Genomic DNA, 56,716 nt, shown 5'->3' with positions numbered 1-56,716 from the left:
TGCGATTCGTCAAGTTGCGGCGGCACTGGCCAATGCTGGCAACGTGGGTGAGGGCTATGTGAGTGGAATGTTAGCACGTGAGCAACAGACCTCCACCTATCTGGGTAACGGCATTGCCATCCCCCACGGTACCACGGATACTCGCGATTTAGTCCTCAACACGGGTGTACAGGTTTTCCAATTCCCGCAGGGTATCGAATGGGGGGCTGATCAAACGGCTTATGTCGTCATTGGTATTGCCGCCAAATCCGATGAGCACCTCGCCTTACTTCGTCAGCTAACTCACGTGTTAAGCGATGACAGCATTGCTGAGACGATTAAAACGGCTTCCGGCGACGATCTGCGTGCCATATTAATGGGTGAAAAGCAGCCAGCGGAATTTCGGTTTGACACGTCCTTAATCTCTTTGGATGTCAACACGGCGGATCTCATCACCTTGCAAGCATTGAATGCTGGGCGATTACAGTCTATCCACGCAGTTTCGCCACAATTTGTTGCCAATACCTTAGTACAGAAACCATTGCATGTAGGACAAGGCGTATGGCTACAAGATTGTGCCGAGGGGAACCTCTTCAGCGCTGTTGCGGTCAGTCGGCCTTCTGCTCCGGTAACTCTGGAGTCCGGTGAGGCTGTCTCGCTGTTAATTACCTGTTCAACGGCAGATGCGCAGCCACTTACCGTCGTTAATTACCTGACTCACTTGATCAATAATAACCAAGCTTCTGCGTTATTGAGTGCTGATGTAGCCGGTGTGCTGGCCCTGTTAACCAGCGAAGTGAGCCTGGGTGATGATACGGTCACCGAAGAGTTTGTGATTAAGAATGAACATGGCCTGCACGCGCGCCCAGGTACTGCACTGGTTACGGTAATTAAACAGTTCGACTGTGATGTCAGCGTCATCAATCTTGATGGTAGCGGCAAGCCAGCAAATGGTCGTAGTTTAATGAAAGTCGTGGCCTTAGGGGTGAAGAGAGGCCATCGCTTACGTTTTACGACCAGTGGCCCACAAGCTGCTGAAGCGATGAAAGCGATAGGCGAGGCCATCGCCAGTGGATTGGGGGAGGGTGCTGAATGAGCCGCCGTGTCGCCACCATCACCTTAAACCCTGCCTACGATCTGGTTGGCTTCACGCCAGAGATCGAGCGAGGTGAGGTCAATTTGGTTGAGACCACTGGACTGCATGCTGCAGGGAAAGGGATCAACGTTGCTAAAGTTTTAAAAAATCTCGGGGTGGATGTCACTGTTGGGGGACTGCTGGGACGTGAGAACCAAGAAGGTTTCGAGCAACTCTTTACTGAGCTGGGGTTACCTAATCGTTTTCAGGTCATTGATGGCCGAACGCGAATTAATATTAAAGTGACTGAAAAAGGTGGCTACGTCACCGATCTCAACTTTTCAGGCTTCAACGTCAGCGAAGCAAATTGGCAGCATTTTAAACAAGATTCGCTCAGTTGGCTTGGCGATTTCGATATGGTCTGTGTCAGCGGAAGCTTACCACCGGGCATCGATCTGGATGAATTCACTGATTGGATGAAAGCGCTTCGTCAGCAATGCCCGTGTGTAGTCTTCGATAGTAGTCGAGCGGCGCTTGATGCCGGGTTGCTGGCAGGCCCATGGTTGGTCAAACCCAATCGTCGGGAATTAGAAATATGGGCGGGTCGGGCACTCCCTGAACTAAGCGATATCATCGCCGCGGCACACCAACTGCGTGAGCAAGGTATTAGCCATGTGGTGATCTCCTTAGGTGCGGAAGGGGCGTTATGGGTTAACGCCTTGGGGACATGGTTGGCGAAACCGCCGGCGTGTGAAATTGTCAGTACGGTGGGGGCGGGTGACTCCATGGTAGGCGGACTGATTTACGGCTTACTCATGGGTGAAACGAGCGAACACACGTTAAGATTAGCGACAGCAGTTGCGGCACTGGCAGTCAGTCAAAGCAACGTTGGCATTACGGATCGCTCAGCCCTTGCGGCAATGATGGCTCGCGTCGAATTACACTCCGTTACCGAACAGCAGTAGAGGAAAGTAAAGATGAAAATAGCATTAATCACCGATGCATCGTTGGGCCTAGCGTCGGCACAGTTAGTTAAGCAAGCCTTTGAAAAGGCTATCAGTGAACAGTCCGACTACTCGCTGACTCCGGTAGCTGAGGCAGATACCGTTATCGTCGCAGGGGATGCTGCAGCGGTCGCTTCTCACTTAGCTGGAAAAAAGGTTGCCACAGTCGAGAGCCAAGCACTCTTAACTGACGCGAAAACCGCGATTGGCCAAGCGCTAGCCCAGGCTACCCCTTGGCAAGCGCCTGCTGTTGCGACGACCTCCTCATCAGTTTCTGCATCGACAGTGAAGAAAATTGTTGCCGTGACCGCCTGTCCAACTGGCGTGGCACATACCTTTATGGCGGCGGAAGCGATAGAAGCGGAAGCGAAAAAGCGCGGTTGGCCCGTTCGGGTAGAAACGCGTGGCTCCGTCGGTGCCGGCAATCCGATCACCCCAGAAGAAGTGGCTGATGCTGATATTGTGTTTATTGCCGCCGATATTGAAGTTGATTTGGCGAAGTTTGCCGGAAAGCCGATGTATCGGACATCAACTGGCCTTGCCCTGAAAAAAACCGCGCAAGAGTTCGATAAAGCGCTGAACGAGGCTAAGCCTTATCAATCTGCGAACAGCTCGGCGCAGGCTGCATCAGGCAATGCGGGGGATAAAAAAGAAAAATCAGGAGCCTATCGCCACCTGCTCACCGGGGTATCGTTCATGTTACCTATGGTGGTCGCTGGCGGACTCTGTATCGCACTGTCTTTCGCCTTCGGGATCAATGCCTTCAAGGAGCAGGGCACTTTAGCGGCTGCATTAATGCAAATTGGTGGGTCCACCGCGTTTGCTCTAATGGTCCCGGTGTTGGCAGGCTACATTGCCTTCTCAATCGCTGACCGCCCAGGCTTAACCCCAGGGTTAATTGGAGGCATGCTGGCGTCTACGCTAAGCGCGGGTTTCCTAGGGGGGATCATTGCTGGATTTATCGCGGGCTACACCGCGAAACTGATTAGCGGTAAGTTGAAGCTTCCGCAAAGTATGGAAGCGCTAAAACCTATCTTAATCATACCGTTGGTAGCAAGTTTAGTGACTGGCCTGTTAATGATTTATGTGGTCGGTAAGCCTGTTGCCTTTATCATGGAGTCATTAACCCATTGGTTAGGGACCATGGGGACAGCGAACGCGGTCCTATTAGGTGCGGTACTGGGGGCGATGCAATGTAGTGATATGGGCGGCCCGATAAATAAAGTGGCTTACGCGTTTGGTGTCGGCCTATTAAGTTCGTCCACTTACGGCCCAATGGCTGCCATTATGGCGGCAGGTATGGTTCCTCCTCTCGCAATGGGCTTAGCGACCCTAATCGCTCGTCGCAAGTTTGCTAAAGCGCAACAAGAAGGGGGGAAAGCTGCCTTAGTACTCGGATTATGTTACATCACAGAAGGGGCGATTCCGTTCGCCGCACGTGATCCGCTACGTGTACTACCCTGTTGTATCGTGGGGGGGGCACTGACCGGCGCTATCGCGATGGCAATCGGTTCTAAACTGATGGCACCTCATGGCGGTATTTTTGTTTTCTTAATCCCAGGTGCGATTACTCCGGTATTAGGGTACATTGGCGCAATTTTAGCCGGTGCCATCGTAGCGGGTATTGCTTACGCGATCATTAAACGTCCTGAGCCAATCACAGCATAAAGACGAAGGCGTTACGAAAAAGGCCGTTACTGATAGGTAACGGCCTTTTTTATTGAGTGAGATCCAACAGATTACTGTTGGGCTTTTAGCCAGGCGATCTCTTCTGCCCAAATATCCGGATTGATCGTTTCTAGAATAAGTGGAATATGATCAAAACGCGGATCTTGCATTAACCATTTAAAGGGAGTGTGGCCAATATTGCCTTCGCCTAGGCTATCGTGGCGGTCGACGCGGCTATTGAATTGGCTTTTAGCATCATTCAAATGCATTCCTCGCAGGTATTGAAAGCCGACGATGCGTTCGAACGCGGTAAAGGTCTGTTCGCACTGCTCGACGGTGCGCAGGTCGTAGCCTGCCGCGAAGGCATGGCAGGTATCGATACAGACACCGACCCGTGATTTATCTTCGACATGGTGAATAATCTCCGCCAGATGTTCGAACTCAAAGCCAAGATTGCTACCTTGCCCCGCGGTATTCTCGATAACCGCAGTCACCCCAGAAGTCTTATCTAACGCAATATTAATCGACTCGGCAATACGTTTAAGACAATCGCTGGTCGACATCTGCTGTAGATGGCTGCCAGGATGAAAATTGAGTAGGGCGATACCTAAAGCGGCTGCACGTTGCAACTCATCAATAAAAGCATCGCGAGATTTCTGCAACGCCTCAGCCACAGGATGGCCAAGATTAATTAAGTAACTATCGTGCGGCAAAATCTGTTGTGGCCCATAGCCATAGTCGCTGCAAGCCTGACGGAATAAGTCAATAGTCGATTGCGGCAGCGGTGGGGCCTTCCACTGACGCTGGTTCTTAGTGAACAGCGCAAAAGCGGTTGCGCCAATTTCATGTGCCCGCGTCACCGCATTGAATACACCGCCTGCAGCACTGACATGCGCTCCAATATATTTCATTGTTTGTCCCTGACCTTAAGCGTCGAGTGGTTGTTGCATAAATCATAAATTCGTTGATGATTCTATTATTAATCGGCAAAACTGGTAAACTGTTTACTTTAAATGATTCTGTAAAGGCTTATCTTAAGCGCAAAGGTCAGGGACTTACCGTATGCATATTACGCTACGACAACTTGCTGTATTCACTGAAGTTCTTAAGAGTGGTTCCACTACCCATGCTGCGCAAGTTCTTGCGCTGTCCCAATCAGCAGTAAGTGCCTCGCTGACCGATTTAGAGGGCCAACTTGGTGTGCAATTATTTGACCGCGCCGGTAAGCGTTTAATCATCAATGAACATGGCAGGCTACTCTATCCCCGGGCAATGGCATTGTTAGATCATGCTAACGATATTGAACTGTTATTTAAACAGGGGCATGGCGCACTCTCCCTGGCCGCGAGCAGCACCATCGGTAATTATCTGTTACCCGCGATTATTGCTGATTATCGTCGGGATTTACCGGATGCGCGCTTAGAGCTTACTGTGGGGAATAGCCAAGAAGTGATTGATGCCGTCTCTCACTTCAACGCCGATATCGGTTTAATTGAAGGGCCATGCCATCAGCACGATATCGTCAGCCAGCCATGGTTGCAAGACGAACTGGTCATTTTCGCCGCACCGGGTGCGGAAATCTTTAAGCAGCCAGTGACTCTTGAGACCTTAGCCAACGCACCTTGGATTTTGCGTGAGCAAGGATCGGGCACCCGTGAACTGGTCGACCACCTACTACTCAGTAAACTGAGCCATTACCATGTCACCCTGGAGTTAGGTAACTCTGAAGCGATCAAACATGCGGTACGTTACGGTATGGGGCTGAGCTGCCTCTCACGCCATGTGATCGCCGACCTGCTGGACAGTGGTTTGCTACGCGAAGTTCATGCGCCGCTTCCTACCATGACGCGCACCCTTCATTTAATCCAACATCAACAAAAGCAGCGGTCACGGGCGATAGAGCGTTTCCTAACCTATTGTCATCAAGAGGTTGAGTAGGGACGGCTAATGATCGCCGTATTATTATGAAGGTAACTTATAACAATGAAGATAGTGCAACACCGCTGCACTGCTCTTGTTACAATCGCGCACAATTTTAGCCAGGTGAGTTTTATCCTATGAATTCGAGTTCTTCTCAAACGGGCGTGTCGGGCTTAAAACGCTCGCTAAAAGCCCGTCACCTGACAATGATTGCGATTGGCGGTTCGATTGGTACCGGATTATTCGTCGCGTCAGGCGCCAGTATTTCTCAAGCCGGACCCGGTGGCGCATTATTGTCGTATGCAGTAATTGGTTTGATGGTTTACTTCTTGATGACCAGCTTAGGTGAGCTGGCAGCCTATATGCCGGTATCGGGGTCTTTCTCCACCTATGGTTCGCAATATGTCGATGAAGGCTTTGGTTTTGCCCTTGGTTGGAACTATTGGTACAACTGGGCGGTAACTATAGCTGTCGATCTGGTGGCCGCACAGCTAGTGATGGGCTATTGGTTTCCCGATGTGCCGGGGTGGATCTGGAGCGCGTCGTTCCTCGCGGTTATCTTCCTGTTGAACGTTATCTCGGTGAAAGGCTTCGGGGAAGCGGAATATTGGTTCTCACTGATCAAAGTCGTCACCGTCGTGATCTTTATCGCGGTAGGGGTGTTGATGATTATTGGGATCTTACACGGGGCTGAGCATGCCGGTATCAAAAACTGGCAGATAGGTGATGCGCCCTTTGTAGGAGGGTTCCCCGCCATGATTGGCGTTGCCATGATTGTCGGGTTCTCATTCCAGGGTACTGAGCTTATCGGTATTGCTGCTGGAGAGTCAGAAGAACCAGAAAAAAATATTCCACGGGCCGTGCGTCAAGTGTTCTGGCGTATCTTGCTATTTTATGTCTTCGCCATTCTCGTCATCAGTCTGATTTTACCTTATACCGACCCGCGTTTACTGCGTAACGATGTAGGCGATATTAGTGTCAGTCCCTTCACCTTGGTGTTCCAAAATGCGGGACTGTTATCCGCCGCGGCAGTGATGAATGCGGTGATTTTAACCGCCGTCTTATCGGCGGGTAACTCTGGTATGTATGCCTCGACACGTATGCTCTATACTTTGGCGACCGAGGGTAAAGCCCCAAGGATCTTTGCGGTATTAACCAAAAATGGCGTGCCGCGTAATGCCTTAATTGTGACGACTGTTATTGCCGGACTCTGTTTCCTCTCTTCACGGTTTGGTAACCAAACTGTTTATTTATGGTTACTGAATACCTCGGGGATGACCGGGTTTATCGCGTGGTTGGGTATTGCCATCAGCCATTATCGCTTCCGTAAGGGCTATATCGCCCAAGGCCATGATCTGAACGATTTACCCTATCGCTCTGGCTTTTTCCCGCTAGGCCCGATGTTTGCATTCGGTCTGTGTCTGATTATTACCCTTGGCCAGAACTATCAGGCCTTCCTAGCGGATAAAATTGATTGGTACGGCGTGGCAGCGACGTATATCGGTATCCCGCTGTTCTTATTGATTTGGCTGGGTTACCGCATGGTTCGTGGCGGCCATATCATTCGTTATCAAGAGATGCACTTCCCACGCTTTAAAGCAGGGAAACGCGTCGACAGCTAATGTCAGGGGCCAGGGCGCGCAATGCCCCTGGCCTTAGTCTGGATAGATTTCCGCCATCAATGTGCTTAATGCCCTCACATTGGGTGACTCCCCTTCATGACGCCAAATCAACCCTGTATGCAGGTGGCTGATATTGTCAGGTAGCTGATGAACGGCGACTCGCGCATGGTCGGTAAGTTTACTCAATAATGAGTGTGGGATCACCGCAAGACCCGCCCCTCCAGCCACGCAAGCTAACATGGCATGATAAGACTGTATTTCCATAATGGGGCCCGGTGTCACGCCCGCTTGCGCGAACCAATGTTCTAAGCGATGACGATAAGAACAGCTACTGCGAAAGGCAAAAAAAGTCTCTCCTATCACATCCTGTGCGACAGTGACCGGCGAGTGGGACGGACTCGTGATCAACACTAAGCGATCGCGATAATGATGACCACAGATCACATCGGGGCGTGGCGAAGGCTGATCGGTTAAGGCTACCGCCAATTCTCCTTTAACCACCCCATCAAGGATCTCGCCAGAAGTCCCCGTCACTAAAGAGAGTTGCACGGCGGGGTAGCGTTGATGATAAGCAGAGAGTAATGCGGGTAAGCGGGTTGCCGCAACACTCTCAAGGCTCCCGAGCGTTAAGGTGCCGCAGGGCTGAGCAGATCGGGAGAGCTGTAAAGCTTCTTCGCTCAGTTGCAGGATTTTACGTGCATAATGTAAAAAGTCATGGCCGATCGGCGATAGCCGTAACCGCTGTTTTTCACGAATGAACAGCGCGTTGCCGACTTCTTCCTCAAGCTGTTTAAGACGCGTAGTGAGGTTGGAGGGCACACGATGTAACTTTTCTGCTGCCTTCACTATCGAACCGCATTCCGCCACAGCACAAAACATCTTTAATTGTACGAGATCCATTACATCGCCTTGAGTGTCGGTCAAGAGCCTAGTGTAGAAGCAGTTGACGCAGGACTCAAGCTGTCGGTAAATGCGAACAATTGATGTAAGGGCTGGATTAACCGCGCTGACTGCTTCACAATATGACAAAAGATGACCCGTACCGATATTGACGGGTGTAACACCTGTTGGAGAATTAAGACGATGTCCGAATTAAGTCAGGAAGCGATGCTGGTCCATGATGCGTTGCTGGCTCGCGGGCTTGAAACCCCCCTCAATGCGCCGGTAAACAGCCAAGACAGCCAACAACGCAAGCAAAAAATAGCGGAACATATGCGTGAAGTGATGTTGCTGCTTAATCTTGACCTCACCGATGACAGTTTAATGGAAACCCCTAATCGCTTAGCGAAAATGTACGTCGATGAGATTTTCTCTGGCTTGGATTATGCCAACTTCCCGAAGATTACCGTTATCGAAAACAAGATGAATGTTGATGAGATGGTCACTGTGCGCGACATTACGTTGACCAGTACTTGTGAACATCACTTTGTGACTATCGATGGTAAAGCGACAGTGGCCTATATCCCGAAAGATAAAGTGATCGGTTTATCCAAAATTAACCGTATCGTCCAATTCTTTGCCGAGCGCCCGCAAGTACAAGAACGCTTAACACAACAGGTGTTAGTGGCCCTACAAACCTTACTGGGCACCAACAATGTCGCAGTCTGTATCGATGCAGTACATTACTGTGTTAAGGCGCGTGGGGTGAAAGATGCCACCAGTGCCACGACCACAACCTCGTTAGGCGGGTTATTTAAATCAAGCCAAAATACGCGTCAAGAGTTCTTGCGCACCATTCGTAATAACTAATCCCCCCGCGGCCAGGGATCTTCCTGGCCTGATTGAGACGCTCACACTTATGCCTCGTTACCCCCAACTCGATTGTCTGCGAGGTATCGCGATACTGGGTATTCTGCTACTGAATATTGTTAGTTTTGCATTACCTTCCGCAGCCTATTTAAACCCCGCCTGGCAAGGACCCCCTTCTCGTACCGATACCTTGTTGTGGGCGGTATTAGAACTTTTCGCTGAGATGAAGTTCCTGTCGTTGCTCGGCCTATTGTTCGGTGCCGGATTGATCTTTCAGCTCCCGCGTGGTTTGTCGTGGATGACTCATCGATTACTCTGGTTAGTCATGTTTGGCGTGCTACACGGTATTCTACTATGGCAGGGAGATATTCTATTATCGTGGGGGCTGGTTGGTCTTGCGGTCTATCGCATCATTGCCCATAGCGACCAGAGTGAGAACTTACTGCGCACGGGGGCAATTTTTTATCTTTTTGGCGTGGTCTTATTAGCGGGTTACGCGCTGATCTCTGGGCATAACCCTGGGAGTGATTGGCTTCCCCAGCCTGCAGACATTGCGGCGGAGCGTACGGTCGCGATTAACGGTGGCTGGTTAGCGATCCACGACCGGCTCGAACAATTTGACGGGCGTTTGCTGGCCTTGGTGACCCAATATGGCTGGGAACTGGCCGGCCTAATGCTAATGGGCGCAGCATTAACGCGTCAAGGGTGGCTGCTAGGGCAACGTCCGGTCAGTCATTATCGGCGCTGTTATCGTTATTTACTGCTTATTGGCTTTGCGATGACGGGAGCGAGTGCCTATTTACAATATGCGACAGGCTGGACGTTCCGTTGGAGCGGATTTTGGTTACAGATCCCTCTCGAGCTCGGCAGTCCCTTTCTTGCTTTAGGGTATGTTGCCCTGTTTCATGCTCACTGGCAGCGCCTCTCTGGTTGGCGACTGACGTCACTCTTTATACAGGTTGGCCGCATGGCCTTAAGTAACTACCTGCTACAGACCTTAGTCTGTACGACGCTATTTTCGGTATTGGGCTACTTTATGGCATTGACGCGTGGTCAGCTGTTGGCGGTAGTGCCTCTGGTTTGGATGCTGAATCTGGCGTTTTCTTACTATTGGCTTCGATATTTTCGTCAGGGGCCTCTTGAGTGGTGCTGGCGTCAACTGACACGCTGGACGTCGGGCGCTTAGCGAGTTGATTCTCCAGTTCGACGAGCTGCTCAGGCGTCACGGCCGGGTAGGTCGGCCCGTGTTTCGGTAGCTCCGCTCGACTCGGTATCGGGACCATCGGGCCGAGGAAATGGGGTTCTCTATTGAACAGATAGAGATCGGCCAAGGCTGCGAGGCGCGCGCCGACTTCACGAATACGAATACTCAATATATTTTTGGGGGAAGGAACGGCAAAACATTGGGCCTGAATGCCTTGTTGTAACGCGATAAACAGCGCCCGCTCACAATGAAAACGCTGGGTGATGATAATAAAATCATTGGTATCGAAGACCTTTCGCGTTCTGACGATAGAATCTAAGGTCCGAAAGCCCGCATAATCCAAAACGATATCCGTCGGCCTTACCCCATTCTTGATCAGGTCACGGCGCATGGTGCGAGGTTCGTTATAGCTTTGTAAGGCATTATCGCCACTCAGTAACAGATAGGAAACCTTGCCGCTATTGTAGGCATTGAGCGCACCTTGGATGCGGTAGAGGTAATATTGATTAGGTTCACCCCCGCGATAATATTTTGAAGTGCCTAACACGACGCCAACTTGACGTTTAGGGAGTTGTGAAACGGTATCATAGATGTAAGGTGCTGTTTTCCAGCTGATCCACTGATCAAGCCCGATTGCGGTTAAGCCAAGTAGCATTATTAGGGCAAGTAGACCGATAAGCAGTCGCTTTATCATACCGTGCAAAATCCTCTCAATATCTCTAAGAGTAGGGTACTTGAGCGGACAGGATCAGGCAAGGAGATCAAGGTAAGCCAACGTAATGACTTACCTTTAGGACGATTAAATCGACGCTCGGCGATATTGCCGATAGTGAGGCTTCCAGAAGTTGGCCTCGACGGCTTCCTTAATCTGTTCTTCGCTGCGTTGTGTTGCCACACCATCTTGCTGTGCAGCTAAAGCCACTTTCACGGCGATATGCTTAGACACCGACTGGATCTCGGTAATCGGTGGCAGGATAGGGCCTTCACCGTGTTGAGCTTTAGGTGAATAATCGGCCAGTGCTCGGCAGGCACTGAGCAGCATATTTTCCGTCACCCGCTTAGCGCCGCTGGCAATCACGCCTAAGCCAATACCGGGAAAGATATAAGCGTTATTACACTGTGCTATCGCAATCTTTTGACCTTGCCACGTCACCGTACCAAAAGGACTGCCGGTCGCGACTAAGGCTTTGCCTTCGGTCCAGGTTAAAATATCGGTAGGGGTCGCTTCTGCGCGAGAGGTTGGATTTGACAGCGGCATGACAATTGGTGTGTCACAGTGCTTGACCATTTCACGAATAATCTCTTCAGTGAATAACCCAGGCTGTCCTGACACCCCAATGAGGATCGAGGGGTGGGCATTACGTACCACATCGAGCAAGGAGTAATCGTCGTTATCACTCTGCCAATCACTGAGTGCCGAGGAAGACTGGCTTAAGCGCTGTTGAAAGTCGAGCAGGTTTGTCAGCTTGTCGGTAAGTAAGCCATAGCGATCAACCATAAAGACGCGCGCACGAGCCTCTTTTTCAGACAGCCCCTCATGTTGCATCTCCTTGACGATTTGTTCGGCAATCCCACATCCGGCGGACCCTGCGCCGAGAAATGCGACGCGTTGGTCAGAGAGCTTAGTCCCTGCGGCGCGGCTGGCGGCGACTAGAGTACCCACGGCGACGGCAGCCGTACCTTGGATATCATCATTGAAGCAGCATAGCTCATCGTGATAGCGTTCCAATAATGGCATGGCGTTCTTCTGCGCAAAGTCTTCAAATTGCAAGAGGACGTTAGGCCAGCGGCGTTTAACAGCAGAAATAAAGTCTGCAACGAAACTCTCATATTCTTCGCCGGTGATCCGCGGATGACGCCAACCCATGTATAACGGGTCGTTTAAAAGTTGCTGATTATTGGTGCCCACGTCGAGAACGATCGGCAGTGTATACGCGGGGCTGATGCCGCCACAGGCCGTATAGAGTGACAACTTACCAATCGGTATTCCCATTCCGCCGATACCTAAGTCACCCAGTCCCAAGATGCGCTCACCGTCGGTGACGACGATGACTTTAACATTCTGTTTGGTGGCGTTTTGCAACATATCTTCAATATGATCGCGTTGCGGGTAGGAGATAAAGACGCCGCGCGCGCGGCGATATATCTCGGAGAAGTGTTCACAGGCACTGCCCACGGTAGGGGTGTAGATGATGGGCATCATCTCTTCGAGATGATCATCGATTAAGCGGTAAAACAGCGTCTCATTGGTATCTTGTATGTTACGCAGGAAAACGTGCTTATCGTCGTCGTTCAGGAATGCATTGAACTGCTGCCATGCACGCTCGGCTTGTTCATCGATCGTTTCAACGGTATCGGGCAATAAACCATTAAGGTTAAAAGCGGCGCGTTCGTCTTGGCTAAAGGCACTGCCTTTATTAAGTAGCGGAAACTCTAATAAAATTGGCCCAGCGTAGGGGATATAGAGGGGACGTTCGCTTTCATACTCCAATTCCATGCTTTACTCCGTAATGGGGTCGGTGTGTGACGGGATGTCGTCTAACTATAGTCCCCACGACGGAGGTTTTCCGCGCATTGAGTCACTTTCTTACCAAATTTAACCGAACGTTATCACTTTGAAAAAACTGTCACCGTTTCTAAAGAATAGCCTCCTAATGCAGTCAAGATGGCGGCACTGGCTGACTGTTGAGAGAGTGCCGCATCGCTGACTTCAACTAATACAGCACGGGTAATCGCACTGACCGGGTAACCCTGTAATTGCAACATGATCAGCGCACTTTGTAGCGGGGGCAGGCTCGGATTGAAGGCAGCATTTTCTGCATAGCGGCCAGTGACCCAGTGTTCGCCATCTATTTGTAACGCAATACCGCTGTAGGCGCGCGTGTAGGGGGCATAGCTCTGGCTAGCGGCATCTATCGCGGCCTCTATCAACGGGTCAGACTGTGCGGCAAAGGGGTGTGCCTGCGGGTCGAACAGGGTGTCGGTAATCCCTAAGTCTTTAGGCCCGAAAGCGTTAGGGAGATAATCGTGCAAGGTTTGTGGGGCGCAGCCCGGTAGATGAATCGTGAGCTGCTGTGCGCTATTTAGCTCATTCATAAATTGGCGACAATGGCCGCAAGGGGTGTAGTTGACCGTCACGGCGGTTAACTGTGGTTCATTACACATCCACGCATGGTTGATGGCACTTTGTTCGGCATGGATGGTTTGCTGTATGGGCGCTGACGCAAACTCCATATTGGCGCCAAGATACCAGCGCCCACTGATCCCTTGAGCAATCGCCCCAACGTTGAAGTGTGAGAGCGGGGTAATGGCATAGCTTGCGGCGAGTGGCAGCAATGCTAAGGCTAATTCTGTTGCTGATAGACCGCTGGCCTGTTGCAGTGCGCTCACCTCTTCGGCACTGAAACTGGCCTTGAAGGTATCGGCCATAACATAGGGACGTAAGGCTTCGCCGAGTCGAGGTGTGCAGCGCTGGAGGGCATTAAGTAAGCTATCGTTCATGATAGTTTTCTCATTCTGTAATGGAAAAAAAAGCCGGGCATCGCCCGGCTTAAGTTCAATCAACGCTTAGCGTACTGGCATGCCAGGCGTTGCGCCACTGTCAGCCGAAAGGATAAAGAGGTCGGCTCCGCCATTCCCGGCAGACAGTACCATCCCTTCCGAGACGCCAAAACGCATCTTACGCGGCGCGAGGTTAGCGACGATGATGGTCAAGCGTCCGACTAACACTGACGGATCGGGGTAAGCGGCACGGATCCCAGAGAAAATCTGACGTTTTTCGCCGCCGACATCCAGCATCAGTCGCAGTAATTTATCGGATCCCTCTACCCGTTCGGCAACTTCGATCAGCGCAACCCGCATATCAACCTTGGCAAAATCATCAATGCTGATCGGGCCAGAGGTCGCTTCTTCGGTTACCACCGGAGCCGCGGATTTTTTCTCCGCTTTTTTAGCCGCCTGCGGTGCAGGGGCCGCCGCGTCGGCGTCTTGTTTTGAGGCATCAATCAGTGCCTCGACTTTTGCCATCTCAATACGTTGATACAGTGCTTTAAACGGCGCGACACGATGGCCAAGCAGCGGTTCTGCGATTGACTCCCAAGTTAACGTGCTTTGTAAAAATGCCTCGGCACGTTCGCTCAGCGCAGGCAGCACCGGTTTTAACCAGGTCATTAAGACCCGGAACAGGTGAATACCCATCGAGCAGATCGCCTGCAGTTTTGCATCGCTATCTTCTTGTTTCGCCACAACCCAAGGCGCTTGTTCATCAACATAGCGGTTCGCTTCATCGGCCAAGGCCATGATTTCGCGAATAGCACGGCTGAACTCGCGGCTTTCCCATGCCTCGCCAATCGAGGTTGACGCCTCAACAAAGCGTTGATACAGCGCCGGATCATCTAATTCTGCGGCTAACTGTCCATCGAAACGCTTGGTAATAAAGCCGGCATTCCGTGAAGCAAGATTCACCACTTTATTGACCACATCAGCGTTTACCCGCTGGACGTAATCTTCTAAATTCAGGTCGATATCATCGATACGAGAAGAGAGCTTGGCCGCATAGTAATAACGCAGGCTGTCCGCATCCAGATGTTCTAACCAGGTGCTCGCCTTAATAAAGGTGCCCCGAGATTTAGACATCTTCGCGCCGTTCACCGTCACGTACCCGTGAACGAACAAGTTGGTCGGTTTACGATGGTCACTGCCTTCGAGCATTGCTGGCCAGAATAAGCTGTGGAAATAGACAATATCTTTACCGATAAAATGGTACAGCTCAGTCGTCGAGTCTTTTTTCCAATACTCATCAAAATCGATATCAGAGCGTTTATTGCATAGGTTACGGAACGAGCCCATGTAGCCGATAGGGGCATCAAGCCAGACGTAGAAATATTTTCCAGGCGCATCCGGGATTTCAAAACCGAAGTAAGGGGCATCGCGGGAGATATCCCACTGCTGTAAGCCAGTTTCGAACCACTCTTGCATTTTATTGGCGACTTGTTCCTGCAGGGCACCTGAGCGGGTCCACGCTTTCAACATTTCTGAGAAAGAAGGCAGGTCGAAGAAGAAATGCTCGGAGTCGCGCATTACCGGTGTCGCGCCGGAGACCACGGATTTCGGATCGATTAGCTCGGTTGGGCTATAGGTGGCACTGCAGACCTCGCAGTTGTCACCATACTGATCGGCCGCTTTACATTTTGGACAGGTGCCTTTCACAAAGCGATCAGGCAAAAACATCCCTTTTTCGGGGTCGTAAAGCTGGGAGATGGTGCGATTTTTGATCAAACCATTGCCCTTAAGGCGACCATAGATAAGTTCAGAAAGCTGGCGATTCTCTTCGCAATGCGTCGAGTGATAGTTATCGTAGCTAATATTAAAGCCAGCAAAATCGCGCTGATGTTCGGCGCTCATTTCTGCGATCATCGCTTCAGGTGTCACGCCCAGTTGTTGGGCTTTCAACATAATAGGGGTGCCATGTGCATCATCCGCACAGATAAACCAGGCAGTGTTGCCACGCATTCGCTGATACCTTACCCATATATCCGCTTGGATATGCTCTAGCATATGCCCAAGGTGAATTGAGCCGTTGGCGTAAGGCAGGGCACAGGTGACCAGTAATTTTTTTGTGGCTTGAGTCATAATTTGCGTAGCTTTCTGTAGATGAACAAAAGGAATAATGAATGGTAACTGAAGGCCCCGACAAGGTAAACGGTTAACGTCAACTAACAGCATGGACGGCAAGAATCTGATAAGATTAGCCGATGCGTTACCATCTTATTTGCTTAACTGATGCCTTCTAGGAGCGATGCCATGTCTTTTGCCCCCTCATCCCCGCAGTCCCCTGATTTGCGTGACACCGTTAACCCGCTTCTTGCTCAGTTTTCGCATCCCACCTTACGACAAACGCTGGTCGACCTTCACGCGCTACAGCATGCCGTGCGACTGGATCACACTCTGCATATTGAATTACAGCTACCGTTCGCCTGGCCACAGGGATTTAAGGCACTGCAAGCTTGGGCGACCCCTCTATTAAAAGAAGTAACGGGTACAACCGAGGTGGATTGGCACCTCGACTACAGTATCGCCACGCTGCAGCGCGTCAAGCAACTGCCTGGCGCGAAGGGCGTGAAAAACATTATCGCCGTGAGTTCCGGTAAAGGTGGGGTGGGCAAATCGAGTACCGCGCTGAATGTCGCGCTAGCGCTTGCCGACCAAGGGATACGCGTCGGGGTACTCGATGCCGATATATACGGTCCCTCACTCCCGCAAATGTTGGGTACTGCAGACCAGCGTCCATCATCGCCGGATGGCAAACATATGGCGCCTATTATGAGTTACGGACTCGCGACTAACTCTATTGGTTATTTGGTCACAGACGACAATGCGATGATCTGGCGAGGCCCCATGGCCAGTAAGGCGTTATTGCAGCTGCTCAACGAGACACTGTGGCCAGATCTCGATTATTTGGTGGTGGATATGCCGCCGGGCACGGGCGATATTCAGCTAACGTTGGCGCAAAATATTCCGGTTACCGGCGCGGTAGTGGTGACCACTCCGCAAGATGTCGCCTTATTGGATGCACGCAAAGGGGTGGTAATGTTCAATAAAGTCGATGTGCCCGTCTTAGGCATTGTTGAAAATATGAGCGTACACATCTGTCAAAACTGTGGACACCAAGAGGCGATCTTTGGTCACGAAGGGGCAAAAGCGCTCAGCGACGACTATAACGTCCCGGTACTCGGAAAAGTGCCTCTGCATATTCAATTACGGGAAGATTTGGATGCTGGCGTGCCGACCGTGGCCAGGGACCCGGCGGGGCCTTTTAGCGAATTGTATCGCGAGATTGCTGAGAATATTGCGACACAGCTCTATTGGCAAGGCCATGTTATCCCTGAAGATATTTCGATTAGACTTCTTTGATAGGTATTACTGATTAAACCAATACATAGGAGTGATTGGCCTAAGCGAGCTGGGTGACTTAAGGTAGCCACACTATTCTAGCGGAGGCCAATCATGTCCATTATCAATACCAAAATTAAACCTTTTAGCAATACGGCTTTTAAAGCAGGCCAATTTATTGAACTGACCGAAAAAGATGTTGAAGGTAAATGGAGCGTGTTCTTCTTCTATCCTGCCGACTTTACCTTCGTTTGTCCTACCGAGTTAGGCGACGTCGCGGACCACTACGATGAGTTCCAAAAGCTTGGAGTAGATATCTACTCTGTCTCCACCGATACCCACTTCACCCACAAAGCTTGGCACGGGAGCTCCGAAACCATCGGTAAAATCAACTACGCGATGATTGGTGACCCGACCGGTGCCCTGACGCGTAACTTTGACATTATGCGCGAAGCACAGGGCCTCGCTGATCGCGGAACCTTTATCGTCGATCCTGAAGGGATTATCCAAGCCGTCGAGATCACTGCAGAAGGTATCGGCCGTGATGCATCAGATCTGCTGCGTAAAGTGAAAGCGGCACAATATGTCGCTAGCCACCCAGGCGAAGTGTGCCCAGCAAAATGGAAAGAAGGCGAAGCGACGTTAGCCCCTTCTCTCGACTTAGTCGGTAAAATCTAAGTCACGCTGAGTAGTACTGTGTTACGGGCGCGATGGCGCCCGTTTTTATATCCGGGGAGAGCATTATGTTAGAGACTCAATTACAAACACAATTAAAAACCTATTTAGAAAAACTCACTCAACCTGTCGATTTAGTGGCCTCCCTTGACCACTCTGCCGCCTCGACGGATATTCGCCAGCTTCTGACGCAGATCGCTGGGTTATCGGACAAAGTGAACTTTATCGAGGAAAATCGACCTGACGTTCGTCAGCCCTCTTTTTTGATCACGCCGCAAGGCCAACGACACGGTCCCCGGTTTGCCGGTTCGCCCTTGGGGCATGAATTTACTTCACTAGTGCTGGCACTATTACTAACCGGTGGACATCCTTCGAAAGAGAGCCAAGCGCTGCTGGAGCAAATTAAAGCGCTGCCAGACGAATTGCATTTCGAGACTTACTATTCACTCTCTTGCCATAACTGTCCGGACGTCGTCCAGGCGCTCAATTTACTGTCGATCCTGAATCCGCGTATTCACCATACCGCCATCGATGGCGGTCAATTCCAACAAGAGATCGCCGACCGCAACATTATGGGCGTGCCGGCGGTATTACTGAATGGTGAAAGTTTCGGCCATGGCCGTATGACGTTAGCCGAAATCGTTAATAAAGTGGATAGCGGTGCCGCGGCACGTCAAGCGGCAACATTGTCCGAGCAGGCCCCCTACGAAGTCTTAATCGTCGGCAGCGGTCCCGCGGGGGCGGCCGCCGCGATTTATACCGCCCGTAAAGGGATCCGGACCGGCCTGATGGGCGAACGTTTCGGTGGGCAGGTGCTTGATACGGTCGACATTGAAAACTATATCTCGGTACCGAAAACCGAAGGGAGTCGTTTAGCGACCGCGCTGCGTACCCATGTTGAAGATTATCAGGTTGATATTATCGAGGCCCAACAAGCCAGCCAACTTATTCCTGCCAACGCGCAGGGCGGCCTTCACCAACTGAAAACTGCCAGCGGTGCAACGCTACAGGCGAAAAGTATTATTGTGGCCACTGGCGCACGCTGGCGAAATATGGGCGTTCCGGGTGAAGAGACTTACCGAACGCGCGGTGTGACCTATTGCCCCCATTGCGATGGTCCGCTGTTCAAAGGGAAACGTGTTGCCGTTGTTGGCGGTGGGAATTCCGGAGTCGAGGCAGCCATCGATCTGGCAGGGCTGGTCGAGCATGTTACCTTGTTAGAGTTTGCCGATTCGCTGAAGGCTGACCAGGTGCTACAGAGCAAACTGCGTAGCCTGCCTAATGTTGAGATTATCGTCAATGCGCACACCCAAGAGGTGTTGGGCGATGGTCAACAGGTAACTGGCCTGGTATGGAAAGATCGTAAAACCGAACAACTGAATACTCTGGCGCTTGCCGGGATCTTCGTGCAAATTGGTTTATTACCGAATACGGCGTGGTTAGAGGGTGTTATCGATCGTAATCCGATGGGGGAGATTATTGTTGATGCGCGCGGTGAGACTAACCAACCCGGTATTTTCGCCGCCGGCGATTGCACCACCGTCCCCTATAAGCAAATCATTATTGCCAGTGGGGAAGGCGCGAAAGCGGCATTAAGTGCTTTCGACTATCTGATCCGCACTCAACCGGTGTAAGAGGAATTCCTATTGCTTAAGCCATTTTTGGCTTAAGCAATTTTCAGAACTGACCCACATGACAACCTTCAGCTTTTCGCGTTAACTATAGCTAATATCGTTAATGGAAAAGTATAATGTCCCCTCTCTGGCGCTGTCGTCCTTCCTTGTTTATCGCTATCACGCTCTCACTCATCCCCAGCGCGTGGGCCGTCAATACGCCACTCGATTTGGCGACTCAGCCTGAGCAGAAAGTCTCCACCCTAAGCAAACTTCCCTCGCTGCAAAAGCCTGAAGGGCTACGGCCTTGCTGCGCATTTGGCCATGATTTACGTGCGGAATTGAAAGGCGTACCGGTTCCTTTTTATCGGCTTGATAATATCGTTGAAAGTCATCAGTTAGGGACTCACCGTTATAATGATAGTGTGATGCGTGGGTTAACCAGTATGGTGGGCGGTGGTAGCGAAAAAAATGGCATTATCTATACCACGCAGAGCGGATTCATCGACACCGCGCATGTGCGAGACAGTATGGATATGACTTACTGGATTGCCAGTCAGTTATTGCAGCATCAGGGGAGTGCTTTTCGCGTCAGCTTAAGTCATGAACTCGCCCGTCGAGATATCGTTATCCGGTCTTATCAAGTCCCGAGCGATCCGCAGCAAGCCTTTAGCGTCGTCGTGTGGACTGCTGCACGCGTGGCATTCGATCTCGCCGCTTGGCATGAAATCGCGCAATGGTATGGGTTTGAATCTGTGCCCGGTTTTTCCGAAGGCGTCTCTGCTTTTTCGCCAGAGGATCTCTATTCCAATCTGTTGGGCGTTCGCTTAGCCGCTTCGCTGCTGTTGCAGGGGCAGGGGAGTGAGATAAAACGATATAATTCCCGTGCGACCGAGATTATTACACAAGCTCTCGATCAATTAGGGGCGGTCCCAAAACACGTCACGGCACAGCACCTTGACCGCTTGGATGGGCAGTGGTGGGATAGCCAGCGTCGAGTACCGAATAAATGGTTGGTCCACCACCGTAATTACCTGACCAGTAATGCGCGGCAGCCAAGCGCTATTCCTGGAGAACCGGATGCGAACCACGCGTTGGCCTTACCTGAGCAGGTGGCAGGGATCACCTTAGATGACGTTGCCGCACTGGAGTTGTTGCCGATTAAGGCCTCCAAACAGCTGCCTACTGTGAGCGGGAAACTCACCCGTGAGGATTTTCAGCGCTTAGCGGAGCAGGCTGAGGCCGAGGATGCCCAGCAGCGGCCTGCTCTTAACGCCGAGTAACGACCTAAACCGCGACGCGCATACCGCCATCGACAAAAAGCAGGTGACCATTCACAAAGTCGGACGCTTTTGACGATAGGAACACCGCGGCACCAATCAACTCTTCAGGATTACCCCAGCGGGCGGCTGGGGTACGTTTGGTCAGCCAATCGGTAAAGGCTTTATCGTCGACCAGAGCCTGCGTCATCTCCGTGGCGAAATAGCCGGGAGCGATGCCGTTAACCTGAATATTATACCGTGCTAACTCCACACACATTCCACGTGTCAGCATGGTGACCGCGCCTTTCGATGCAGCGTAAGGGGTGATGGTATCGCGCCCCAGTTCGCTCTGCATTGAGCCGATATTGATAATTTTACCGGCTTGGCGTTTTGCCATATAACGGGCGACTGTTTGTGATACCAAAAAGACCGCGGTTTGGTTTACGGCAATCACATCGTTCCAATCTTGTTCGGCAAATTCAAGGAAAGGGCGACGGCGTTGGATACCGGCATTGTTTATCAGGATATCGATTTGACCAAGTGTCGATTCAATCATGCCAATCGCTTCAGTCACCTTCTCTGAATTCGTTACATCAAAGGCGACCGCATGGGCGTTGTGGCCCAGTGCGCGGAGTTTGGCCGCCGCACTTTCGGCTCCTGCCTGCTGCGTTGCGTTAATAATGACCTCCGCGCCCGCTTCCGCTAACCCTTTTGCCATAAGAAAGCCAATACCACGCCCTGAACCGGTGATCAGTGCGCGTTTATGTGTTAGCGAGAAGAGCTGGCTCATGCAAGTTTTCCTTATTCATCATCAAGTAAAATCAATCCAGGCTTATTTAGCGGAATTAGTGCTGCCGTTAATGTGATCTATATCACTCTTTTCCCATTTTACAAATTGATGATACGCAAAGCGTGCGCTGGGTAAGCTTTCTGTTGCACGCCAGCGCGATGCGCTAAGGTTAGGGCAGGTTCCCCATGGCGAGATAACGCTGCATCTCCTCCTTTGGCACCATACTCCCTCCCGTGGCCCAGACCAGATGGGTGGCATGATCCAACGCCGCGTGCGGTGATGGATTCGGGTCGTTACCCATCCATAACGGGCCTTGCATCCCGGCTAGGGCTGAAGGCTCGAGTGACATGTTTTCGGTGTGGTGGAGCAGCAACTGTAAGTCAGAGAGCCGTTGATCGCTCAGCGTGTAACAGCCATCGATCAGCGATTGCATCGCACGTCCCACAAATCCTGACGCACGGCCTACGGCCAAGCCATCAGCAAGGGTGTGGTTATCGAGTCCAATATCCTGAACCGAGATCGCATCGTGGTACCCGGTGCTCAGCCCTAACAGCATACAGGGGGAGTGTGTCGGCTCAGCAAAATAACAGCGCACGGCATCGCCAAAGGCTAATTTAAGCCCAAACGCGACGCCGCCGGGGCCGCCGCCAACACCACAGGGTAAATAGACATAGAGCGGATGTTCCTGATCGACAGTAATGCCTAATGCGGCGAGTTGTGCGGGTAGACGCAACCCCGCGACGGCGTAACCGAGAAAAAGAGTAGGTGAATGTTCATCATCAATAAAGAAACAGTAAGGATCATCTGCCGCCGTTTGACGGCCTTGTTCCACCGCCACACTATAATCATTCTGGTGTTCAACAACCGTTACGTGGTGGTCTCTAAGCCGCTGTTTTTTCCACTCGCGGGCATCGGCTGACATATGAACGATCACTTGGAAGCCTAATGTCGCCCCCATAATCCCAATCGATAATCCCAGATTTCCGGTCGACCCTACCGCAATTTTATAGCGACCAAATAATTGTCGAAAGTGTGGCGTGAGCAGCCGTCGGTAATCGTCCTGCTCACTAAACTCTCCTGACTCCAGCGCCAGTTTTTCAGCCAGCACCAGCACTTCATAAATTCCGCCGCGCGCTTTAATCGAGCCGGAAATCGGCAGGTGGCTATCTTTCTTTAGCCAGAGCTTACCGTGTAAGGGGCCTTGTTGTGCCAAAGCCTGTTGCATGGCAGGGATCTCGACGAGATCCGATTCAATGATTCCCCCACGCGCGCGACTTTCTGGGAAGGCTTCGGCGATTAAGGGGGCAAAGCGTTGCAGTCGCTCGGCCGCGTCTTGAACGTCTTCTAACGTTAACCCTACGTGCTGCAATCCCTCAATGGTCGAGAGGCATTGGGGGTTATGCCAAAGTAAGGGGGTGTGGGTCGAGAGTTGCTGAACAACCTTATTTTTATTAAGCGCGGGGAATTTATCAGTCATAGCCTTATTCACTTATTCTACACATAGAGTTAGTAGGGGCGTGGTCACTCACCATTGGCCGTAAGTCAGCATACTGTCGTAACAGATAGGCTGACAAGTGATCTCTTTTCAGCCTAAGGTGAGGACAAATCATGTGAACCTTCTGCGGGTTTATTGCATTATTCCAGATGAAATAGGCAATATGAATTTACGATGATGAGGGCAAAACGCTGAACAGTTTCCAAGCAGGGCAGCTTAACCGCTTACAAACCTTCGCCTTAGTGGCAGAAAAAGGCGCTATTTCGACCGCCGCAAAATTACTCTGTTTAACGCCCAGTGCAGTCAGTCACCGTATTCGTCATTTGGAACGTGAGCTGAACTTGCCTCTATTTACTCGCTTACACCGCAAAATCACTCTCACTGCTGAGGGGGAACGGCTCTTTCGAATTATCACTAATTCTTTCGATTTACTGAGTAAAGAGCTGCTCGATCTTAAACATCAAGGGGTAGTGGGGCGGCTAACGCTTTATAGTCGCCCGTCTTTTGCCCAGGCATGGTTAGCCCCCCGTCTAGGGGACTTTTTAGACCGTTATCCCGGTATCGACGTTTGCCTCTCGACCGGTAATGATCTTATCCAGCTGGATGAGCTTGGGGTGGATATTGCCATCAACTTCGGCCCTTAGCCTGCCAGGCCTTGCCTGTACGCCGTTGATGAATGAATCGATGACCCCGGTATGTTCTGCCTATTATGCAGAAAAGTTTGGGTTAATGAATCATCCTGAACGATTAAACGAATGCCGTTTGCTTCACGATCATAAAGCGTGGGATAGGGATAGCGGTGACCATGAGTGGCAACAGTGGACGGAGGCCTTCGATATTAGCCTATCGGCAGCTTCCCATCTTCATTGTGACCAGATGGAGCTTTCGGTAGCTTCCGCGTTACATCATGGTGGCGTCGCCATGGGGCGGATGGGTTTGCTTGAAGAGAGGTTACAATCAGGCAGCTTGGTGGCTCCCTTTCCTGATAAAATCTTGGCGAGTCCTTACGGTTACGCTCTTTATACACAGCAGGGTAACCATTGGCCCAAGGTCCAACTCTTTATGGCGTGGATAACCGAGCAAGCAGGGGGCAAAGGATAACGGTCGTGACGCCCGATTTATCGTCGCCTATTACGTTATCCGGGTATTTCGGGTCAGGTATCACTAGACGATGACACTTTCCTTGCACCCACACTTAACTTCTCTTAAGCTGCTCAGTTATAGTATAGAGAAACACTTTCTCTTCGACTCGGGGTGCCTGATTTATCAGGCTGAGAAATACCCGTAATACCTGAACTGGATAATGCCAGCGTAGGAAAGTCACTTGCCTCAATAGGGGCTGTCTTTCTACCGCCGGAGGGAGACAATATGCCCACAGATACCACTATACTTGAGCTTGATGCACCGATTGCCCTACAGGCCATCGCTCAGCTCGCCGAGCACTCGCCACTTATTCACTGCATCACTAACACCGTTGTACAGAATTTTACCGCCAATCTGCTGCTTGCGGCCGGGGCGATTCCGGCAATGATTATCGACCCGAGTGAATGCCAGGAGTTCGCGCAGGTCGCCGATGGGCTATTACTGAATGTCGGTACCCTCCACCGCGAACATTGTCCCACCTATTATCATGCTGCGGAAAATGCTAATCGCTATGCTAAGCCGTGGGTGCTGGATCCGGTGGCAGTGGGGGGCTTAACCTTACGTACTGAATTCTGCCGTAAGTTGCTTTCGCTCAATCCGAGTGTGATCCGCGGCAACGCGTCGGAAATCAGCGTGTTGGCAGGTGGAGGGGCTAGCGGTCGGGGGCCGGAAACGCAGCTCAGTACTGATCAGGCGCTCGACGCGGCGCGACAACTGGCGACCACGATAGAGGGCATCGTGGTGGTCACGGGAGAAGTCGACCTTGTTACTGACGGCCATCGAACGCTTAAGGTTTTGGGAGGCTCAGTGCTCGCGACGCGGGTGACGGGGGCCGGCTGTACATTGTCGGCACTGTGTGCGGCTTTCGCCTCGTTAGAGGGCGATCGGCTTACCAACGTTGCCAGTGCATGCTGGATGATGTCACGCGCGGCAGAATTTGCTGCGCGACAGGCCGCGGGTCCAGGAACGTTCGCGCTGCATTTACTCGATGGTTTTGCACAGCTGAGGGAGGCGCAATGAGTCCCTACAATATTTTAACCATTGCCGGTACCGACCCCTCAGGGGGGGCGGGCATTCACGCCGATTTAAAAACCTTCAGTGCGTTGGGGGGCTACGGAGCGAGTGTGATCACTGCCTTGGTTGCTCAGAATACCTGCGGTGTGCAAGGCATTTTTCCTGTTTCTGCCGAGTTTGTCGGCCAGCAATTAAACTCGGTACTGAGTGATCTCGAGATTGCCAGTGTGAAAATAGGGATGCTACATCATCAAGGGATTATCGAGCGGGTGGCCGCAGGCTTAAAGTACTCGACGATCCCTTGGCGAGTCTTGGATACGGTGATGCTGGCAAAAAGTGGCGACCCGTTGTTGGAGCCAGAGGCTATACGCTGCCTGCGTGAGGTACTGATCCCTAACGTGTCAATCATCACCCCAAATATTCCGGAAGCTGCCGCGTTACTGGGTTGCCGCCCAGCCGAGAACGAGCAACAGATGCGTGAGCAGGGTGAAAAATTACTAACGTTAGGCTGTGAGGCGGTGCTGATGAAAGGGGGGCACCTGCAGACGTCAGAGAGCCCTGACTGGTTGATCACAACGACCGCTGAGCAGCGTTTTAGTCAGCCGAGAATCGCTACGCATAATACACATGGGACAGGCTGCACTTTATCGGCGGCGTTGGCGGCCCTACGACCTCATTTTCCTGATTGGGTGCAGACGACTCATCAGGCGAAGCAATGGTTACAAGGGGCGATTGCCCATGCCGACGAGTTAAATGTTGGACAAGGCCATGGTCCCGTCCATCACTTTTATCAACAGTGGCCGGTTAGCCTACCCTAATAGTGCACAGACACTGGGTAGACGAAAACGGATCGCTTCGCCTAACACTTTAAAGTGGAAGTGTGTGCCGCTCTGCGGTTCGCCATCTAAGTTAAAGGTCATGGTGTGTTCGCTGGTGAGGGTAAATTCACTGGCCCTTTGGTTGATGATATTGGGATTCTCATCATCACGGGTCAGTGCGTGTAGCAAGGAAGGGAAAAGCTCTTGAGCCGTGATGAGGGTTAAGGCCAGTTGCTGGTCGTTGATCAAGGCGGTTGGGCAAAGACGTTGGCCACCCCCCGCAATACGGCCATTACCCACCGCGATGACTAAGGCATCGCCTTGCCATTGCCATTGTTCGCTGGCGATAGTGCAGCGGTCGGGTTTTAAGCGATCCATTCGTAACAGTCCATGCAGGAAATAGGATGCACCGCCAAGAGCCGACTTCAATTTTTCTGGCGTCTCGGTGGTGATCCGCGTACCAAAACCGCCGGTCGCCATATTGATAAAGTAGTGTTGCTGATTGACACAAGCAAGATCGATGGGCTGGGCGGTTGCGGTTAGGGCTAAGCGCAATGCTGCCTCTGGCTCCTGCGGCAGGCCGACACTGGTGGCAAAGTCATTGGCAGTCCCCAAAGGTAATACCGCCAAGGGGGGGCGTTGCGCGGTCGGGAATTGCATTAAGCTATTCACTGCCTCGTTCAGACTGCCGTCGCCGCCGCCGATGATCAGGGTTGAACACTCAGCATCGATGGCCTCAGTAATAAAACGATGGCAGTCGCCGAATTCCCAGGTCACTCTGACTTCTAGGCTGATCCCTTCTTCGCGCAGTTGTGTGACAACGTCACGGATAGTCGGGTCACTGGCTTTTTTGCCATGTAAAATCAGAAATGCTGGAGCCATGCTCTTTACCTTCACTTAATCAAATTGGCTCCTTTATACCATACCTTGGCGCGGATTGGTGCGATGGGGCGCTTGGGTGGTCTGCCCATTTTCTAAATGACGAATGAGTAAGGCGTAGCGAAGCTCAGTGTTGGGAGGCATGGGGATCCACACACGGTAACCATCACCGGGCGCAACGGTGAGGGGTTGATGCCTTTTATCGCGAAGGGTATCCAGAATAAATGAGAAATTGCCGGAGGGGGTCATCACTTCTAAGTGGTCACCACACTGGAACTTATTTTTAACAATCACCTCGGCAAATCCCTGCTCTTCGGCTTGACTAAATTCCCCCACAAACTGCTGTCGGTCTGAAACAGAGTAGCCTTGCTGGGTGTTTTGATAGCTATCGTGGGTATGACGACGTAAGAAACCCTCGGTATAACCGCGGTGGGCTAACCCTTCCAATGTCGTGAGTAACGATGGGTCGAAAGGTTTACCGGCTAGCGCATCGTCAATGGCTTTACGATAGACTTGCGCGGTGCGGGCACAGTAGTAAAAAGACTTAGTACGACCTTCAATCTTTAACGAGTGGATCCCTAATTCGACCAATCGCGGCACATGCTCGACAGCCCGTAAATCTTTTGAATTCATGATATAGGTACCATGCTCGTCTTCGGTGGCACTCATGGGTTCATCGGGGCGCATTTTATCGGTCAAGAGCAGGGCTTGCGGAGTGGTGGGTCCTAAGCCAAGCGTAGGGGCGGGGGTATAGCTTTCCACCATATTGCCGACATCGTCTTCCTGAGCGGGGCTGATCTTGTAGTCCCAACGACAGGCATTGGTGCAGGTTCCTTGATTGGGGTCGCGTTTATTGAGATAGCCTGATAGGAGGCAACGGCCGGAATAGGCCATACAAAGTGCGCCATGAACGAACACTTCGAGTTCCATCTCGGGGACTTGCTGACGGATCTCGGTAATCTCTTCTAATGATAGTTCCCGTGACAGGATGACTCGACTAATGCCTTGTGTTTGCCAAAACTTAACGGTTGCCCAATTCACGGCATTGGCTTGTACTGACAGATGGAGGGGGACGGTAGGAAAGTGTTCACGTACCAACATGATAAGCCCAGGATCAGACATAATCAGCGCATCGGGTTGCAGGGCCACGACGGGTGTCAGGTCGCGGATAAAGGTCTTGAGCTTAGCGTTATGCGGGGCAATGTTACTGACAACATAGAATTTTTTGCCTAACTGGTGGGCCTCCAGGATCCCTAAGGCGAGATTCTCGAGGGTAAACTCATTGTTTCTGACGCGCAGACTATAGCGCGGTTGTCCCGCATAAACGGCATCTGCGCCATACGCAAAGGCATAGCGCATATTTTTTAACGAGCCAGCAGGAGAGAGTAATTCTGTTGTCATGGTCAACCCCATACTTCAGCAGAGTTAATGGTAACCCTGTCAAAAGTAGGGGATTCTACGACCCGTCCGTTGGCCCAACAACCACTAACCTTGGTTGACTTGATCTGACTACGTAAAAAGCGTGTTTGCCCAGCGCGTTAAGCCTAAGGTCACCGATCCAAAATCGTCCCCTTGGACAATCTTTGTATCAGGAAGAAGCTGTTCTAGGGCTTGACGCAGCAGAGGGGAGCGCGCGCTCCCCCCGGTTAGGTAAATCACTTCGGGTTGGACGGTGGCTTGCTGCATCACCTCAGTGACTTGCTGTAGCATTTTCTGTAACGGTGAGTCGATCGCTTCACGTAATGTTTGCGCAGAAAGACGGAGATCCAATGCCGTATCGAGATAACTTAAATCACAGCAGGTCTTTGACGATACGGATAGGTCGATTTTCGCTTGCTCGGCACTTCGCAACAGTTGGTAACTTTGCTTTTCTCGCCATAAGGTCAGTAATCGGGTGACTAACTCGGGCTGTTGTGCATCCTTGACCATTTGCTGGAGCTGTTGACCGCCACGGGCACTGTAAAAATCGCCTTGTGCCATCACATCGTTGATGGCGATAGCATTCCACCATGGCAACATAGGTAAGGCTTTGCCGGAACGAGAAGGGCTGCCTGCGCCTAATAACGGCATCAGTTGTTTATAGGCCAGCATAATATCCAGATCGTTACCTCCTACCCGACAGCCGCTGTGTGCCAGTAAGCTTTCACTTCGCTCCGCTTTATGCCGCCACTCAGGCCCCATCAGTAGCAGTGAGCAGTCGGTGGTTCCCCCCCCAATATCCACGACCAGCACCCGCGTTTCGCGGGTGAGTTGTGATTCATACTCAAGTCCTGCCGCCACGGGTTCAAACTGAAATTCGACATCACGGAATCCAGCCCGCAGTGCCGCGCGGCGTAAAATGCCGACCGCTTGCAGGTTAGCCTCTTCACCGCCTGTGCCTTGGAAGTTAACGGGGCGTCCAATCACAGCTTGATCAATCGGCGTTTGGGTATGCAGCTCGGCTTGCTGACGGATATGCAACATCATGGCGCAAACAACGTCATCGAAAAACGCGATTTGCTGAGATTTAAGTCCCTTAGCCCCAAGAAATGATTTCGGAGATTTAACAAACCAAACGTCTTGCGGGTCGGCCATATAGTGGTTCAAGGCAGATAAGCCAAATTGCACACTTTGCGCCGACACGGGCAGATCTTCCTCGCGATTCGCTCGCAAGGCGTGTTGTTACAGCGCGGTCTCTTCGGCGCTGTGATAACTGACGCCATGATGACGAAATAACCATTCACTGACGACTGAACGAATGGGGGCACTCATCATTGAGGGGAGTAATTTCTCTGACCCCGCAATCGGCAGTTGTTGGAACTGACCTTCACGTTCGACGGCCACCGAACAGTTTGCTGTACCATAATCGAAACCAATTACCATGCTGCACCCCCTTAATAAAAGGGGCGCACTTTAACGGGTTACGACATAAAGTCAATCGCTAACGCTTATCGACCCAAAGAGAGTAGTTGTTGTCGGGTGTGAGGGTGTACCATTCCGGCGAGCTTTGCCGCAAGTGTGCCGAGGAAATGTTGGGTGGTAGCAGGCTTACCCTGTGATACGAGAAATAGGGGTAGCGCGATAATTAGCAGGAGTTCGGTAAAGGTAATCGGCTTAAATGCCACTTTTCGTTGCATTGCCAGAAAGAATAGGCTGCAACAGCATCCTAATAAAAAGCCACATATGACTTCGCTCGGGGAGTGGGCATGCAGTACGAGTCGAGAATAAGCAATAGTCAGGGCGAAGAGATAACCGGCGGCCACCCAAAGAAATGGACGTTTAAACGAAAATCCCCGTGCAATGAACCATAAAAAGATCGGCCAAAACGTCGTCGACATCGTGGTATGGCCGCTAAACCCCGTAAAGTTATAGCGCACACTACCAATTAAAAATCCCAAAAATAAGACTTTAGAAACACTGACTACCAACCCCGCCGTCCCAAAACTGACCAACCAGAAGAACACTGGCGCGAGTCGCGACGTGTTATAGAACAGGGCAAAAGCCAAGACAACAGCACTCGGTAACAGCAGCATGCTATCGCCAAAATAGGTCAACATTTGCCAGTGCATAAATCCTCTAAGGTTGACAGGGATTGGCTGCCAGTCAGCCAATTGAGCGCGCTAGTGTATCCAACCGCCACCAAAAAAACAGTGTTAAACTCTTAAAAGCATGTCCTTTTCGCTAGCATCACTGCGGTGAAACCCTTATAATCGCCGGCGCTTATCCTCCCATTTTGCTAGAGTGCTTGCGGGACAACGCGGGTATTTCGGCTTCAGTTTCAGGTTGTAAAATAATGACTGACCAGTCTCATCAATGTGTGATTATCGGAATTGCGGGCGCGTCCGCATCTGGAAAAAGTTTAATTGCCAGTACGCTGTATCGTGAAATTCGTGACCAAGTGGGCGATGAACATATCGGTGTCATCCCAGAAGATTGTTATTATCGCGATCAGAGCCATCTCACGATGGAAGAGCGTATCAAGACCAATTATGACCACCCTAATGCGATGGACCACGATTTACTCTTGAATCAGCTGCAAGCCATTAAATCAGGTCAGTCGATCGAACTCCCGATGTATAGCTATTCTGAACACACCCGCATGGCAAAAACCCAAACCTTAGAACCCAAAAAAGTGATTATCCTCGAAGGGATTTTATTGTTGACCGATGCCCGCCTACGCAACGAATTAAATTTCTCCATTTTTGTCGATACTCCCTTAGATATCTGCTTAATGCGTCGGATGAAACGCGACGTCAACGAACGCGGACGCTCGATGGACTCGGTGATGAGCCAGTACCAAAAAACCGTCCGTCCAATGTTCTTGCAGTTTATCGAGCCGTCCAAACAATACGCGGACATCATCGTGCCGCGCGGTGGAAAAAATCGTATTGCGATCGATATTTTAAAAGCTAAGATTAATCAATTCTTTGAGTAAGTTTTTTTGCGATATTTTATTAGGGAATCACTATGAGATTATGCGACCGAGACATTGAGGCATGGATGGATGAAGGGAAACTTTGCATCGACCCGCGCCCGCCTGTTGAGCGGATTAATGGTGCCACGGTCGACGTACGATTAGGAAATGGCTTTCGTACTTTCCGCGGTCATACGGCGGCATATATCGATTTAAGTGGACCTAAGGATGAAGTGACTGCCTCATTAGAACGTGTGATGAGCGAAGAAATTGTGTTGAAGGATGATGAAGCGTTCTTCTTGCATCCGGGTGAACTCGCGTTGGCCGTAACCTATGAATCAGTAACCTTACCTAATGATTTGGTAGGATGGCTAGATGGTCGTTCATCCTTAGCCCGCCTAGGATTGATGGTTCATGTCACCGCACATCGAATCGATCCCGGTTGGAAGGGGCGAATTGTGTTAGAATTCTTTAACTCGGGTAAACTGCCTCTGGCGCTACGTCCAGGGATGTTAATCGGAGCATTGAGTTTCGAACCTTTATCCGGTCCTGCTGCGCGGCCTTATAATAGCCGACAAGATGCAAAATACCGTGATCAACAAAGTGCGGTCGCTAGCCGAATCGATAAAGATTAATTTCGCTTAAAGGGAGATGGCATGAGAAAGCTGATAACCACCTTCGCCATTCTCATTGCGGTACTGGTCGCAGGGATGTCTGCATTAGTCCTGTTGGTGAATCCAAATGATTTTAAACATTATATGGTGCAACAGGTTAAAAAGCGCAGTGGTTATCAACTGACGCTTAAAGGCGATCTGCGTTGGCACGTGTGGCCAAGACTGAGCATTTTAAGCGGGCCTATTGCTCTTACCGCGCCGGGGGCTTCACAGCCTGCGGTGACGGCCGACAATATGCGCTTAGATGTTGAGCTGCTTCCTTTGATCTCTCATCAGCTACACATTAGTAAAGTCTTAGTTATGCATGCGGTCATTCAGGCGACGCCGGATGCGGCAGCCAAAACTGCCCAAGCGGGACCGATCGCACCGGATGATAATAACGGATTTTCTCCCTCTTTAGGCAACTGGTCCTTAGACATTGCGAACGTGTCGGTGGCGAACAGTTTACTTATCTGGCAAGACCCGCAAGGCGAGCAACTCAATTTTCGCGATGTAAATTTCAGCTTACATCAAGATGCCTCGCGAGTCGGTCAATATCGCTTAAGCACCGCATTGACTCGAAATCAGCAGACCTTTTCTATCGATTTCGAAGGACAGATGGATGCCCGTCATTACCCACATAAATTGGCCTTCACGGTCGATCGCGGGAGTTATCAGTTACAAGGTGTTTCATTACCTGAAGAGGGTGTGAAGGGGGAAACAACCTTTATCGCACAATGGTCACCGCTGAGCAACGCTTTTGACCTGACCAACTTTAGCCTGCACGCCAATGATAGTAATTTTAGTGGGGAAGCGAGCGGCGTATTAGCGCCAGCCTTACAACTTAAACTAAAGTTGCATTCACAGAATGCTAATTTCGACCAGTTGTTGCTATCCAGTGAGCCACAAGTCTCTCAGCAACTCTCTGCTCAGACAAACACCTCAGAAAATACCCCTGAGAAAACTCGCGCGCGGACTCCGGTGGTGGTGGTAAAAAATAATCGTGGCTTTATCGACTGGCTGAATAGAAGCGAAATTTCCAGCCAACTCACGGCTAATCAAGCAATGTGGCACGGCGTGACAGTCGAGGGATTAGTACTGGATGCGCATAATGCCATGGGCATGATGAGTCTTAAAACGCTCTCCGGTAAGGTGGACAACGGTCAATTCGCGATTCAGGGTAAGGTCGATTTTCGACAAAACTTAGCTACCGTGGACCTGCATACCGATTTACAGCGTATCCCGCTGCAAGTGGTTCAGCAATTATTGCAGATACCGCTGGTATTGCGCGGGGATATCTCGTTGCAAGGCGACTTTACGGGGCAGGGATTACGCGGTAAGGAGATCATCACCCAGTGGCAAGGTCGCTCAACGATAGATCTTATTGGGTTAGATATCCCTCAGATGAACGTTCAACAAATGGTTATCGATGCGGTAACGCGCGCCAGTAATCGCGTTAACTCTGACCCTACTCTGCACCCAGTGATCCCTGATATGCGGGGTAACTTTACTTTAACGAATGGCACGCTGCAGCTGACTCGCTTAGAAGGCCAGAATGCACAAGTCTCATTAAATGCGCTAGGCGATATCAATTTCGCCCAGCGACAGCTTGATATCACCTTCAACCTGCTAACCCGCGGGTGGAAAGGTGACCCCGGCATGATTGCCCTTCTGGCCAATCAACCTATTCCGTTACGTTTTTACGGTCCTTGGAATAACTTGCAGTATTCACTATCGGTCGATAGGTTATTGAAAAATAATCTTAAGAATCGATTACAACAGTGGCTTAAAGATAACGATAAGACTAAACACCCCTCATCATGATAATGCAGGGAGAGTTTCAGACTCTCCCTATGCTTTGAAGGGTTAGGCTCATCGATACTATCGTACACGCACCCCAACCAGTGGATGAGAGATGAAAAATTTGAAAGCGGTTATTCCTGTTGCCGGTCTCGGTATGCATATGTTGCCAGCGACCAAAGCGATTCCAAAAGAGATGTTACCTATCGTTGATAAGCCGATGATTCAGTACATCATCGACGAGTGTGTCACCGCGGGTATCAAAGAGATTATCTTAGTCACGCATGCCTCTAAAAATGCGGTAGAAAACCATTTCGATACGACCTACGAACTTGAGGCACTCCTCGAACAGCGAGTAAAACGTCAGCTTCTTAGCGAAGTTAAAAATATCTGTCCTCCAGGTGTAACCATAATGAATGTGCGTCAACCCCAGCCGTTGGGCTTGGGTAATGCGATTCTCTGCGCGAAGCCAATTGTCGGCGATAACCCTTTTGTAGTGGTACTGCCCGATGTCATTCTGGATAACCAGAGTGCCGATCCACTGCGCTATAATCTGGCGGCGATGCTATCGCGTTTTGCAGAAACTGGGCATTCACAAGTGCTGTGTCAGACTCTCCCTCGTGAAGAACTTGCAGAATATTCAGTTATCACTACAGAACAACCGTTAGTTGCCCCAGGTGACACTTGCCGCATTGTCGATTTCATCGAAAAGCCCTCCGATGTTGAAAATTTACCGGAAACCGCACAACTCGCGGCAGTTGGCCGTTATGTGCTGTCTGAAAAAATCTGGGCGTATCTAGAAGATACTCAGCCAGGCGCTTGGGGCCGTATTCAATTGACCGATGCGATTGCTTCACTTAATCAATCCGAAGCCGTTGAAGCCAGTGAGCTTCATGGCATTAGCTATAACTGCGGCCGTAAGCTGGGCTATATGCAAGCCTTTGTAGCCTACGGTTTACGCAATGCACAATCTGGGCAGGCTTTTAGAGATTCTATTAAAAAACTTATTAATTCTTAATGTAGGCTAAATAATCATGGCAATTTTAGTGACAGGTGGGGCGGGGTATATTGGCTCGCATACCGTCTTAGCACTGCTCCAACGGGGTGATGACGTCGTTGTTCTGGATAATTTATGCAATGCTTCGCAAGAAGCGCTGGCACGTGTTGCTAAGTTGACCGGACGTCAGGCGGCATTTGTCGAGGGTGATATTCGCGACAGAGCCTGCTTACAGTCACTGTTCGCTCAGTACAGCATCACAGATGTGATCCACTTCGCCGCATTAAAAGCGGTGGGCGAATCGACTAGAATGCCGCTGGAATACTATGAAAATAATGTTTCCGGTACCTTGATATTGCTAGAAGAGATGCGCCGCGCGGGGATCTGGAACTTTATCTTTAGCTCCTCGGCGACCGTCTACGGGGCAGATGCGCCAGTGCCTTATGTCGAAACGACGGCGATTGGTGGAACCACCAGCCCTTATGGCACGTCGAAGCTAATGATTGAATTGGTATTGCAAGACTTTGCCAAAGCCGAGCCGCAATTCAATACGATCGCTTTACGTTATTTCAACCCAGTGGGTGCGCATGAGTCGGGCGAGATCGGCGAAGACCCATCAGGGATCCCCAACAATTTACTGCCCTATATTGCTCAAGTAGCGATCGGTAAGTTGCCGCAGCTGGGCGTATTTGGTGGTGATTACCCGACGCCAGACGGTACCTGTCAACGTGATTACATTCATGTGATGGACCTTGCGGAAGGCCATTTAAAAGCCTTGGACCACCTACAACAGACACAAGGCTATCGTGCTTATAATCTTGGAGCAGGCAAAGGCTACTCGGTATTAGAGATGATCCGTGCGTTTGAGCAGGCTTCAGGCTGTACCATCCCGTTTGAAATTAAGCCTCGCCGTGCGGGTGACCTTGCCGCATTTTGGGCTGATCCTGCCTTGGCGGCGAAAGAATTAAAGTGGAGCGTCTCACGGGGTGTTGACGAAATGATGGTCGATACTTGGCGTTGGCAGCAAAAAAATCCTCATGGATACCGTCAATAAGTGTAATTAATAAGCATCTGACCGGCGAGGACTTGATCAAACGTGCGTTAAGCATGGATTTCCCGGTCAGGTTTTTATATAACTTATAGGACAAGGTACGTGCTAACAAACCTAGAACATAATGTTCACATAGGTAAGCTTTCTACCAGACAGGAGAATGTAATGTCTAAGCAGCAAATTGGTGTTGTCGGAATGGCAGTAATGGGCCGTAATCTCGCGCTAAATATTGAAAGCCGTGGCTATACTGTCTCAATCTTCAACCGTTCACGTGAAAAAACGGATGAAGTGATTGCAGAAAACCCAGGTAAAAAACTCGCGCCATTCTACAGCGTTGAGGAATTTGTCGAGTCTTTAGAAAAACCTCGCCGTATCCTGTTAATGGTACAAGCGGGTGAAGCGACGGATAAGACGATTGCCTCGCTCACGCCACACCTTGATAAAGGCGATATCCTGATCGACGGTGGTAACACCTTCTATAAAGATACTATTCGCCGTAATAAAGAGCTGTCCGATCAAGGCTTCAACTTTATCGGTACCGGTGTTTCCGGCGGTGAAGAAGGTGCATTAAAAGGCCCTTCAATCATGCCTGGCGGTCAAAAAGAAGCTTACGAGTTAGTGGCACCGATTTTCGATAAAATCGCTGCGCGTGCTGAAGGCGAAGCCTGTGTGACCTATATTGGTCCAGACGGTGCGGGTCACTATGTCAAAATGGTTCACAATGGTATCGAATACGGTGATATGCAGCTGATTGCTGAAGCCTACTCTGTACTGAAAGGATCTTTAGGTCTCTCTAATGAAGAATTAGCGAAGACCTTTAGTGAATGGAACCAAGGCGAGCTGAGCAGCTACCTAATTGATATCACCAAAGATATTTTCACTAAGAAAGATGATACCGGTAACTACTTGGTTGACGTCATTCTTGATGAAGCCGCAAACAAAGGTACGGGTAAGTGGACCAGCCAAAGCTCACTCGACCTTGGTGAGCCATTATCACTGATCACTGAGTCAGTATTCGCACGTTACCTTTCCTCGCTTAAATCACAGCGTATTGCTGCCTCTAAAGTCCTGACTGGACCAAAAGTGGCTGCCTTCAACGGTGATAAAGCAGAATTTATCGAGAAAGTCCGTCGTGCTCTGTACCTAGGTAAAATTGTCTCTTACGCACAAGGTTTCTCTCAACTTCGTGCAGCGTCAGACCAATATAGCTGGGATCTGAACTACGGCGAATTAGCGAAAATCTTCCGTGCGGGTTGTATCATCCGTGCACAATTCCTGCAAAAAATCACTGATGCTTATGCAGAGAACCCAGAAATCGCTAACTTGCTGCTGGCACCGTACTTCAAAAATATCGCGGACGAATATCAACAAGCGTTACGCGATGTAGTGAGCTATGCGGTGCAGAACGGTATCCCAATGCCAACTTTCTCTGCAGCGATTGCTTACTACGATAGCTACCGTTCAGAAGTTCTGCCTGCTAACCTGATCCAGGCTCAACGTGACTACTTTGGTGCGCACACTTATAAGCGTACCGACAAAGAAGGTGTTTTCCACACTGAGTGGTTAGACTAACTCTTAGGTTAAATGTCCTAGCAAGCCAGTGACTGTGTCACTGGCTTTTTTTTTACCCAGCGATCCGTCCATGTACCAAATGAAGTTGGCGATTTGTGACGCGTTCCGCTAGGTGTGCATCGTGGGTGGCGATCACTAAAATTGCAGCTTGCTGGATAAACTGCTGTAAACGTTTCTCCGCCTTATCTTTAAACTGCGCATCTCCCACACTTATCCACTCATCCATAAGCAGTATTTCCGGCGGCTGTGCAGTACAAATGGCGAAGGCTAATCGTAGCACCATGCCACTGGAATAGGTGCGTACCGGTAAGTAGATAAACTCCTCCAATTCACTGAACGCTATCACTTCGTCAATCAGGGAAGGGAGTTGTTGCTTAGGTATCCCCATCAATAAGCTTCTGAGTTTAATATTTTCAATACCGGTCAATTCGGGTTCCATCCCGAGCGTAGCATCCAACAACGAGCTAATCCGGCCGCAGGTCTTAACGTATCCACCACTGGGGCTGTAAACGCCCGCTAACGCACGCAGTAAGGTCGTTTTACCCGAGCCATTATGGCCCAGCAGCGCTAAGCGATCCCCCTCTGCTAACCTAAAGGTAATATCTTCCAATGCGTTAACTGTCATCGTGCCACCGGCTTGGCCCAATCGCCCTCCTGCCAGATTAAGCAGTGAACGCTTAATCGACCGTTGTTGGGCATTATAAATTGGAAATTCAATCTTGAGATGCTGACAATCGATATACATTATTCATATCCAATAAGCGATACGCTTATGCGTGTGGGAGATAAGGGTACTGGCAATTACGGCGGCCAACAGAGCAAACAGAGCAGTTAACCCCCATTCCATCAAGGAAGGATAGTGTCCTAAAGTCGTTCCGCGCAGCAGTTCAATAAAATGTGTAAAAGGGTTGAGTCGCGCAAAATACTGCTGCTCGACCGAGAGTAACGATAACTGCCAAATGATTGGGGTAACAAAGAATAGCAGTGTCATTACACTCGTGATAATCGGTGCGACATCGCGGTAACGGGTGCAGAGAATGGCAGTAATTAATCCGACGCTACTTAAAAAAACGAGGGTAATGAGAAGTGCCGGTATCAGCAAAAGCATGGCCCACGACCAGTTAGGGGGGTAAACAAGCATGACGAAAGGGACTACCGTAAGATTATGTAACAGGATGATGAGCTGCCGCCATGTGACGCGTAAAATATAGAGCGGAAAAGGTAAGGGGATTTGACGAATAAAGTGGGCGGAATCGTTGAATGCAGTGCTGCTTTCATTAATCACTCCCGTGCAGAGTGACCAGAAAATTAATCCCAGACATAGATGAGGCAGAAAATTAGCCAAAGTGAGGTTAAACAGGCTGCCGTAAAGCGGACCCATGGCTAACAGAGTCGTTGCCATACTAATTGTGATCCAAAATGGTCCTAACACGGAACGCCGATAGCGATTGAGCACGTCGTTCCACGCCAAGGTTCGCCATAATGAGAAAAGCGTAAAGCTGCGTTTAATTTCAGAGGTAAGAGAATCCATTCACCGTCTCCAAAGGGGAAAAGGGCGTTAGTATGCAGAGAATTACAGGGGTGTGTGAATAAGATTTTTACTGTTTGGGAATTTATTAGAGGGAATTTTAATAGAAGTGAGTGGCAGCTAGCCGCCCACCTCTAAGATTTATGCTTGATGACGCTGGCGTAAATTGGAAATAATCGCACTCAAATCAAGATCTTGGTCTTGTAGCAGGACAATCAGGTGATAAAGCAGATCTGACGCTTCGTTCGTCAGTTCTTCACGATCGTTGACGGTGGCCGCTAATGCCGTTTCGACCCCTTCTTCCCCCACTTTTTGCGCAATACGCTTAGTGCCGCTGGCATATAAGCTCGCCGTATAGGAACTGCTCGGATCAGCCGCTTTACGGCTGGCCAGCAATTGTTCAAGTTGCCATAGGAACTGCCAATCCGAGGCGGCAGGGGAGAAACAACTTGAGGTGCCAGTATGACAGGTTGGTCCATGAGGTAAGGCTAACACCAGTAAGCTGTCGCGATCACAATCAGCAGTGATTTGCTTAACGGTTAGAAAGTGCCCAGAAGACTCGCCCTTAGTCCATAACCGTTGCTTGCTCCGCGACCAGAAGGTCACGTTGCCACTTTGCTGAGTCGCGGCTAATGCCTCTTGATTCATATAACCGAGCATCAATACTTCACCGGAGACAGCATGTTGGATAATCGCCGGGATCAGATTATCTGTTTTATGCCAATCCAGTGCGGCCATTGCTTCAGACGTTAACATAGACGAACCTCAATCTGATTATCATGTAGGAACTGCTTGAGTTCACCAATATTAATGATTTGCTTGTGGAAGACCGAGGCCGCTAAGGCGCCATCGACGTTCGCTTGAGTAAAGGCGTCGAGGAAGTGCTGCGGGTTCCCTGCGCCACCGGAAGCGATGAGCGGTACATGACAGATCTCGCGGATTGAAGCCAGCTGGGTGAGATCGTAGCCTTGGCGAACGCCGTCTTGATTCATCATATTCAGCACAATTTCGCCAGCACCGCGCTGTTGCACTTCTTTCACCCATTCCGCGGTTTGCCATGAGGTATTGCGCGTCCGCGCCTCATCCCCGGTGAATTGTTTGACGTGATAGGTGCCTGTACTCTCGTCAAACCAAGTATCGATACCGACGACAACACACTGCACACCGAAGCGGTCAGCCAGGCGAGTAATCAATTCGGGATCCGCCAGAGCGGGGGAGTTGATCGAAATTTTATCTGCACCGAAAGAAAGAATTTCAGCAGCCTCTTCGACCGATTTAATACCGCCCGCCACACAGAACGGGATATCGATCACTTCAGCAACCCGCGCGACCCAGCTTTTATCCACGACACGTCCCGCAGAGGAGGCGGTAATATCATAAAAAACCAGCTCATCCGCGCCTTCTGCCGCATAACGCGCAGCAAGCGGCACGATGTCACCGATCACTTCATGGTCGCGAAACTGCACCCCTTTTACCACCTGACCCTCGCGCACATCAAGGCAAGGAATTATCCGTTTTGCCAGCATGAAATTGCCTCCGAGACAGTAAATTTATCTTCTAATAATGCGCGACCGACAATAACGCCTTGCACACCGCTGGTCCGCAGGGCGGCAATATCTTCCAGCGAGCCGATGCCACCTGAAGACTGGAAAGCGATTGCCGGCCAAGTCGCGGTAATTACTTGATACAGCTCGACGTTCGAGCCAGCTAGGGTGCCATCGCGCGAAATATCGGTACACAATACGTGACGTAGGCCGTAGGGCTCGTAATCAGCAATCACCTGCTCTAATGTGACACCAGAGGCTTCTTGCCAGCCGCTAATGGCCACCTCTTTACGCTGATGCTCATCAATGCGGATATCCAAGGCCAATACGATTGCGTCTGGCCCAAATTCCTCGAACCAGGCCTTAACCATTTCAGGCTGGCGGATCGCGGTAGATCCCACCACGACACGGCTAGCCCCGGCTTGTAATAACGCCACAACGTCGTCACGTTGACGAATACCCCCACCGACTTGCACGGGTACCGAGACGCCTGCGAGCAGTTCGGATAATAGGGTAATCTGTCGCGCGGCCGGATCTTTAGCACCGGTCAAATCGACAAGATGCAGCACTTCTGCGCCTTGTTGCTGATAAGATTGCAGACGCGGGAGGGGCTCACGACCATAATCACGTTGCTGGCCATAATCACCCTGATGTAAACGGACGACCGCGCCTTCAATCAGGTCTAACGCTGGGATAATCATGACATCTCCAAAAAGTTTTTCAGCAGCTGAGCGCCCGCAGCGCCAGAGCGCTCTGGGTGGAACTGAACCCCATAAAAATTATCGCGTTGCACGGCAGCGGAGAACGCTTCACCATAGTGACACTGCGCAATAGTGAACGCGTTTACTGGCATCGCGTAGCTGTGTACAAAGTAGAAATAGGCTTCTTTATCGATATCGCGAAATAGCGGGTGACCCGCTTGCGCCGTCACTTGGTTCCAGCCCATGTGCGGGGTTGGCAGTTCACCGGTCTCTAAGGCGCGCACCTCTTCTGGAATTAATCCTAGGGTTTTGATCTCGCCGCGCTCTTTACTGTGACTGCCGAGAATTTGCATCCCTAGGCAAATACCTAACACGGGCTGGGTACAGCGAGTGATAAGCGAAATTAATTCGCGCTCTTCAAGCTGCTGCATCGCCGCACTCGCGGTACCGACGCCGGGCAGTAGCAGCTTATCTGCCGAGAGGACCAGGTGTTTATCGCGGCTGACCGTAGGCTGATAGCCCAAGCGTTGAACGGCCCATTTTACCGATGACAAGTTGGCACAGCCTGTATCAAGGATGACTATGTCCATTACAGCACCCCTTTTGAGCTTGGCAAGGTATTGCCTTCAACGCGTATCGCCTGACGCAGCGTACGACCAAAGGCTTTGAACAGACTCTCTACACGGTGGTGGTCATTTTTACCTTTGGTTTTTAAGTGTAAGGTCGCGGCCATGGTGTAAGAGAGTGAGCGGAAAAAGTGCTCAATCATCTCTGTGCTGAGGTCACCGACGTGCTGATGGGTGAATTCAGCTTTATACTCTAGCCAAGGACGGCCTGAAATATCCAGCGCACAGCGTGCGAGGCATTCGTCCATCGGTAAGGTAAACCCAAAGCGTCCAATACCGCGTTTATCGCCTAAAGCTTTCAGTAGCGCTTCGCCCAAGGCTAAACCGGTATCTTCTACTGTGTGATGATCATCGATATGCAGATCGCCTTTTGCTTGGATGTTCAAGCGGCAGCCACCGTGGGTAGCAATTTGGTCGAGCATATGGTCAAAGAAGCCAATACCGGTCGAAATCTGGTTTTCGCCTTCTCGGTCTAGCCACACTTCCACCGTAATTTGCGTCTCGTGCGTGTTACGCACGACTTTTGCATAACGATCTTTGCGGCACAGACGTTTCGCGATAGTGGGCCAAGTTTCCCCGTCAGCGCCATAGCGGATCCCTTGAATGCCCATATTGTCGGCTAAGGTAATATCGGTTGCCCGATCGCCAATAACGTAACTCTGTGCCTTATCAAGTTTGCCTTCGACCAGCCATTGCTCGACGAGTAGCGTTTTCGGCTTACGACACGCACAGTTATCCGTCGGTAAGTGTGGACAAATTAATACGTCAGAAAATTGAATTCCTTGTGAGGCAAGTATCTGCATCATCAAGGTATGTGGCGGATCGAAATCGGCTTGCGGAAAGCTGTCCGTTCCTAATCCGTCTTGGTTGGTGATCATCACCAACTCATAGCCCGCTTTTTGTAAGTCGAGCAGTGCAGGGATCACACCCGGTTCGAAGGCTAACTTATCAAGACGATCAACTTGAAAATCGAGAGGAGGTTCGCTGATCAGTGTTCCATCGCGGTCGATAAATAAGGTTTTAGTGGTCATTGGCGCGCTCCCTTAGGACCAAATTGTGTCAAGGCTTGATAAAGTGATTCCATTTCTGCTTCAGTCCCAATCGATACACGCAGACATCCACCGAGGAGCGGGTTCTTCGTTTGGTCTCGTAGAATGATCCCCTGATCCCATAACCCTTTAAAAATGGCAGGGGAGTCGTGGAAGCGGATCAGGAAATAGTTCGTGTCACTGAGGAAGGCTTGCTCAACACAAGGTAATTCAGCAAGACGGGGAATAAAGGTATCGCGAATCGCATTAAGTTCCGCAACACGGGCACGCATCGCGCTAAGCCCTTCATCACTCAAGGCTTGGCTGGCGATATCCGCAACCGGTGTTGAAAGGGGGTAGGGCGCGATCACTTTCAACAATGTTTGAATAACCCCAGGTTGCGCCAAGGTAAATCCACAGCGTAGACCCGCTAAGGCAAAGGCTTTGGATAAGGTGCGTAACACCACTAAGTGGGGGAATTGCTGCATCCAACTAACGACAGAGGCTTGTGGACAGAACTCAATGTAGGCTTCATCGACCACCACTAACGCCTTCCCTGCGGTGGCCGTTAAGACTTGGCGAATATCTTCGGCCTTGAGTAAGTGACCGGTTGGATTGTTCGGACTACAGATATAGACAATTTTTACCGAGTCTATTTGCTGAAGGATGGCGGGCACATCGAGTTGCCATGCCTCAGTGAGCCGCTGGGTCTTGGTCTGTACACCATAGGTTTCGGCACTGACGCTATACATACCGTAAGTCGGTGGACAATACAGTACAGTATCTTGCCCCGGTTCGCAGTATGCGCGGATCAGCAGTTCGATCGCTTCATCGGCTCCCCGGCTGACCAGAACGTTGTCTGGGGTCAGCCCAGCATACTGAGCATATCGGCTAATTACCTCGCGAGGTTGGCATTCGGGGTAGCGATTTAAGGTTTGCTGGGTCAGCGAAAAGTTGACCGGCGTTGGGTATTCGTTAGCATTCAGCCAGACGTCACCGCAGCCCCCTAACCGCCGTGCAGATTGGTAAGGCGTCAAGTCTCTAACATTTTTACGGACAAGCTGACTCATCGGGTCACTCATGAAGACTCCTTAAGCGCCTTAACGCGTAGCGTCACTGCATTTTTGTGCGCAGTTAACCGTTCTGCCGCCGCCAATGTTTCGATAGTCTCGGCGAGAGAGAGAAACCCTTGCGGGGTCAATTCTTGCAGTGTCATCCGTTTTTGAAAATCGGCTAACCCTAAGCTGGAATAGGTCGCAGTATAGCCATAGGTCGGCAACACATGGTTGGTGCCTGACGCATAGTCGCCCGCGGACTCCGGTGACCAATCACCGAGGAATACCGATCCAGCACTGCTGATACTGTCGACCCAGTCACGCGGTGATCTGACCTGCAAGATAAGGTGTTCGGGACCATATTGATTGGATATAGCGATACATTCCGCTAAATCTTGGGTAACGATGATCTGGCTGGAGGTTAACGCTTGCGCGGCGGTCTCCGAGCGTGGCAGCTGCGCTAATTGTTGTTCAACCTCTGCGACCACCTGTTCCGCAATCTGTTGGTCAGGCGTCAGTAAAATGACTTGAGAGTCGGGGCCGTGCTCGGCTTGTGAGAGCAGATCGGCTGCCACAAAAGCCGGCGTCGCACCACTGTCGGCGATGACTAATACTTCTGACGGGCCTGCGGGCATATCGATTGCCGCGCCGGATAGGTGCTGGCTCACCTGACGTTTTGCCTCGGTGACCCAGGCGTTACCCGGACCAAAAATCTTATCGACGGAGGTCAGTGTCTCGGTACCAAAGGCCATCGCCGCAATCGCCTGAGCCCCCCCGATCTGATAGATCTCCTCGATACCACAGAGTTTAGCGGCATAGAGGATCTCATCGGCGATAGGGGGCGGCGAACAGAGCACCCGCCGAGCACAACCCGCAATCTTCGCGGGCGTTGCCAACATTAATACGGTCGAAAACAGTGGCGCGCTGCCGCCTGGGATATAAAGACCGACGGCTTGGATAGGGCGCGTCACTTGCTGGCAACGGATGCCCGGTTGCGTTTCGATGTCGACACCGGCCAATTGCTGTGCTTGGTGAAAGGTCTCAATATTATCGCGGGCCACCGCCATGGCTTGCTTAAGCGCTGGACTCACACGCTCACATGCCTGATTTACTTGAGCAGGCGTCACCGCGAACTGTTCTATTTCACAGCGATCAAACTGTTGGCTAAAGCGACGCAGTGCCGCGTCACCTTCTTCACTGACCTGTGCCAAAATCTGTTGTACCGTGTGGCGAATGTTATCGGCAGCCGCCATCGCTGGGCGCTGTAACATTTTTTGCTGCTCGGCGGGCGAAAGGGTCGCCCAAGAGACGATAGGATTAAGCGTGCTCATCGGTTACTCCATCATTTTCTCAATGGGTAGGACTAAGATGGAGCTAGCGCCCAGTGCTTTGAGTTTTTCCATCGTTTCCCAGAACAGTGTTTCACTACTCACCATGTGTAAGGCAAGACGCGATTGGTCACCGGCCAATGGCAGTACGGTCGGGCGCTCGGCACCGGGTAACAGGTCGATGATTTGCTCAAGTTTTTCACTCGGCGCGTGCATCATGATGTACTTCGATTCACGTGCCTGAATAACGCCTTGAATGCGGGTCATCAGTCGGTCAACCAGGGCTTGCTTATCATCCGATAACTCGCCTGCGCGTTGGATCAATACGGCTTTAGAACGATAAATGACATCGACTTCACGTAATCCGTTGGCCTCTAGGGTTGCACCGGTAGAGACGAGATCACAGATGGCATCGCTCAGCCCCGCGCGTGGCGCGACTTCAACCGAACCATTTAGTAAGCAAGATTTGAAGGTCAGGCCTTTCGAATCGAAATATTTCTTTAATAAGTGTGGGTAAGAGGTGGCAATACGTTTGGTATCTAAACATTCAGGACCTGTGTAGACACTGTCAGCAGGCATGGCGAGAGAGAGACGACACCCACCAAAATCTAAACGGCGTAAAATCGAGAGTTGAGGGTCCTCACCTTGCGCACGACGCGTTAGTACTTCTTCTTCTAATACGTTCTCGCCGATTATCCCCAAATCCACGACACCATCCATCACTAAACCTGGAATATCGTCATCACGCACTCGTAGAATATCGATAGGCATGTTCTCAGCAAAGGCAATTAAACGCTGTTGTTGTAGATTGATTTTTATTCCACAACGGGTGAGAAGTTCGCGAGATTCATCACTTAAACGGCCTGATTTCTGCATTGCAATACGTAAACGCGTGTTATCCAACATTACACCAATCCTCTTGATTTACTTTTCTGTCTGTCATTGTTTTTGTCATTATTATGGGCATTAAAAAAGCCCCCGGAAGAGCGATCTTCCGGGGGCTTTATACGTTCAAACCAGAGGAAGACCTAATCGTCTTCCAGCCGTCATCGCCTGAAAGACTAGTCAGGATGATGATGGTGATGATGGCGGGTTTGAACAAAATTCATAATTTTCTTCTCCAAGTATTGGAAAAAAGTGATGTTATTTAACCTAGCCGAGTTAATTGACCTTGGCAACCGTTTTTTCGCCACCGAAGCGATTTTTTTACAACAAACTCAGATAACTTTACTGGTGGGCAAAGCAGAGTCGCGCTAACCTTGGACCATGACTTTTGACGGCGAGACCGGTATGAAAAAAATAGCGATTATTGGATTAGGGTGGTTAGGGATGCCTTTGGCCTTGGCGCTCAGCCAGCGTGGCTACGATGTGCAAGGGTCCAAAACGTCTGAAGATGGTATTCTTGCCGCCCGGCGCTGCGGAATTTCTGCGGTTAAATTGATCACTACGCCCGATATTGAGTGCGATTTCGAAGAGCTAGAGCAATTGATGTCGGTGGATACTCTACTCATTACCTTACCCGCATCACGTAGCAGTGAGGGGGGGGAGCACTATGTGAATGCTGTTCAAAATCTGGTCGATACGGCGATAGCCAACGGCGTGAAGCGGGTGATCTTTACTAGCTCAACCTCGGTGTATGGCGATCAGTCAGGTGAAATGGTCGAAGCAAGTCCGCTCCTGCCGGTCACTCCCGCTGGCAAACGCTTAGTCGCCCTTGAGCAATGGCTGCACCAACTACCCGGTATTGAAGTCGATATTTTACGACTATCCGGTTTAGTCGGACCTGATCGACATCCTGGCCGCTTTTTGGCAGGTAAAAAACAGTTGAAGCAGGGAAATCATCCGGTCAATCTAGTACACCTTGACGATGTGATAGACGCTATCACACTCCTTATCGCGTCGACACACTCGGGGACGACCTTTAATCTGTCAGCACATCAGCATCCAAGGCGTGATGAGTTTTATCCGTTTGTCGCGAAGCAACTTGGCGCCGAACCCCCAACGTTTGAGACGATAGATCCGCAAGCCTCTACAGGAAAGTGGGTGAACGGTGAGGCCATTTGTCGAAGTTTAGGGTTCCACTACCGCTATAGCGATCCCTACACTATGCCACTCGGCTAAATGACCTAAAGTAGATAAAGAAAATTCTGAGGTTTTACCCAGAAGGGCTTGTTTTAAAAGCTGGATTTAGGCACAATGCGCGGCCTGCAAAATTCGAGATAACCGACGTAAACTGTTTTAATTAACCGTGCGTCGGTTATTTTTTTGCAGTAAAACTTACTAGTAGTGTTTAATTGGTCGGCCTACGTCGGCTTAGTCACCCTTTCACGCTTGAGCGTATGTTTAGAGGAAAAGTAATGGGGCCATCAACTATTATGCAAGTAGCAGCAGCTGCTCGCTTTCGCGATGACTACGGCGCTAAGGCTATTTCACAGCCTATCAATGTCACTCCTTCCCTCCCTTTGCGGAGTTTCCCTGTGGTGCAGTCCGTGTCGATTGCGGCTATAGGGGGGCAACACCATGCAGACTAATGCATCTCCAGCACAATCACGTGCCAGCTTAAAGAAAACACTGACGCTGTTCCCGGTCGTTATGATTGGCTTAGCCTATATGCAGCCAATGACCTTGTTTGATACTTTTGGCATCGTTACGAATTTAACAGGTGGGCATGTTGCCACGGCATATGCCTTCGCCCTAATAGCGATTCTGTTTACTGCGCTAAGTTATGGAAAACTGGTTCACCGGTTCCCCTCAGCGGGTTCTGCGTACACTTACGCACAGAAATCGATTTGCCCGCATGTTGGTTTCATGGTGGGTTGGTCGTCGCTGCTTGATTATCTGTTTATGCCGATGATTAACATTTTGCTCGCCAAAAGCTATTTTGAGTCACTGATCCCAGGGATCCCATCGTGGATTTTCGTTGTGCTATTAGTTGGCTTTATGACCCTGACTAACCTGAAAGGTATTCGTACGGTTGCTAACTTTAATGGTCTGATTGTTGTCTTACAGATCACGGTAATGTTAGTGATAGTCGCTATGGTCATTTACGGTGTGGCGCATGGCACAGGTGAGGGAACATTAGTCAGCAGTAAGCCATTCTGGACTGAGAATTCGCAGGTGGTGCCGATGATAACCGGTGCGACGATACTCTGTTTCTCCTTCTTGGGCTTCGATGGCATTAGTTCACTATCGGAAGAGACAAAAGACGCTAAGCGTGTTATCCCGAAAGCGATCTTCTTAACGGCGCTGATTGGAGGATTACTGTTCATTGCGGTATCTTACTTCTTACAGCTCTATTTCCCTGATGTGAGTCATTTTAAAGATCCTGACTCTTCACAACCGGAAATTATGCTGTATGTGGCAGGTAAAACCTTCCAATTCGGTATTTTGATTTTCTCTTGTGTCACGGTACTCGCGTCAGGCATGGCAGCCCATGCAGGGGTTTCCCGTTTGATGTATGTCATGGGGCGTGATGGGGTATTCCCTAAACGTTTCTTCGGCTACATTAGCCCGAGATTCCATACGCCGGTCTTCAACGTATTACTGGTTGGCGCTATTGCATTGTTAGCGATTAACTTCGACTTAGTGACCGCCACAGCGTTAATTAACTTTGGTGCGCTGGTGGCCTTCACCTTCGTAAACCTATCGGTGATTTCGCAATACTGGATCCGCGAAAAACTGCGTCGCACGCTGAAAGATAATATCCGCTTCTTGATCCTACCCCTCTGTGGGGCGTTGACGGTCGGTGCGCTTTGGGTGAACTTAGAGAAAAGCTCAATGGAATTAGGCTTAATCTGGGCGGCAATCGGTATTATCTATCTTGCTATTGTCACCAAGGGCTTCCGCCTGCCGGTTCCACAGTATACCGAAGAACGTTAAGCATCATTGCATGACTTGAAAACCGACCTTACGAGGTCGGTTTTTTTTTGCATCCTGCAAAATGTAAAAAAGGGTCTATACTTAAATCGAACTGATAAATTACATATCTCAAGGAGTGTCATATGAAGAAGTTGATTATCCCTGCTGTAGCAATGATCGCGGTTTGTGCATTATCGGGTTGTACACGTACCAGCTATGCAATCCATACTGTTGATGGGCGCACGATAGTCAGCGATGGTAAGCCTAAAGAAACGGATGCCGGCTTAGTGGGCTACACCGATGCAAACGGTGTAAAACAACAGATTAATAAGAGCGAAGTTAAAGTCGTTTCTGAGATCCCTAACAAGTAATTTCGTTCCTCTAATTAAGAAAGCCTGCCTAGCAGGCTTTTTTTTTAACTCAACAGTTCTTGAGCGTAGCGGGCTAAGGCCTGTAACAGGGCAACTTTATCAGGTGATTCTTGATGCTCTTGTAGTAATACAGTGAGCTGCTCAAAATAGTCGTTGACCCTGTCTGGCGTCAGAACCGAGCGTCGGTATTCCATCCAGCGTTGTTGCTCGATCTCATCAAGTGTCCCAGGATAATTTCTTGCCCGAAAACGGAACAGAAGCTCATCGATTCGTTTATCGCTCCAGCGTAAATCCATTGCCGGTAAATGCTGAGGATGGGTCTGACGAATAACGTCCATTGTCTGTTTATCCGCCGTGGAGAAAAAGCCATCATAAAGCTGGTTATCGACATCATGGTTTGCAGGAAAAGGGGCTTTGTCCGCAAACAAAGCGACCACTTTTTCACGGATCTCAGGATGCTGGCGTAACAGTGTTAGATTATTCAAGCAGGTTTGTCGATCAATGCCCAAGCGTGCGGCATCTTCGGGACGTAGTACACTGGCGGGCGCTAAGACTGGACATTTATTGATATGGACTAGCTTTAACGGGATAGGGGCACTATCACCGCGTTCTTCTTTGGTCTGATACAGCTTTTCTCGTAAGGCATCGCTATCGAGAGTAAGGAGTGGCGCGATCTCTCCCGCTAAGTCTACGGTTATCAACGCATTCTTATTATCTGGATGCCAAGCGAGAGGCACAATCCAACTGGTATTCCCGCGCGCCGCGCCAAACATTCCTGACACATGCACTAAAGGTTTCATCTGCGGAATATCAATCAAGCTAGTGAGGCGGTGTTTATTACGATGAGTAAAGAGAAAATCGAATAACTTTGGCTGTTTTTCTTTGACCAGTTGCGCCATGGCAATCGTTGCATAGACATCTGACATCGCATCATGCGCCTGCGTGTGGGCAATGCCGTTCGCTTTCGTGAGATGTTCAAGCTTGAAACTTGGCAAGCCTTGCTCGTTCTCTGGCCATTCAATTCCCTCAGGGCGCAACGCATAACAGGCGCGCATCACATCCAACAAATCCCAGCGAGAGTTACCCTCTTGCCAACTCCATCCATAAGGGTCATGAAAATTACGATAGAAAAGGTGGCGGGTGACCTCGTCATCGAACCGTATATTATTATACCCGATGATGCAGGTATTTGGCTCACTGAACAGATGATGAATACGTTGGGTAAACGCCGCCTCTATCACGCCTTTTTGTTGCGCTTCTTGCGGCGTGATATGGGTAATTAATACGGCCTCTGGTTGAGGAAGATAATCGTCAGCCAATTTGCAATAAAAGACTTCTGGTTCGCCGATCACCGTAAAAGTACTGTCTGTACGCACCCCAGCAAATTGTGCGGGCCTATCTAAGGCAGGATGTGTACCAAAGGTCTCATAATCGTGAAAGAGGAAAGTAGGCTGTACTGTATCGTTGTTTTTCATACATTATCGTCACTATTTGTAGTTTATTGTACAGTTAAATCAATACTTTAACGTACATACTTGTAGCTCTCCGTACACTGTTGTAGTTTTTTGTACATTGTAATCCAGTTTTGTACATGACATATTGCGTACACATTGAGTACATAATTTTATTTTAGTGCGTACATAATATAAAAATGGCAATCAGCGACGTTAAACTTAGAAAACTTCTCGGCAAACCTTATACCGGTCCGGCAGAACTAACTGATGCCGAAGGTCTTGGTGCACGAGTCTCTCCGAAGGGAGTTATTACCTTTCAATACCGTTATCGGTGGAAAGGTTCGGCTCAGCGTATTTCTATTGGTCGCTACCCTTCAATATCACTTCAACAAGCGCGAAACATAGTAGCAGAGTTCAGGGAGCTTTACTTCGCCGGAGTGGACCCTAAGACATCACTTCATAAAGAAGAGGTTAAGTCAGTCACATTAAAAGACTGCCTGATTTACTGGAACGATAACTATGTTACGGCGTCTCTTCGCCCTAAGACTCAGCAACTCTACGAGTCTACCGTTATTAAAATAATGGATGGCGCATTCCCAAGCACTCCGATTGACCAGATAACCACAAGGCAATGGGTGGATTTCTTCACGAAAGAAGAAAAGGCTAATCCTCGCAGAGCAAGACAAGTTCTATCTCAACTCCGATCGGCAATAAGTTGGTGTATCAGGCGACAATATGTTGATAGCTGCGCAATTATGAACATCATGCCGAAAGACTTCGGCGTTGCTTCAGCAGTGGGTGACCGGGTTCTTACTTACACCGAGTTAGCAAAAGTATGGATTGGTATAGAAAGAAGTAGAGCTGCTACGTCGAATAAGCTTCTCCACCAAATGCTCATTTTATGGGGCGCAAGAATATCCGAGTTACGATTGGCTGTGAAAGGTGACTTTAACCTGGAGGATGGAGTTTGGACGGTGCCTGCGGCAAACAGCAAAATGGGTAACACCATTCGCCGACCAATATTTCCACAGATTGAGCCATTACTTGAAAAGGCATTAACTACTTACAAAGAGAACCTTTTCCCTGGTGATGACCTGAGCAAGCCTATAACTATCTCAGCAGCAAATCGGTTTATTGGCAGAGTTAGGGATTCGATAGATATTGATAACTGGCGAACACACGACTTTCGAAGGACCATAGCAACGCGACTATCAGAGGAAGGAGTAATGCCCCATGTCATTGAGAAAATGTTGGGGCATGAGTTGGGCGGGGTTATGGCGGTGTATAACAAACACGATTGGATAGAGGACCAGCGCAAAGCCTATGAACTTCACGCTGAGAGGCTGTTCGAGCACATTAAGAAGCTTTCTGATTAACGCCACCATTGTCGATCCACGCTTGAATGTCTGATGGGCGAAATTGTGAAGGATGGGTGCGAACCGGCTGAGGAAAGTTACGCTCTTTGCGGTACTTCCAAATTGTGTACCGTGAGCGTATGTGTAAGAGGCTCATAACTTCTTTTTCAGTGACTAATTGTTCAATCTGCATAGCATTCTCCTTTACCTTCCCGCAGGCATGACAATGCCGCCGATTATCGGTGCGGGAATAGGGTGGGTTGATTTAAGGGGGGTTATTTGCTGTTAACGTGTGGGTATTTCTTGATAATTTCGGATGCTTTGGACAAGATAACTGGGTCGATATTTTTTTCATTCCTTAGATAACTGCTTACAACTTTATTAAGAATTTCAGCCAGCTCATTACGCTGCTTCAGTATGTGTCGCTCAAGTTCATTAATCATTTTTACCTCATTGCTGATGATGAACTCTGGTTAGGTTCCTGCATCCGGTTATTACTGTTGCGGATATGGTTGTCTTTCTGGTGACTACTTCGATTTGATAATGTCGGTCACGGTAGCCGACTGAATACACGACATGGTGATACTTATTGCCAGTTCCGTACTTCAGTCGATGCTTATCAATTGCTTTACTGGCGACCACGATATGCACTGGTTCGGTATCGCCGCGAATAACCTCACGCATGGCTCCCTCTAATTATCCAAGTTAGGGGCAGGAGGTATTGCTTTTACTCCGCGCAATTTTCTCGCGCCAGCCCACCAAACAACATGGCGAAGGATAAACCCAAAAGCCTTCTTGCATATAACTCCATCCATTTCTACTATTTCGCAGAAGAAAGGGCCATTTGCTATCCATAGTACGTGTCCATTTCGGTGAGCACTATAGATTTGACCATCACACCCATTTACATGGGCAATCCACTCTCCATTTTTAATTTGGCCTATAGCCAACTTGGTATTTTTCAGATACCGAATAAAACTAATCATTCATGTATTCCTTACCACTTCACCACACACAAGCTCATACTTAGGCTGTATATCTTTCATAGCCTCTATCTGATGCTCGCATTGTAATTGGGTGGGGGTAGATTGTGTTATTGAGGGGTAATGCTTGATTGTTGATAATTAGGAATAGGGCGAAGCCGAGAGTCATGTCCTGATATGCCCTCCAATAGCCAGCATAAGAAGAATAAAGGCACAAATAATTCCGGCCCCAAGCAATCCACAGACAATTGAAAAGTTTAATATCGATAAAGTAACCATCACTCCCCCAATCCGTTTAGGTGTTTTATTTCTGCTAGGCACTCATTCCATCCATCCTTTTTACCAGAATGGTAATCGGTATGTTCAGTCCCTTCGTGGTCACCAGGCAACTTAATATCCGGCACTGGTGGGGCGGTGAATAGCATTCTATAAATTACGTTTTCCCCGTCTTTACCAAAAGCTGAAACTGCATCACTCAGCTTTTCTATAGGCGTTGTAGTCCAAACGGCGTTTTCATCCTTAGCCCATTTCCATTGGAAATACTTACACTCTGCCGTTAGTGATGCTAGGGCTATTTCTGTCATTAACTTTGATGATTCAATAGCTCCTCTATCAAAATCGCTTAAGTAAGAAGAAAGCCTGTCTTTATGCCAATCAATAATTGTGCCGTAATATCTAATCAACTCTTCACGCTTCTCTTTTGTTAATGCAATCATAGTTATTCCCCCAATCCGTTTAGGCGTTTGATTTCTGATTCGTACCAACCAAGAGAATCCTCATGATTTCTAGCCCATCCGGGTAATTTATCTCTATCAGGCAACTTAATCTCCGGCACTGGCGATGCGGTGAATAATGGGATGCGCCCTTCATTCGATATCTCATCTGTAGATGAATTCCAAACTCTACCGCAAACTCTTCCTCCTTCACCTGTCATGCTATCAAGCATGTTATGGTGGATGAACACTTTTGGCTCTGCCGTTAGTGATGCTAGGGCTATATCTAGTAATTGCTTGGTCTTGTGAGGCTGAAACGGGTAACCGTACTCAGAAAGTCGGTCTTTTATTTCATCAGCGTGTTCTATTAGAGCAATTTTACGTTCTTGTGTTAATGCAATCATTACTACTCTCCACTATAAGTTAGCCTTCCTTGGCGATGGGGTTATGCCCGGCGTTGTTCTTCGTATTGCAGGTAGTTGAGGATTATCTGTTTCTTTTCCTTATGCATAACACGCTTAGGTTTCTTTTCCAGCGTATAGAGCCTATCCATGGCTCGACCTTCTGTTGGGTATGGCTCACCGAATGAAACCTTGCTGGTTTCACCTCGAAAGCTACCGCGCATGATTGTGTTAATTTGACCGAGGGTTAACTTGAAGTGGTCAGCTAGTTGCTGTCCTGTCTGTGGGCCTTTAGATAGCTTCCATTCTATTTTTTCGGTCATCCCTGACATTGGCCCACCTGCGTTTCTACGAAAGTGGGGTATCTTTTTCATGCCACCTTCCTGTGACTCAGGATTGTAGAGATTTCCTGCTCCATGTCGGATAGGAATGAAGCAATCTCGACCTCTATCTCCTTGACCAGTTCATCATCCTGATGAATTCTTGTCTCGAAGTAAGCTAAGTCCTGCGGTAAACGGTCGTCGTAACTGACAAAATCACACCATTTGCGTCCCGTACACATCATCTGGGCGTGCATTTGCAGGAGATATTCACGCTTTGGTTTGCCAGTTCGCATGGTTTCCAAGTGCGTAGCAGTATTCGGGCATTTGATTTCGATAAGCCCATCATCATTGACTAAGCCATCAGGTGACGCGCCGAATCCATCTATGACAGGGTGGAGGATAAAGCCAACTTCTTTCACCTCAGCATCGAACTGGTTAAGCACATACATTTCCCTCGCCACTGGTTCAAGTTCGGTTCCTCGAATCATCGGGACACTGGTAAACCCCTGTTCAACTTTTCCTGTTAGCCGCTGGCATATCAGTTCCATCATGTAATTTTTTCGACTGGCAGAGTAACCAGACTTTGTTTTTGCCATCACATCGGCAAGTCGACTAGCAGTAATGCGACCGCAACGGGCCGCAAACCAATCATCAGTACGCTGTTCCATTATGCGACCTCCTGATTAACTACCTCACCATCTACCACGCCGCTAGCATCTTCACTAATACGCTTGATGCGCTCTTTTTCGTCATTACCGATGATTGCTCTGTCTGCGGGAGATAGGCTTAGCCAGTGAGACTTGAACACCTCTATTCCAGACTGCGCAGATTTTTCAGCAGCGGAAACTAGCTCAGGTCGCCTTTCGTCTGATTGCTTACCAGCGTCAACGCCCGCTGGCGTTCCTTCGATTACTCGCTCCGCTTCATCCTGGTCAAATATTCCAGCAAAGCCGAATGCCATCCTTGCGCACTGTATAAGTGACTTGTGACGTAACATACGGGTAGGGTGTGACTGCCAAGGCTGGCTATTTCTTTTACACTCGCCCATGTACTCGGTAACGATTGTTGGGTGGTTCCTATCCTTGCGGTAAATCTTACAAGTACAAGCGCCTTCATCCTTGTCGTAATTAAACTCCATGCCATCGAACTGAGGGTGCTCATTGATAATCCTAGCCCATCCATCAACGCCAACCACAGGAACGATTCCCCCTTTATCAGGGAACGCATAAATCTCTTTAGTCCATGGGTTCAGTCCGTACTGGTTTGCAACAATCAGCAGGGCAGTAAACTGTTCATCTGTAACGTTCCCGCCTTTGAATGCTGTATTTTTTAGGGTGCTCATCAACTCTGTGCCAGCTTCCATACCTAGGCGAGTTGCTAGCTTATTTGCCATTGTTGCTAATGCGGTAGTCATTATGCTGCCCCTTGAAAGTCTTTTCTGTGGTCGTAAATTTCAAATGCACGTTCAGCGATAACACGCGACTCAACCATGTCGTAAAGTGATTCAGTGCCTTTATCCTGAGCACCCATGTCGTAATCTTGCAAGTATTGGACGGCCCGCCTGGTGTTATCTGTTTCGTTTAACTTGATGAGTAACTCGAAGATGGGGTTTGACTTGATAGGTTCGATAACTTCGTCGATGCGTTGCTTAATTAGCTCGTTCTCTAGCTCATTGGAGCCTGAGCGCAGAGTTTCGACTATCAGCTTTAGCTCTCTTACTGTTTGCAAGTCCATTTTGACCTCCATAGGTAACTCATTGCCAATGCCCAAAGTTCTTTGTCTTTCGACTCGATAGCCTCTCTACTCATGGCTTGTGCTAACTTGAATAAGTCAATCATGCAAACGCCTCCCGATTAGGTCTTGCCGCGTCATTAACAAAGCGTTTGATGCGGTCTAGTTGAGTTTTAAAGTAAGTGGTAGCAGCGCCAATGACGCCGCTATTGACGTTGATGGTCATTAGCGATACTCCGTTAAGTGTTGTTGTCATATAACCGCCCACTCGTTGAATAGGCGCTGATATGAGGGCGTAAAAAAAGCACCCGTAGGTGCTTAAATCGATTAGGGCAGTATTACCCACATAGCCCATTCTTAAATGAGCTATAGGGGGTTACTCGGCGGGAGGTTCTGGCATGGGCATCCAGTGGGTAACATTAACTATAAAATTGTCTCTATCCTCTTTAG

General features: G+C 49.9%; 58 protein-coding genes, 2 pseudogenes, 1 riboswitch and 1 other annotated feature (1 of these 62 running past the window's edge). Of the genes and pseudogenes, 26 read left to right on the top strand and 34 right to left on the bottom strand.

The window, feature by feature from the left end:
* The 3 genes in view from fruB to fruA are tightly spaced (at most 12 nt apart) and all read left to right on the top strand, a layout consistent with a single transcriptional unit that may run on beyond the window.
* Positions 1 to 1,075, top strand: the 3' portion of a protein-coding gene (fruB, locus tag BMX14_RS14300) for a fused PTS fructose transporter subunit IIA/HPr protein (RefSeq protein ID WP_092677906.1). Its footprint begins 59 nt before the window's first position; 1,075 of the gene's 1,134 nt are visible here — the last part of the coding sequence; its start codon lies beyond the left edge, outside the window; its stop codon occupies positions 1,073 to 1,075.
* A complete protein-coding gene (gene fruK / locus BMX14_RS14295; protein WP_092677904.1) occupies positions 1,072 to 2,019 on the top strand; it encodes a 1-phosphofructokinase in 948 nt (315 codons plus the stop codon). The genes fruB and fruK overlap by 4 nt, the downstream gene beginning before the upstream one ends.
* 12 nt (positions 2,020 to 2,031) lie before the next feature.
* Positions 2,032 to 3,726, top strand: a complete 1,695-nt coding sequence (gene fruA / locus BMX14_RS14290) for a PTS fructose transporter subunit IIBC (protein WP_092677902.1) — start codon at positions 2,032 to 2,034, stop codon at positions 3,724 to 3,726.
* 71 nt (positions 3,727 to 3,797) lie between these two features.
* Here the strand turns inward: fruA and nfo are convergent, their stop codons facing one another.
* A complete protein-coding gene (gene nfo / locus BMX14_RS14285) occupies positions 3,798 to 4,637 on the bottom strand; it encodes a deoxyribonuclease IV (protein ID WP_092677900.1) in 840 nt (279 codons plus the stop codon).
* Positions 4,638 to 4,788: 151 nt separating this feature from the next.
* On the opposite strand from nfo, the gene yieE reads away from it, so the two are divergent.
* The gene (yieE, locus tag BMX14_RS14280; RefSeq protein WP_092677898.1) at positions 4,789 to 5,664 is read left to right on the top strand and encodes a DNA-binding transcriptional regulator YeiE; all 876 of its coding nucleotides are present in this window, start codon (positions 4,789 to 4,791) and stop codon (positions 5,662 to 5,664) included.
* Between the two features lie 119 nt (positions 5,665 to 5,783).
* Positions 5,784 to 7,268: an amino acid permease gene (locus tag BMX14_RS14275; RefSeq protein ID WP_092677896.1), complete on the top strand. Its 1,485-nt coding sequence runs from the start codon at positions 5,784 to 5,786 to the stop codon at positions 7,266 to 7,268.
* Between the two features lie 33 nt (positions 7,269 to 7,301).
* Here the strand turns inward: BMX14_RS14275 and ptrR are convergent, their stop codons facing one another.
* Entirely contained in the window at positions 7,302 to 8,168 is an 867-nt protein-coding gene (gene ptrR / locus BMX14_RS14270) for a putrescine utilization regulator PtrR (RefSeq protein WP_092677894.1), read from the bottom strand.
* 183 nt (positions 8,169 to 8,351) lie between these two features.
* On the opposite strand from ptrR, the gene folE reads away from it, so the two are divergent.
* Positions 8,352 to 9,017, top strand: a complete 666-nt coding sequence (folE, locus tag BMX14_RS14265; protein WP_048912270.1) for a GTP cyclohydrolase I FolE — start codon at positions 8,352 to 8,354, stop codon at positions 9,015 to 9,017.
* A 49-nt stretch (positions 9,018 to 9,066) separates the two neighbouring features.
* Positions 9,067 to 10,128, top strand: a pseudogene (gene yeiB / locus BMX14_RS16970) (DUF418 domain-containing protein YeiB); the annotation flags it as partial.
* Here yeiB and sanA read toward each other — a convergent pair.
* The 4 genes from sanA to metG form a co-directional block, all read right to left on the bottom strand.
* On the bottom strand, positions 10,052 to 10,915 hold the full coding sequence (gene sanA / locus BMX14_RS14255; RefSeq protein WP_092677891.1) for an outer membrane permeability protein SanA: 864 nt from the start codon (positions 10,913 to 10,915) through the stop codon (positions 10,052 to 10,054). The pseudogene yeiB and the gene sanA overlap by 77 nt on opposite strands.
* Positions 10,916 to 11,020: 105 nt before the next feature.
* Positions 11,021 to 12,718 carry an NAD-dependent malic enzyme gene (locus tag BMX14_RS14250; protein WP_092677889.1) on the bottom strand — a complete coding sequence of 566 codons (1,698 nt, stop codon included), beginning with the start codon at positions 12,716 to 12,718 and terminating at the stop codon, positions 11,021 to 11,023.
* Between the two features lie 113 nt (positions 12,719 to 12,831).
* Positions 12,832 to 13,722, bottom strand: coding sequence for a cytidine deaminase (gene cdd / locus BMX14_RS14245; RefSeq protein ID WP_092677888.1), 891 nt, complete (start codon positions 13,720 to 13,722; stop codon positions 12,832 to 12,834).
* A 66-nt stretch (positions 13,723 to 13,788) separates the two neighbouring features.
* Positions 13,789 to 15,852, bottom strand: coding sequence for a methionine--tRNA ligase (metG, locus tag BMX14_RS14240; protein ID WP_092677976.1), 2,064 nt, complete (start codon positions 15,850 to 15,852; stop codon positions 13,789 to 13,791).
* A gap of 171 nt (positions 15,853 to 16,023) precedes the next feature.
* Here metG and apbC point away from each other — a divergent pair, with 171 nt between their 5' ends.
* From apbC to BMX14_RS14220, 4 genes are all read left to right on the top strand, one after another.
* Positions 16,024 to 17,133 (top strand): iron-sulfur cluster carrier protein ApbC, encoded by a 1,110-nt coding sequence (apbC, locus tag BMX14_RS14235; protein ID WP_092677886.1) that lies wholly within the window; start codon positions 16,024 to 16,026, stop codon positions 17,131 to 17,133.
* A gap of 93 nt (positions 17,134 to 17,226) precedes the next feature.
* The gene (ahpC, locus tag BMX14_RS14230) at positions 17,227 to 17,790 is read left to right on the top strand and encodes an alkyl hydroperoxide reductase subunit C (RefSeq protein WP_092677885.1); all 564 of its coding nucleotides are present in this window, start codon (positions 17,227 to 17,229) and stop codon (positions 17,788 to 17,790) included.
* A 65-nt stretch (positions 17,791 to 17,855) separates the two neighbouring features.
* Positions 17,856 to 19,421 carry an alkyl hydroperoxide reductase subunit F gene (ahpF, locus tag BMX14_RS14225; protein WP_092677883.1) on the top strand — a complete coding sequence of 522 codons (1,566 nt, stop codon included), beginning with the start codon at positions 17,856 to 17,858 and terminating at the stop codon, positions 19,419 to 19,421.
* Positions 19,422 to 19,537: 116 nt separating this feature from the next.
* Positions 19,538 to 20,683: a DUF4056 domain-containing protein gene (locus BMX14_RS14220; protein WP_092677881.1), complete on the top strand. Its 1,146-nt coding sequence runs from the start codon at positions 19,538 to 19,540 to the stop codon at positions 20,681 to 20,683.
* A gap of 4 nt (positions 20,684 to 20,687) precedes the next feature.
* On the opposite strand, the gene idnO is transcribed toward BMX14_RS14220, so the two are convergent.
* Positions 20,688 to 21,452, bottom strand: a complete 765-nt coding sequence (gene idnO / locus BMX14_RS14215) for a gluconate 5-dehydrogenase (RefSeq protein ID WP_092677879.1) — start codon at positions 21,450 to 21,452, stop codon at positions 20,688 to 20,690.
* Positions 21,453 to 21,621: 169 nt separating this feature from the next.
* Positions 21,622 to 22,929: a D-serine ammonia-lyase gene (locus BMX14_RS14210; protein WP_092677877.1), complete on the bottom strand. Its 1,308-nt coding sequence runs from the start codon at positions 22,927 to 22,929 to the stop codon at positions 21,622 to 21,624.
* 185 nt (positions 22,930 to 23,114) lie between these two features.
* Between BMX14_RS14210 and BMX14_RS17070 the strand changes: the two genes are divergently transcribed.
* The 4 genes from BMX14_RS17070 (at position 23,115) to thiD (ending at position 25,922) form a co-directional block, all read left to right on the top strand.
* Entirely contained in the window at positions 23,115 to 23,591 is a 477-nt protein-coding gene (locus BMX14_RS17070) for a LysR family transcriptional regulator (protein ID WP_329957826.1), read from the top strand.
* Positions 23,569 to 24,048, top strand: coding sequence for a LysR substrate-binding domain-containing protein (locus BMX14_RS17065; RefSeq protein WP_177173174.1), 480 nt, complete (start codon positions 23,569 to 23,571; stop codon positions 24,046 to 24,048). Before BMX14_RS17070 ends, BMX14_RS17065 begins: the two co-directional genes overlap by 23 nt.
* Before the next feature lie 139 nt (positions 24,049 to 24,187).
* Positions 24,188 to 24,282, top strand: a riboswitch (TPP riboswitch).
* A 33-nt stretch (positions 24,283 to 24,315) separates the two neighbouring features.
* Positions 24,316 to 25,110 carry a hydroxyethylthiazole kinase gene (gene thiM / locus BMX14_RS14195; RefSeq protein ID WP_092677871.1) on the top strand — a complete coding sequence of 265 codons (795 nt, stop codon included), beginning with the start codon at positions 24,316 to 24,318 and terminating at the stop codon, positions 25,108 to 25,110.
* The gene (gene thiD, locus BMX14_RS14190) at positions 25,107 to 25,922 is read left to right on the top strand and encodes a bifunctional hydroxymethylpyrimidine kinase/phosphomethylpyrimidine kinase (RefSeq protein ID WP_092677870.1); all 816 of its coding nucleotides are present in this window, start codon (positions 25,107 to 25,109) and stop codon (positions 25,920 to 25,922) included. Before thiM ends, thiD begins: the two co-directional genes overlap by 4 nt.
* Here the strand turns inward: thiD and yegS are convergent.
* The 4 genes and pseudogenes from yegS to BMX14_RS14170 all read right to left on the bottom strand — a co-directional run bounded on the left by yegS (position 25,914) and on the right by BMX14_RS14170 (position 30,349).
* Positions 25,914 to 26,804, bottom strand: coding sequence for a lipid kinase YegS (yegS, locus tag BMX14_RS14185; protein ID WP_092677868.1), 891 nt, complete (start codon positions 26,802 to 26,804; stop codon positions 25,914 to 25,916). The genes thiD and yegS overlap by 9 nt on opposite strands.
* Before the next feature lie 33 nt (positions 26,805 to 26,837).
* Entirely contained in the window at positions 26,838 to 28,202 is a 1,365-nt protein-coding gene (trhP, locus tag BMX14_RS14180) for a prephenate-dependent tRNA uridine(34) hydroxylase TrhP (protein WP_092677866.1), read from the bottom strand.
* Between the two features lie 108 nt (positions 28,203 to 28,310).
* A pseudogene (gene yegD, locus BMX14_RS14175) lies at positions 28,311 to 29,663 on the bottom strand (molecular chaperone).
* Positions 29,664 to 29,728: 65 nt separating this feature from the next.
* Positions 29,729 to 30,349, bottom strand: coding sequence for a phosphatase PAP2 family protein (locus tag BMX14_RS14170; protein ID WP_092677864.1), 621 nt, complete (start codon positions 30,347 to 30,349; stop codon positions 29,729 to 29,731).
* A gap of 224 nt (positions 30,350 to 30,573) precedes the next feature.
* Here BMX14_RS14170 and udk point away from each other — a divergent pair, with 224 nt between their 5' ends.
* The 6 genes from udk (at position 30,574) to gndA (ending at position 37,267) form a co-directional block, all read left to right on the top strand.
* Complete coding sequence (gene udk, locus BMX14_RS14165) at positions 30,574 to 31,215, top strand: uridine kinase (protein ID WP_092677862.1); 642 nt, start codon at positions 30,574 to 30,576, stop codon at positions 31,213 to 31,215.
* 32 nt (positions 31,216 to 31,247) lie between these two features.
* A complete protein-coding gene (dcd, locus tag BMX14_RS14160; protein WP_092677860.1) occupies positions 31,248 to 31,829 on the top strand; it encodes a dCTP deaminase in 582 nt (193 codons plus the stop codon).
* A gap of 21 nt (positions 31,830 to 31,850) precedes the next feature.
* Positions 31,851 to 33,671 carry an outer membrane assembly protein AsmA gene (gene asmA, locus BMX14_RS14155; RefSeq protein WP_092677859.1) on the top strand — a complete coding sequence of 607 codons (1,821 nt, stop codon included), beginning with the start codon at positions 31,851 to 31,853 and terminating at the stop codon, positions 33,669 to 33,671.
* Between the two features lie 91 nt (positions 33,672 to 33,762).
* Positions 33,763 to 34,665: a UTP--glucose-1-phosphate uridylyltransferase GalF gene (gene galF, locus BMX14_RS14150; RefSeq protein ID WP_092677857.1), complete on the top strand. Its 903-nt coding sequence runs from the start codon at positions 33,763 to 33,765 to the stop codon at positions 34,663 to 34,665.
* 16 nt (positions 34,666 to 34,681) lie between these two features.
* Entirely contained in the window at positions 34,682 to 35,698 is a 1,017-nt protein-coding gene (gene galE, locus BMX14_RS14145; RefSeq protein ID WP_092677855.1) for a UDP-glucose 4-epimerase GalE, read from the top strand.
* Positions 35,699 to 35,860: 162 nt separating this feature from the next.
* Positions 35,861 to 37,267 (top strand): NADP-dependent phosphogluconate dehydrogenase, encoded by a 1,407-nt coding sequence (gndA, locus tag BMX14_RS14140; protein ID WP_092677853.1) that lies wholly within the window; start codon positions 35,861 to 35,863, stop codon positions 37,265 to 37,267.
* Between the two features lie 52 nt (positions 37,268 to 37,319).
* Here gndA and BMX14_RS14135 read toward each other — a convergent pair whose 3' ends face one another.
* From BMX14_RS14135 to hisG, 10 genes are all read right to left on the bottom strand, one after another.
* The gene (locus tag BMX14_RS14135) at positions 37,320 to 38,012 is read right to left on the bottom strand and encodes an ABC transporter ATP-binding protein (protein ID WP_092677851.1); all 693 of its coding nucleotides are present in this window, start codon (positions 38,010 to 38,012) and stop codon (positions 37,320 to 37,322) included.
* 3 nt (positions 38,013 to 38,015) lie between these two features.
* Positions 38,016 to 38,798 (bottom strand): ABC transporter permease, encoded by a 783-nt coding sequence (locus BMX14_RS14130; RefSeq protein ID WP_092677849.1) that lies wholly within the window; start codon positions 38,796 to 38,798, stop codon positions 38,016 to 38,018.
* Between the two features lie 138 nt (positions 38,799 to 38,936).
* A complete protein-coding gene (hisIE, locus tag BMX14_RS14125) occupies positions 38,937 to 39,551 on the bottom strand; it encodes a bifunctional phosphoribosyl-AMP cyclohydrolase/phosphoribosyl-ATP diphosphatase HisIE (RefSeq protein WP_092677848.1) in 615 nt (204 codons plus the stop codon).
* Positions 39,545 to 40,321, bottom strand: a complete 777-nt coding sequence (gene hisF / locus BMX14_RS14120; protein WP_092677846.1) for an imidazole glycerol phosphate synthase subunit HisF — start codon at positions 40,319 to 40,321, stop codon at positions 39,545 to 39,547. The genes hisIE and hisF overlap by 7 nt, the downstream gene beginning before the upstream one ends.
* Positions 40,303 to 41,040, bottom strand: coding sequence for a 1-(5-phosphoribosyl)-5-[(5-phosphoribosylamino)methylideneamino]imidazole-4-carboxamide isomerase (hisA, locus tag BMX14_RS14115; RefSeq protein ID WP_092677845.1), 738 nt, complete (start codon positions 41,038 to 41,040; stop codon positions 40,303 to 40,305). Before hisA ends, hisF begins: the two co-directional genes overlap by 19 nt.
* On the bottom strand, positions 41,037 to 41,630 hold the full coding sequence (gene hisH, locus BMX14_RS14110; protein ID WP_092677843.1) for an imidazole glycerol phosphate synthase subunit HisH: 594 nt from the start codon (positions 41,628 to 41,630) through the stop codon (positions 41,037 to 41,039). The genes hisA and hisH overlap by 4 nt, the downstream gene beginning before the upstream one ends.
* Positions 41,630 to 42,697, bottom strand: a complete 1,068-nt coding sequence (hisB, locus tag BMX14_RS14105; protein ID WP_092677841.1) for a bifunctional histidinol-phosphatase/imidazoleglycerol-phosphate dehydratase HisB — start codon at positions 42,695 to 42,697, stop codon at positions 41,630 to 41,632. Before hisB ends, hisH begins: the two co-directional genes overlap by 1 nt.
* Positions 42,694 to 43,776, bottom strand: a complete 1,083-nt coding sequence (gene hisC / locus BMX14_RS14100) for a histidinol-phosphate transaminase (protein WP_092677840.1) — start codon at positions 43,774 to 43,776, stop codon at positions 42,694 to 42,696. The genes hisB and hisC overlap by 4 nt, the downstream gene beginning before the upstream one ends.
* The gene (gene hisD, locus BMX14_RS14095) at positions 43,773 to 45,080 is read right to left on the bottom strand and encodes a histidinol dehydrogenase (protein WP_092677838.1); all 1,308 of its coding nucleotides are present in this window, start codon (positions 45,078 to 45,080) and stop codon (positions 43,773 to 43,775) included. Before hisD ends, hisC begins: the two co-directional genes overlap by 4 nt.
* A 3-nt stretch (positions 45,081 to 45,083) precedes the next feature.
* Entirely contained in the window at positions 45,084 to 45,983 is a 900-nt protein-coding gene (gene hisG, locus BMX14_RS14090; protein WP_092677836.1) for an ATP phosphoribosyltransferase, read from the bottom strand.
* Between the two features lie 60 nt (positions 45,984 to 46,043).
* Positions 46,044 to 46,163, bottom strand: a sequence feature (His leader region).
* Positions 46,164 to 46,367: 204 nt separating this feature from the next.
* On the opposite strand from hisG, the gene BMX14_RS14080 reads away from it, so the two are divergent.
* The 4 genes from BMX14_RS14080 (at position 46,368) to BMX14_RS14070 (ending at position 49,306) form a co-directional block, all read left to right on the top strand.
* Positions 46,368 to 47,198: an SDR family oxidoreductase gene (locus tag BMX14_RS14080; RefSeq protein WP_092677974.1), complete on the top strand. Its 831-nt coding sequence runs from the start codon at positions 46,368 to 46,370 to the stop codon at positions 47,196 to 47,198.
* Between the two features lie 236 nt (positions 47,199 to 47,434).
* Positions 47,435 to 47,608, top strand: a complete 174-nt coding sequence (locus BMX14_RS16635) for a hypothetical protein (protein WP_177173173.1) — start codon at positions 47,435 to 47,437, stop codon at positions 47,606 to 47,608.
* Positions 47,598 to 48,956, top strand: coding sequence for an APC family permease (locus tag BMX14_RS14075; RefSeq protein ID WP_092677832.1), 1,359 nt, complete (start codon positions 47,598 to 47,600; stop codon positions 48,954 to 48,956). The genes BMX14_RS16635 and BMX14_RS14075 overlap by 11 nt, the downstream gene beginning before the upstream one ends.
* Before the next feature lie 122 nt (positions 48,957 to 49,078).
* Complete coding sequence (locus BMX14_RS14070) at positions 49,079 to 49,306, top strand: YgdI/YgdR family lipoprotein (protein WP_048912232.1); 228 nt, start codon at positions 49,079 to 49,081, stop codon at positions 49,304 to 49,306.
* Positions 49,307 to 49,350: 44 nt separating this feature from the next.
* On the opposite strand, the gene sbcB is transcribed toward BMX14_RS14070, so the two are convergent.
* Positions 49,351 to 50,781 carry an exodeoxyribonuclease I gene (gene sbcB, locus BMX14_RS14065; RefSeq protein WP_092677830.1) on the bottom strand — a complete coding sequence of 477 codons (1,431 nt, stop codon included), beginning with the start codon at positions 50,779 to 50,781 and terminating at the stop codon, positions 49,351 to 49,353.
* Positions 50,782 to 50,957: 176 nt separating this feature from the next.
* Here sbcB and BMX14_RS14060 point away from each other — a divergent pair, with 176 nt between their 5' ends.
* Positions 50,958 to 52,136, top strand: coding sequence for a tyrosine-type recombinase/integrase (locus tag BMX14_RS14060; protein WP_092677829.1), 1,179 nt, complete (start codon positions 50,958 to 50,960; stop codon positions 52,134 to 52,136).
* On the opposite strand, the gene BMX14_RS14055 is transcribed toward BMX14_RS14060, so the two are convergent.
* The 11 genes from BMX14_RS14055 to BMX14_RS17060 all read right to left on the bottom strand — a co-directional run.
* Entirely contained in the window at positions 52,117 to 52,308 is a 192-nt protein-coding gene (locus tag BMX14_RS14055; protein ID WP_092677827.1) for a helix-turn-helix transcriptional regulator, read from the bottom strand. The genes BMX14_RS14060 and BMX14_RS14055 overlap by 20 nt on opposite strands.
* Before the next feature lie 257 nt (positions 52,309 to 52,565).
* Entirely contained in the window at positions 52,566 to 52,799 is a 234-nt protein-coding gene (locus BMX14_RS14050; protein WP_092677826.1) for a DUF4060 family protein, read from the bottom strand.
* A gap of 8 nt (positions 52,800 to 52,807) precedes the next feature.
* On the bottom strand, positions 52,808 to 53,101 hold the full coding sequence (locus BMX14_RS14045) for a hypothetical protein (protein WP_092677825.1): 294 nt from the start codon (positions 53,099 to 53,101) through the stop codon (positions 52,808 to 52,810).
* 275 nt (positions 53,102 to 53,376) lie between these two features.
* Positions 53,377 to 53,814, bottom strand: a complete 438-nt coding sequence (locus BMX14_RS14040; protein ID WP_092677824.1) for a hypothetical protein — start codon at positions 53,812 to 53,814, stop codon at positions 53,377 to 53,379.
* 2 nt (positions 53,815 to 53,816) lie between these two features.
* Complete coding sequence (locus tag BMX14_RS14035; RefSeq protein WP_092677822.1) at positions 53,817 to 54,215, bottom strand: hypothetical protein; 399 nt, start codon at positions 54,213 to 54,215, stop codon at positions 53,817 to 53,819.
* A 41-nt stretch (positions 54,216 to 54,256) separates the two neighbouring features.
* Positions 54,257 to 54,586: a hypothetical protein gene (locus tag BMX14_RS14030; protein WP_092677821.1), complete on the bottom strand. Its 330-nt coding sequence runs from the start codon at positions 54,584 to 54,586 to the stop codon at positions 54,257 to 54,259.
* A complete protein-coding gene (locus BMX14_RS14025; protein ID WP_177173172.1) occupies positions 54,583 to 55,203 on the bottom strand; it encodes a lambda exonuclease family protein in 621 nt (206 codons plus the stop codon). The genes BMX14_RS14030 and BMX14_RS14025 overlap by 4 nt, the downstream gene beginning before the upstream one ends.
* Positions 55,203 to 55,949 carry a phage recombination protein Bet gene (bet, locus tag BMX14_RS14020; protein ID WP_092677817.1) on the bottom strand — a complete coding sequence of 249 codons (747 nt, stop codon included), beginning with the start codon at positions 55,947 to 55,949 and terminating at the stop codon, positions 55,203 to 55,205. Before bet ends, BMX14_RS14025 begins: the two co-directional genes overlap by 1 nt.
* Entirely contained in the window at positions 55,949 to 56,269 is a 321-nt protein-coding gene (locus BMX14_RS14015) for a hypothetical protein (protein WP_092677815.1), read from the bottom strand. The genes bet and BMX14_RS14015 overlap by 1 nt, the downstream gene beginning before the upstream one ends.
* A 100-nt stretch (positions 56,270 to 56,369) precedes the next feature.
* The gene (locus BMX14_RS16630; protein ID WP_177173171.1) at positions 56,370 to 56,522 is read right to left on the bottom strand and encodes a hypothetical protein; all 153 of its coding nucleotides are present in this window, start codon (positions 56,520 to 56,522) and stop codon (positions 56,370 to 56,372) included.
* A gap of 120 nt (positions 56,523 to 56,642) precedes the next feature.
* A partial coding sequence (locus tag BMX14_RS17060) for a DUF551 domain-containing protein (protein ID WP_196237604.1) occupies positions 56,643 to 56,716 on the bottom strand: 74 nt, incomplete at its 5' end.

The sequence above is a fragment of the Rosenbergiella nectarea genome, assembly GCF_900111105.1.
Lineage (GTDB): Bacteria > Pseudomonadota > Gammaproteobacteria > Enterobacterales > Enterobacteriaceae > Rosenbergiella > Rosenbergiella nectarea.
This window is presented reverse-complemented; position numbering and strand designations above follow the sequence as displayed.

Bases quoted from the DNA above. Each gene is read 5' to 3' on its own strand.
- thiM (WP_092677871.1), top strand. From the start codon at position 24,316: ATGCCCACAGATACCACTATACTTGAGCTTGATGCACCGATTGCCCTA.
- thiD (WP_092677870.1), top strand. From the start codon at position 25,107: ATGAGTCCCTACAATATTTTAACCATTGCCGGTACCGACCCCTCAGGG.
- metG (WP_092677976.1), bottom strand. From the start codon at position 15,852: ATGACTCAAGCCACAAAAAAATTACTGGTCACCTGTGCCCTGCCTTAC.
- udk (WP_092677862.1), top strand. From the start codon at position 30,574: ATGACTGACCAGTCTCATCAATGTGTGATTATCGGAATTGCGGGCGCG.
- hisD (WP_092677838.1), bottom strand. From the start codon at position 45,080: ATGAGCACGCTTAATCCTATCGTCTCTTGGGCGACCCTTTCGCCCGCC.
- ahpF (WP_092677883.1), top strand. From the start codon at position 17,856: ATGTTAGAGACTCAATTACAAACACAATTAAAAACCTATTTAGAAAAA.
- BMX14_RS16635 (WP_177173173.1), top strand. From the start codon at position 47,435: ATGGGGCCATCAACTATTATGCAAGTAGCAGCAGCTGCTCGCTTTCGC.
- hisF (WP_092677846.1), bottom strand. From the start codon at position 40,321: ATGCTGGCAAAACGGATAATTCCTTGCCTTGATGTGCGCGAGGGTCAG.
- hisIE (WP_092677848.1), bottom strand. From the start codon at position 39,551: ATGTTAACGTCTGAAGCAATGGCCGCACTGGATTGGCATAAAACAGAT.
- hisH (WP_092677843.1), bottom strand. From the start codon at position 41,630: ATGGACATAGTCATCCTTGATACAGGCTGTGCCAACTTGTCATCGGTA.
- dcd (WP_092677860.1), top strand. From the start codon at position 31,248: ATGAGATTATGCGACCGAGACATTGAGGCATGGATGGATGAAGGGAAA.
- hisG (WP_092677836.1), bottom strand. From the start codon at position 45,983: ATGTTGGATAACACGCGTTTACGTATTGCAATGCAGAAATCAGGCCGT.
- BMX14_RS14030 (WP_092677821.1), bottom strand. From the start codon at position 54,586: ATGAAAAAGATACCCCACTTTCGTAGAAACGCAGGTGGGCCAATGTCA.
- galE (WP_092677855.1), top strand. From the start codon at position 34,682: ATGGCAATTTTAGTGACAGGTGGGGCGGGGTATATTGGCTCGCATACC.
- hisC (WP_092677840.1), bottom strand. From the start codon at position 43,776: ATGAGTGACCCGATGAGTCAGCTTGTCCGTAAAAATGTTAGAGACTTG.
- bet (WP_092677817.1), bottom strand. From the start codon at position 55,949: ATGACTACCGCATTAGCAACAATGGCAAATAAGCTAGCAACTCGCCTA.
- ahpC (WP_092677885.1), top strand. From the start codon at position 17,227: ATGTCCATTATCAATACCAAAATTAAACCTTTTAGCAATACGGCTTTT.
- ptrR (WP_092677894.1), bottom strand. From the start codon at position 8,168: ATGGATCTCGTACAATTAAAGATGTTTTGTGCTGTGGCGGAATGCGGT.
- BMX14_RS14015 (WP_092677815.1), bottom strand. From the start codon at position 56,269: ATGGACTTGCAAACAGTAAGAGAGCTAAAGCTGATAGTCGAAACTCTG.
- asmA (WP_092677859.1), top strand. From the start codon at position 31,851: ATGAGAAAGCTGATAACCACCTTCGCCATTCTCATTGCGGTACTGGTC.
- apbC (WP_092677886.1), top strand. From the start codon at position 16,024: ATGTCTTTTGCCCCCTCATCCCCGCAGTCCCCTGATTTGCGTGACACC.
- BMX14_RS14025 (WP_177173172.1), bottom strand. From the start codon at position 55,203: ATGGAACAGCGTACTGATGATTGGTTTGCGGCCCGTTGCGGTCGCATT.
- BMX14_RS14220 (WP_092677881.1), top strand. From the start codon at position 19,538: ATGTCCCCTCTCTGGCGCTGTCGTCCTTCCTTGTTTATCGCTATCACG.
- BMX14_RS14045 (WP_092677825.1), bottom strand. From the start codon at position 53,101: ATGATTAGTTTTATTCGGTATCTGAAAAATACCAAGTTGGCTATAGGC.
- BMX14_RS14135 (WP_092677851.1), bottom strand. From the start codon at position 38,012: ATGTATATCGATTGTCAGCATCTCAAGATTGAATTTCCAATTTATAAT.
- BMX14_RS14040 (WP_092677824.1), bottom strand. From the start codon at position 53,814: ATGATTGCATTAACAAAAGAGAAGCGTGAAGAGTTGATTAGATATTAC.
- idnO (WP_092677879.1), bottom strand. From the start codon at position 21,452: ATGAGCCAGCTCTTCTCGCTAACACATAAACGCGCACTGATCACCGGT.
- BMX14_RS14130 (WP_092677849.1), bottom strand. From the start codon at position 38,798: ATGGATTCTCTTACCTCTGAAATTAAACGCAGCTTTACGCTTTTCTCA.
- BMX14_RS14170 (WP_092677864.1), bottom strand. From the start codon at position 30,349: ATGCACTGGCAAATGTTGACCTATTTTGGCGATAGCATGCTGCTGTTA.
- hisA (WP_092677845.1), bottom strand. From the start codon at position 41,040: ATGATTATCCCAGCGTTAGACCTGATTGAAGGCGCGGTCGTCCGTTTA.
- yegS (WP_092677868.1), bottom strand. From the start codon at position 26,804: ATGGCTCCAGCATTTCTGATTTTACATGGCAAAAAAGCCAGTGACCCG.
- BMX14_RS14275 (WP_092677896.1), top strand. From the start codon at position 5,784: ATGAATTCGAGTTCTTCTCAAACGGGCGTGTCGGGCTTAAAACGCTCG.
- BMX14_RS14055 (WP_092677827.1), bottom strand. From the start codon at position 52,308: ATGCAGATTGAACAATTAGTCACTGAAAAAGAAGTTATGAGCCTCTTA.
- BMX14_RS16630 (WP_177173171.1), bottom strand. From the start codon at position 56,522: ATGACAACAACACTTAACGGAGTATCGCTAATGACCATCAACGTCAAT.
- BMX14_RS14070 (WP_048912232.1), top strand. From the start codon at position 49,079: ATGAAGAAGTTGATTATCCCTGCTGTAGCAATGATCGCGGTTTGTGCA.
- BMX14_RS14060 (WP_092677829.1), top strand. From the start codon at position 50,958: ATGGCAATCAGCGACGTTAAACTTAGAAAACTTCTCGGCAAACCTTAT.
- cdd (WP_092677888.1), bottom strand. From the start codon at position 13,722: ATGAACGATAGCTTACTTAATGCCCTCCAGCGCTGCACACCTCGACTC.
- yieE (WP_092677898.1), top strand. From the start codon at position 4,789: ATGCATATTACGCTACGACAACTTGCTGTATTCACTGAAGTTCTTAAG.
- BMX14_RS14050 (WP_092677826.1), bottom strand. From the start codon at position 52,799: ATGCGTGAGGTTATTCGCGGCGATACCGAACCAGTGCATATCGTGGTC.
- BMX14_RS14250 (WP_092677889.1), bottom strand. From the start codon at position 12,718: ATGGAATTGGAGTATGAAAGCGAACGTCCCCTCTATATCCCCTACGCT.
- nfo (WP_092677900.1), bottom strand. From the start codon at position 4,637: ATGAAATATATTGGAGCGCATGTCAGTGCTGCAGGCGGTGTATTCAAT.
- galF (WP_092677857.1), top strand. From the start codon at position 33,763: ATGAAAAATTTGAAAGCGGTTATTCCTGTTGCCGGTCTCGGTATGCAT.
- fruA (WP_092677902.1), top strand. From the start codon at position 2,032: ATGAAAATAGCATTAATCACCGATGCATCGTTGGGCCTAGCGTCGGCA.
- BMX14_RS14075 (WP_092677832.1), top strand. From the start codon at position 47,598: ATGCAGACTAATGCATCTCCAGCACAATCACGTGCCAGCTTAAAGAAA.
- sbcB (WP_092677830.1), bottom strand. From the start codon at position 50,781: ATGAAAAACAACGATACAGTACAGCCTACTTTCCTCTTTCACGATTAT.
- BMX14_RS14210 (WP_092677877.1), bottom strand. From the start codon at position 22,929: ATGACTGATAAATTCCCCGCGCTTAATAAAAATAAGGTTGTTCAGCAA.
- BMX14_RS14080 (WP_092677974.1), top strand. From the start codon at position 46,368: ATGAAAAAAATAGCGATTATTGGATTAGGGTGGTTAGGGATGCCTTTG.
- gndA (WP_092677853.1), top strand. From the start codon at position 35,861: ATGTCTAAGCAGCAAATTGGTGTTGTCGGAATGGCAGTAATGGGCCGT.
- hisB (WP_092677841.1), bottom strand. From the start codon at position 42,697: ATGACCACTAAAACCTTATTTATCGACCGCGATGGAACACTGATCAGC.
- fruK (WP_092677904.1), top strand. From the start codon at position 1,072: ATGAGCCGCCGTGTCGCCACCATCACCTTAAACCCTGCCTACGATCTG.
- sanA (WP_092677891.1), bottom strand. From the start codon at position 10,915: ATGATAAAGCGACTGCTTATCGGTCTACTTGCCCTAATAATGCTACTT.
- folE (WP_048912270.1), top strand. From the start codon at position 8,352: ATGTCCGAATTAAGTCAGGAAGCGATGCTGGTCCATGATGCGTTGCTG.
- BMX14_RS14035 (WP_092677822.1), bottom strand. From the start codon at position 54,215: ATGATTGCATTAACACAAGAACGTAAAATTGCTCTAATAGAACACGCT.
- trhP (WP_092677866.1), bottom strand. From the start codon at position 28,202: ATGACAACAGAATTACTCTCTCCTGCTGGCTCGTTAAAAAATATGCGC.